Here is a 49,129-nt window from a genome sequence, read left to right as displayed (position 1 = left end):
GAACTTCTACAACACTCGACGTAGGCACTCCACGATCGGAATGCTCAGCCCCCACAATTACGAACAGTCACTGAACGCGCCGATTATGGCCGCGTAGCCACTGTCCACTTTTCGGGGTGAACCTCAACCGTCCTGTGGGCTTCGCTGGCATGGGGCGAAGGCACCCGGGCATTCCGAAACCCCGCACGGGTCCGGTCCTTCCTGTCCAACACCGATCTCAACTCCGCCCTCTTGATCGAGGCAGCGCAGTTGGCGGAGAGGGAACCAGAAGCCGCCTACCGTCTGCTTAACAGGAAGATCAAGAATCTCGGTCCAGCGTTCTTCACCAAGTTCCTGTACTTTTCCGGAGCCGGCAACGCGGCCCATCCGAGTCTCATTTTCGACGCACGGGTGGCAGCAGCGCTCCGGGATCATTGCGGCTGGGACTCACTGCGGGTCGGCGGCGCATGGCCGCCAGACACCTATGGGCGGTACTGCGCCCTGCTCCAGCGTTGGGCAAGAGAGCTGACGGACAGGGGCAACCCGGTTACGGCGGAGCTCCTCGAGTTCCGGTTGTTCTCACGCAGGTAAGGGAACAGCCGGATCGCTATCACTGCTGGTTTGTTGTGTTATCCGTGTGGCCCCTGGGTCATGAGCCAGCCGCGCCCTCGGACTCAAGCTCAGTCACGATTCGCAGCGTCTCCATCGACACTGCCGCGACCTTCTTGATGAGTTCGACGATGTAGGTGGGGTCGTCGTGTTCGTCGCACCAATCGTTGGGGTCGTTGACGATGCCCGACGCCTTGTCTGTCTTGACCTGGTAGCGGTCGATGACCCATCCAAGAGCGGACCGTGACCCGAGCAGATAGTCCTCCGCTTCAGCGGGGATACCTGTGATGGCCACCTTCGGGTTGTAGACGATGGCGGTGTGATCGGTCTTGCTGCGCCACTTCATCTTCTGTACACGCCAGGTCTCACGGTCGGAGACCTCGACGCCGGGCTTAACGTCCACGGTCAGCGGGTAAGGATCGACGGATTCGTAGTCCATGTGTAGGTCCATGAGCTGCTGTCCAGCCTCCACAAGCTTGCTGAACCGCTGGACCGAGTCCGGAGTTGGAATATGGGGCAGCATCTTTTTGAGATCGCCAGCGTAGGTCTCTCTATAACTGGGGACGTGGAGCAGTGCATAGACGGAGTAGAAGATCTGATCTTTGGTGACGGTGTTTCCGAGTCGTGTGCGATAAAGAGCGAGAATGTCGTCGGTGACGTTGTCGACCCGTCGATATCCGTACTCGTCTGCCTCAACAGAGTCGTCGACGCTGGAGGTCAGCTTAAGCTCAGAGTCCTCCGCAGCGGCCTCCACGTAGGTCCAGCGAGAGAAGAACTGGCCGCTACCCGACCCCCAAAAAGACAGGTCGGGGATTGTTTCTGTGGCAAACACGGAGAACGGTTTGTCCGAGCCAGTACCGACTATGTAGAAGCCCATGTTGCTATGGTGCGGTGTCGGAAATATGGATGGCATCTGCGACCGCTCGTGGTTGAGGTAGCGGTCGAAGTAGCACCACTGTGAGTTCATCGGGCGGTAACCACTAACCCGGACACCCTCCGGTTCGAACTCGATCCGTCGCCCCCGTGCAAGGTGCGTCCGGAGGCTGCGCGACCACTTGATGCGCGAACCGTCGGCCGCGGATGGGGTGAGAGCAAGCCAGTCGGTGACTGTGCTCTCGGTCGGGCGCACAATCGAATGTTCCGCGCAGTAGGTCTGGAATGGCGCTAGTTCGTCGTTGTAGTTCGCGACGAGTCGCGTCACGGAGTCGAGCACGGTCTTGCGCGAACTGTTGTAGCCCCAGGCGTCCCGAGCGGTCTCCAAACCACGGGAGAACGCCGTGAAGATCCTTGGCTGGCTGACTTCGCGTTCACGTGAACCGAGAACCGGCCACGCCCCGAACTCTTCGTCTCGCTGACTAGTCCAGTCCCCGTGCTCGTTGGGTGTGATCGTCTGCCACTCGGCGGTGTCGATGCGTTCTGCGTCGATGATGCGGAGTTTTTCGTCGCGGGTGAGGTAATCGCCAATGTTGCGGTAGTGGATCTCGCAGGGGCCGACATGGGTGGGATCTTTGACGCCTACAAGAATCGCCACCGTTGACCGGCTGCCTGCGCCGAAGACCTTGCCGCCTTCCCGCCGCGACAATTCGCCCGAGGTTCGTTGGTTACCTCGGAGGTTGTAGACGTACAGCTTTGCGTATTCGTCGGCGAAGGACAGTCTCACCCCGGATGCGGTGTTGCCGTCGATCCAGCCGCCGTTGGAGACGAATGCAACGATGCCGGTATCGCCGACTCGGTCTGTGGCCCAGCGGAAGGCGCGGTAGTAGGAGTCGTAGAGGCTGTTTTTGTTGGTGCCCTTCGAGCGTGCGACGTAGGTGTTCTCGAGGCGTCCGTCGAGTGTGGGGTACTTGATGTTGGCGTTGAGGTCGTTCGCGCTGGTCTGACCGACTGAGTAGGGCGGGTTGCCGACGATGACGTTGATCGGCATCGCCAGCTGCTTCTCGATGCGTGAGTTGTTCTGCGGGAACATGATGGCGTCCATGGTGTCGCCATCTTCGGTGATCTGGAAGGTGTCGGCCAGGACGATGCCTTCGAAGGGGACGTACTCGCCATCGACGCCATCAGGGGTGGTCAGCGCGTGGAACGTCGACTCGATGTTGACCGCCGCTATGTAGTAGGCGAGAAGCATGATCTCGTTGGCGTGCAGTTCGTCCGAGTATTTTCGGGCCAGGTCGCCGGGCAGGATCAGACCAGATTGCAGTAGCCGGGTGATGAAGGTGCCGGTGCCTGTGAATGGGTCGAGGATGTGGACGCCTTCGTCGGTGAGCCCGCGTCCGAAGCTTTCCCTCGAGACGTGGTCGGCGGCGCGGAGAATGAAGTCGACGATCTCGGTCGGGGTGTAGACGATTCCGAGCGCCTCGGACTGCTTACGGAACGCGATGCGGAAGAAGCGTTCGTAGAGTTCGGCGATTACCTGCTGCTTGCCTTCGGCGGAGTTCACTTCGGAGGCGCGGACTCGAACGGAGGCGTAGAACTTCTCCAGGCTCGACACCTCGGCTTCGAGACCGGAATCGTCGAGGGTGTCGACCATCGACTGCATGACGATGGACACCGGGTTGTGGGCGGCGAAATCGTGGCCGGCGAACAGGGCGTCGAACACCGGTTTGGTGATCAAGTGTTGGCTGAGCATGTTGATGGCGTCATCGCGGGAAATGGAGTCGTTCAAGTTGTCTCGAAGTCCGGTCAGGAACTTCTCGAACTGCACGGTGACATCTTCCGAAGCGCCATCGAGCAAGGCATTGATGCGGGTGATCTGCGTGTTCGCGATCTCAGCGACGTCTCCTGCCCATTGTTCCCAGTAGACGCGGGTGCCGACCTTGTCGACGATCTTGGCGACTATGGCTTCCTGCCACTCGGACAGCGAGAACAGCGCCATCTGCGTGGCCATAGCGCCATCACCTGTCGGTTCACCACCGCCCGGCTTCTCTTTGTCGGTGGAGGTGCCATCGGAGATGGACTCGTCGCTGTCGCTCGTCGGCCCGATGTGCCCACCGAGCAGCCGGTCAGTTCCTTTGCCGGTCTTCTTCGGTGAGTTGGCGTTGAGCGCAATGGAGTTGACCATGGCGTTGAATCGGTCGTCGTGAGCGCGCAGGGCGTTGAGTACCTGCCAGACCACCTTGAAACGCTGATTGTTCGACAGGGCCTCCGATGGGGAGACGCCAGCAGGGACGGCGACGGGCAGGATGATGTATCCGTAGTGCTTGCCTTCGGATTTACGCATCACCCGTCCGACTGACTGCACCACGTCCACGACGGAGTTGCGGGGGTTGAGGAACATCACCGCGTCCAGCGCGGGAACATCGACACCTTCAGAGAGGCACCGGGCGTTGCTGAGGATGCGGCATTCGCCCTCGGGGATCGGTGCTTTGAGCCAGGAGAGTTGTTCGTTGCGTTGCAGTGCGTTGAAGGTGCCGTCGACGTGATGGACCGTGCAGGTCAGGTCTCGGTTAGTGGAATCGATCTGCTCACCGTCGTTCTCGGTGTCGTCGAGCAGTTCGCGGTAGGCATCGACGACGGCAGGGAAGACCTCGGCGATCTGCTTGGATGCCGCGATGTCCTTGGCGAACGCCACGGCGCGCTTCATCGGAAGCTCACCAGGAGTGAATCCGTCGCCGTCAGTGGTGCGCCCGGCGCGTTTGGCGAGCCCGTTCCAGCAGCCGACGATCTTGGAGGCGTCGTCGAGTCGGAGTTCGCTGAAGTTTCCGGCGAGCTGTTTCTGCATCGGTGAGGCGATGAGTTCCTCGTCGACGGTGAGAACGATGACCTTGTAGTCGGTGAGCAGGCCGCGCTCGACGGCATCGCCGAAGGAGAGACGATGAAACTCGGGGCCGTACGTTGCTTCGTCGTCCATCGATGTCAGCTCGGCGGAGTGTTCTTCGGCTTTGTCGCGGACCTTGTCGTCGAAGATGCGGGGTGTTGCGGTCATGTAGAGCCGTCGGTCGGCTTTGAGGAACTCGGCGTCGTGCACTTTGACGAAGTTCGAGTCGTCGTCGCCGAACAGGGTGACTCCGGTGGTGCGGTGCGCTTCGTCGCAGATCACGAGATCGAAGGGGTCCACACCCTGACCCTGTGCTGCTGCGACCGCAGGCAGGGACTGGTAGGTGGTGAAGACGACCGTCAGACCCTTGGCATGCTTGCGGTGCGCCATTTCCGAAGCAAGTGTGGCTGGATCGGTGGTGACGGGGATGGAGACGTCGTGGACGTTGAAGTCCTCCGCGGAACGGGAGACTTTGGTATCGGAGCATACTGCGAACGCACGCAGGTCGAGCTGTGTCTGGGCAGTCCACTCCCTCAGCGTCTGGGACAACAGCGAGATCGATGGGACAGCGAACAAGATCCGGGCGTTGCCGTTGTTCTCGAAGGCGGTGCGTTCGGCGATCTTCAGAGCCGTGAACGTCTTACCCGTTCCGCAGGCCATGATCAGTTTTCCGCGATCATTGCCGGCGTCGTAGCCGGCGAAGACTGCGTCTATAGCGTCCTGCTGGTGTGGACGAGGTTCGTGGCGTTTGGCCTCGGACAGGTCGATCTGCAGCTCACCTTGGGGCCAAGCGATATCCCAGTCGATGGGGGACTCCGCTATGTCGGCGAGACCAATTCGCTGGACAGGGATCTGCTGGTTCTCCAATGCCGCTTCGGCATTGGTGCCCCACCTGTCAGTGGTGGAGATGATGACGCGGTTGGTGAACGGAGTCTGGCCCGATGCGGTAAAGAACGAGTCGATGTCGCCCTTGGCCAGTGTGGTGGTGGGTTCATAGAACTTGCACTGCACGGCGGTGAGTTCACCGGTGTCGCGGTTCCTCGCGACGAGGTCGATGCCGGTGTCAGGTTTGCCGTCGCGGCCCGGCCAGTCCATCCATTGCCACACCTGGTCGTATTCCTGCACTAGCAAGGGGTCGAGTTGGAAGTAGCGGACCATCAACTGTTCGAACTTCGTCCCACGCTCGGAGTTCGATGGTGCCTGCCGGAACGCCTCGATCACGTCATGCACAGAACCCACGCCGAACCTCAATCCACTCACGCTGATGTGATGTACCCGCCGATCATCTTGCCTTGCTCGTAATCCGCGGTGACCTTCGGCTATTTGGGCAGAACTTCGGCTGTAGGTGCCGGGCCGTTGAGAGCTCACGAGACGACTTGCTCGGCGTTCGTTTGGTGACTGCGAGGCCGTTGATGTCCGGGGGCGCATATCTATAGGGGGAGCAGCGCCGGCGGTCCGCCAGCCCCGTGTTAGCTCCGCCCGATTTGGGGGCTTCGGTGGCTGAAATCCTGACGCAACTCAGGATCTGACCCGCGACACATAAACGACACGTATTGAACGATATGAGGCGGTATCCAAATATGGCGAAACACGTCCACGAAGAATTGTATTCGCCCTTTAACAGCGCTTTCAGGGTCGCTGGGCTGGCTCACTTTGCTTCGGACCTGTAACAAGAGGTTAGGGGTTCGAATCCCTTCGGGCGCACAGGAGAAGAAGCCCCGAACTGCAGCGATGCGGGACGGGGCTTCTTCGTTGCGTAGGGATGTTCGGCTGATCCCGAAGACGGTGGACAATGAAACAAACCAGGCATAAGGTTTGGCGACATCGTCGGAGGGGTCACGTGAGCGATCGGCCGGGCAGAATCTCGAACGAACGCGCTCGGCCGAACGGGGTCGGTGCCGATTCTCGACTGCACGACGTCACCGCGCGGTTGTCCGTCCCGCTGTTGCTCATCGCGGTGACGTTCATCGGCGCGTTGCCGTTCTACGTTCGGCAGCCGTTCGGTTCCGGGGAGTCGGTATCGAGTCCGATGTGGTTCGGCGGATCTGTCTACCTCGCATCACCGGGAGCGGGTCTGTATTGGCTGATTGCATTGCCGGTGTGCATCGGGGCAGTCGCTTTCTACTGCACGTGGAGTGAACGTAGATCAGGCACCGGCCTGCACGTTCGGCTGTGGCTCGTGGCCAGTGTCGGACTGTGTGCGGCGATAGTCGTGCTGATGCGCAGCGGCTTGTTGTTCTTCGCGGGCAACCTGACGATCCGCGGACTTCTTCCGCTGTTGACGATGTCGGCAGCCGTGTTGATCTGGGGCGTTGCTCTGCATTCGCGCGTAGTGGTCGGGGTGGGAGTCGTTGCCGTCGCTGCGAGTCTGGTGTCCAACCTCTACAACGTAGAAAACCTTGTGCCACAACAGTTCGCATTCGACGCCCGGTACGGTCTCTGGCTGAACATCCTGCTGACATCGCTCGTCTTCGTATGCGGGGCAGCGCTGTCCGCGCTGGTCGAACGATCGAGGAACTGACGTTTCGCCTGTTGATCGCTACGTGTGCGTGGGTGCCGCGTGCGTCCACCTGCAACCGCGTTCGACCTATTGGAACTAGAGTTCCCGTATGTGAATGCGAAGCAGGCAATCCGACCGGCAGTTCCGGCCGACGTGGACCGCGCTGCCGAGTCTCTCGGCCGCGCCTTCTCGGACTATCCGTTCACTCGGCACACCGTCGCTGCCGGTGATCACCAGCAGCGGGTGGCATCACTGCAGCGCATCTATCTCGATTCGATCGGCTTGCAATGCGGTCGAGTATGGGTCTCCGATGACGTTGCGGCCGTTGCGGTGTGGCTCACCCCGTCCTCGGTTGGCGTAGGCGAAGCATTCGAGTCCGTCGCCGAACACATCGAGCAACTGCACGGTGACCGCATCGATATCGCGCGAAGAGCAGACGAAGCTACCGAATCGTTGAAGCCGTCGGAGCCGGTGTGGCTGTTGGCGACGGTAGGCGTCGATCCATCCGTGCAAGGGCAGGGCTTGGGGCGCGCCGTCCTCGAACCCGGCCTCCTGCAGGCCCAGGAGCAAGGCTGTCCGGCTTATTTGGAAACGTCCTCGACAGCGAATCTCGACTTCTATGCAGGGTTGGGATTCCGGGTGACCGGGTCGGTGCAACTCCCCGATGATGGCCCAATAGTGTGGGCGATGCTGCGCGCATAGCGGTCGCCACGTGCGAGGTGTCAGTTCTTCGCCTTCAACTCATTGGTGATGCGGTGGTAGATCCCGCCGGAGGTCAGGCCACCGTCGACGACGATTTCTGTGCCCGTGATGTACCGCGATGAATCCGACAGCAGGAACGCGACCGATTCCGCGATTTCTTCGGCGTCGGCGACGCGCCCTGCGGGTACCGATTGCAGGCTTGTCTCCACGAAAGCCGTTGAGCCGGAATGCAGTAACGGTGTGTCGACCAGGCCGGGATGGATCGAATTGACTCGAACTCCGTACTCGGCGAATTCGAGTGCTCCTACCTTCGACAGGCCACGCACTCCCCATTTGCTGGCGCCGTATCCTGCCGCGAAGTAGCCGAGCATTCCAGCGATGGACGACACGTTGACGACCGAACCACCACCACCCCGTTTGAGAAGTGGCGCACAAGCTTTCATTCCATAGAACACCGAGCTCAGATTGATGTTCATGACGCGGTGCCAGTCGTCGACGGTCGTGTCCTCGATGCCCGCTCGGTGACTGACACCGGCGTTGTTCACCAGTCCGTCGAGGTCACCATCCGATGATTCGATGGTTTTCGCCAGTGCCGTCCACGAGTCCGGTGCGGTGACATCGAGCTGGTAGAACTCTGCCCGACCGCCGGAATCGAGAATGCTCTTCACCACTGCTTCGCCTGTGGCCCCAGAGATATCGGTGACCCACACCTTGGCTCCCCGGGCCGCCAGCATTTCCGATTCGACTCGGCCCATGCCGCTGCCTGCGCCGGTCACCACGATCGTCTTGTTCTCGAAGTTCATGCGAGGGCCTCTCACTCTGTTTTCAGTTCGGTCCCCTTCGTCTCGGTCACGAAGAAGACCGTGGCGAAGGTGATGACGGCGCAGAAGACGAAGTAGCCAGCGGGTGCGAGCGGATTTCCGGTGAGTGAGATCAAGTACGTGGCGATGAAAGGTGCTGTGCCACCCAGCAACATGTTGGTGGTGTTGTTGCCCAGGGCCAGGCCTGTGTACCGCACCGAGGTCTTGAGCATTTCCACGTAGGTGACGTACGAGGCACCGTTGACGACGGACACCGCGATGAACAACACCGACTGCCCGACGACGGCCTGCCACAGCGTGCCGCCGGCCATCATCATGAACATCGGGACACCGAGAACGATGGCCGCGAAGCTGCCCGCGAAAAGTACGGGCTTGCGCCCGAATCTGTCGGCCATGTAGCCCGAAATGGGCAGGGTGATCACTCCGAGAACCAACGCGAGCGAGGTCGACAGAAATGCTGCTTGCGAGGTCTGGCCACCCTCGGTCCTGAGGTACGTGGCGGCGTAGACCGAAGCGATGTAGTAGCCACCGGTGATGAGCGCGCCGAGCAGAATGATCTTCACGACACTGCCGCCGGAGGTGCTCAGCAGCTCCGAGATGGGGAGCTTCTTGGTCTCTCCCTTGTTCTCGAGCTCCTTGAACTCCGGGGTGTCGTCGAGACGGTTCCTGATCCAGATGCCGACGCCGCCGATCACGAGGCTGAGCAGGAACGGGATTCGCCATGCCCAGGAAAGGATCTGTTCATCGGTGAACACGGAGTTCAGTGCTAGTGCGCACAACGAGGCGAGCAACGATCCGATGTACGTTCCGGTGTTGACCATCGACGTCTGAGTCGCACGCCACCGCGTCGGCGCAGACTCGGAGACGAACGCGTTCGCCCCTCCGAGCTCACCACCCGCAGCGAATCCCTGTAGGCACCTGCACAGGACGAGAACCGAGGTGGCCCACACTCCCAGAGTGACGTATGTCGGGAGCAATCCGATTCCGGCGGTGGCGACCACCATCAGCAGAATGGTCCAGGACAGTGCGTTCTTGCGGCCGTACTTGTCGCCTATGTGTCCGAAGAAGATTCCGCCCGGAACCCGAAGGAAGAAGGCAACGGCGAACGCCGCGAACGTGCCGAGAAGGGCGGCCGTCGGATCGTCGGACACGAAGAACAGCGCAGCGATGGTGGTGGCCATGTAGCCGTAGATGCCGAAGTCGTAGTACTCGACGACGGTTCCGACGACAGCGGCCCGGATCACTGTCAGGGGAGATTGTTTCGGGTTGGTGCTGGGGGCTCGTGCGTCCGACTCGGGCTGCACGGCGCGATCGTTCGTAGTCATCGGTGTCCTCGAATTCAGGGATGGTCAGGCCGTCAGTGGCTGTGTATCGACGGTGTGAAGGGCGGCGTTTCGACCGGCAATCCGGCCCATGGTGAGTGCATTGGCGACAGCGTTACCGCCACCGACGTACCGCTGTCCGAGAACTCCCGCTCCTGCCTCGCCTGCAGCGAACAGGCCGGGTACGCGGGTGCCGCGAGTTGTCAGCACGGCGGAATCGGAATCGATCTCCAAACCTGCATGTGTGCACACCAATTCGGCGGGGAGGATTCGTGCGGCATAGAAGGGGGCGGTCTCGATGGGTTCGGGATTCGACGTACTGGCCTTGTTGGCGAGTGTCCGATGGCGCAGATAGTCGGGGTCCTCGCCGTGGGGCAGATGCGCGTTCCATCGCTCGACCGTGGAATCGAGGGCCGCGGCGGGCACCGCCATGAGTTCGGCAAGCTCAACGAGGGTGGATGCGCGAAGCGTCCGGCCGGCGTCTGCCTCGTCCTCGATACGGTCGGGTGCCCAATCGGCATATCCTGCAGGCAGATTCTGTCGAGCGTTGTCGTCGAAGATCATCCAGGCGGAGCCACCCTGACCGTCGATGATTCCGGTCGAGACCGCGTACGAGGAGTCCTCGTCCATGAATCGACGTCCCGCGGCGTTCACGTGAATACGTGATTTCGGGGGAAATCCCGACTGCCAGTGGTGGTAGCGCTGAAAGTAGACGGTGGGCAGCATGAGTCCCCACCCGTGACCTGCTATGGACGCGTCCACCGACGGCGCGTAGCGAAGGTGGTCACCGCGGCTGCCCTCGGCAGCAACGACGAAGAGATCGGAGCCGGCCCGGTTGGCAGCTGGAAAATGAATATCGACCAGCTCGGGGTCCCGAGCGAAACCACCCGAGGCCACTATGACTGCCGCAGAACGGAGTTCGACATCATCGGCGACGACTCCCGCGACCCGGTCGTTCTCGGTGAGTAGCGCCTGCACGCGGGTGTCGAGAACGACCTCGATTCCGTGCCTGCGGCGTGCAGCGTCCAAAACCTGGACGAGGCCGTACCCCTGGTCCTTCGGAACGTGCCCCCTCCAGACGTCTTCGACGCCAGCCTGGCTCAGGCCTGGTTGGTGTGCATTGCCGGAAGTCTTTGCGGGGATGTCCAATCCGAGTTCGATCAGCCACTCCAGTGTAGGTCCTGCCTGCTCGCAGAAGGTTCTGATCAGGCCGGGTTTGAGCATCCACTGATTGAGATCCATGTAGTGCTGGAAGTACTTCTCTGCGCTGTCGTCGATTCCGAGGGCGCGTTGCACGCTTGTTGCTGCAGCAGTGAACAATCCTGCTGACAGCGCCGTCGATCCACCCAGTTCCTTGCGCGCCTCGAAAAGAATGACGGACGCACCGTTCTCCGCTGCAGTGACTGCCGCGGCAAGCCCCGCGCCGCCGCCGCCGATGACGATGACGTCGTAGTCGGTGTCAGACATGTCGCGACCCACCGTCCACTGCGATACTGTGCCCGGTCACGTAGCGAGCACTGTCCGACAGGAGGAACAGGAGCGGTCCGAAGACTTCTTCCGGCGCGCCGAGCCGATGCAGGGGAACGGAATCGAGTGCCTTGGCCAGCGCTTCGGGATCTTCCTGCACCCACCGAGTCATCTCGGTGTCGATGTAGCCAGGTGCAATGGAGTTGACGCGAATGCCCACATCTCCGAACTCGACGGCAAGAGATTCCGTCAGGTGGGCAACGGCCGCTTTGGACGTGCAGTAGGCACCGCGACCCTTACGGACGCGAAGCGCGGATACCGAGGACATATTGACGATCGCGCCACCGTCGCGCATATGGCGCGCTGCCGCTTGCGAACCGAACAGAACGCCTTCGACGTTCACGCTGAGCGTGGCACCTATCTGCTCGGGGGTGATGTCCGCGGCGTACGCGAACGGGAAGATCCCCGCGTTGTTGATCCAGAAGTCGATCCGCCCGAATTCGGCCAGCGCAGTTCGGGCGAGAGCCTCGTGATCATCGGCGACGGTGACGTCGGCTCGCGCACCGATGATCGTTCCGGGTTGCTCGACCAGCGAGTCGGTGATCAGCTCCGTGTTGAGTTGCTCCGCTGTTTCCTTCATTCGAGCGTCGTTGATGTCGGCCCCGACGACATGTACGCCGCGCGCCGCAAGTCCCTTGGCGAACACCGCTCCCATTCCCTGAGCGGCCCCGGTGACAACAGCAACCTTGCCCGGAAGTTCGGGGTAGACCGCAATCATCGTGCGATCGACGACGCGTCCTGGATTGGGGTTGTTCATGGCGTTCTCCTCGTGCGAAAGATCGTGATCGGGCCTGCGAAGCGGTCCGAAGGGACAGCTTGCGGCAATCCAGCTTCTGTGCGATAATCGCACGCGGTGTGCGATTCACGTCGAACAGTAGGTGGTCCACTTCACACTCGTCAATAGGGGGCGCTTCATGACCGACACCGATCCACGCCGCACGGACGGCAGTCACTCCGTGGCCATCGATTCTGGGATGTCCAAAACGCTGCACCACGGCCTTGCCGTGCTCGAGTTACTGGCCGAACATCCGAACGGCTTGTCGATCACCGAGATCGCCGACGGAATCGGGGTGCACCGCACCGTCGCGCACCGGCTGGTTCGCACGCTCGAGGCTCATCATCTGTGCCGGCGAGACGACTTCAAGCGCATTTCGCTCGGGGCCGGGCTGGTGGCACTCGCCGAACCCGTCGAGCAAGATCTGCGAACCGTGGCGCGCCCCGTTCTCGAAGAACTGGCGGATCAGCTGGGAGCGACCGTCCATCTTGTCGTTCGCGAAAATTCAACGGAGGTCCGGGCTTTGATGGTTGTCGAGCCACGAGGCGCGAAGGTGCACGTGGCATTTCGTGGGGGGCAGGTCGATCCGATCGATCGAGGATCTGCCGGCCTGGCGATGCTCGCATCCTTGCCCCCGGCGGATGGGGAGCGTGCTGAAGTGGCGAGGGCGCGACGCATCGGATATGCGGTCACCCATGGCGAAGTGATTCCATCGGTCGGCGGAGTGTCCGCCGTGGTGCCGGGTCGCCGCGGAGACGCCATGGCGAGTGTGGGTGCGTCGGTGTTCGAGATCGACGACGAAGAGGAACTCGGTGCGGCCGTCGTCGCAGCGGCGGCACGGTTGGGGCGTTTGCTTCGTTAGCCGGTGGTTGGGGGTCGTGTCATGCGTCGTCGCGAGACACGGTCCTGTGTTGGATACGCCACCGATCATCCACTCGCACAACATGATCCCGGACCGATGTGAATCGGACGAGCCGGGTCTCGCCGCCGCGTGGTGTTGCCGTGATCTGGAGGTAGCAGTCGACTGTCAGTTCGTCGACGCTCACGAGATCGACGGCAATGTTCGTGATGACGTGCCGACGCCTCTCGTTCGCGTCGGCCGCGCTGTCGAAGAAGCGTTGGGCAAAGGCGGTCAGCTGGTCGCTACCGACCTCGGGTTCGGGGTAACTGGGCGAATCGAAGACGCCGTCTGGGGTGAATGTCTCTGCCCACTCCGTCGCGCGTCCGGAATCGATTGCGTGGCTTTGCCTGCCGTACAGGAGTTGAACCTCGGCAACGGTTGTCGAGTCCGGTTCGGGCATAAGCGTCTCCTTCGGTGCGCTATTCGCACGGATGGTGCGGATCGATGCGACGTTACGTTTCGATCCGTTCGGCAGTCGAGTCAGGGTATGTCCGCGGTTCTCGCATTCCCAGTTCGCCGTGAGATCACATGGACGATGCCGCGAATGTCAGAAACACGATGAACAATCCGACACCACCGAGTGCCGCACCGATCACCGCCTCCCGGCCGTTGGATGCGTCGCCTTCCACCGCGCGGCCGAGACCGATCCAGCCACTGACCACCGCGACGATTCCGGTCGGGATGGTCACGAGATCGCCGATGAACGGTACGAACGCGCAGATGACCGCCATGATGCCCGCCACCAACGCCAGGTTTCCGGCACCGTCGCGGAACATCGACCGAGAAGGGGACTTTCGCATCACCGGAACTCCTTCTCGCGCACATCGCGGCAGCACCGTTCCGACCTGCTTTTCTGCAGGTATCCGGCAACGACGCCTCCATAGTAGAGACCCATTGCCCTGCCCCGGGTCGATCCGGGATCGGGCTCGTTGGAGCAACCGGGGGCAACGGGAGCGATTACGTCGAACTTCGCACCTGACCGGGCCGTCAGAGGTTGGGCGTGCTCCTCCGGACCTGGTAGTTGTGCCATACCTGTGCCGCCAAGGGCACCGCGATGAAGGCGAAGCCGATGATCGGCAGCGATATCGGCCACGGAATCGACAGGTTGTTCGCCGCCAACAGTGCACCGGCCAACGCCATCGACGCGCCGACGCTTTCCAGCAGGTCGATCTTGCGGGGCCGGACCGGCGGGAGTCCGATCCACGGGATACGTCGTCCCGCGTTCTCTCGTGAAACCCGCCGCGCCGCAGCGATGGAGAGCGCGGTTCCGATCGCGAGCATGCAGACCCCGGCGACGACGGCCCACTCGTGACCTCCGTCGATCCACATCGAAGCCAGGTACAGCGCCGGGCCGCCGGCATAGGCGCAAAACACCTTCCAGGGAGGTGCGGACTCTCGCTCGTCGTGCTGCACGTCGACCGGCCGCATCGGCTGCAGGGGCTCCATGGCTCGACCCTCCCACATCAGTGCTCTTGACCGGCCGCTTCCACGCGCCGTACCCTGACCGACAGTTGATATACCAGAAGGCACGACATCGAAGACCCGAGGAACCACAGTATGACCACAGCGCTCAAGATCGACGGGACGGCGGTCAGCACGGTCGTCAAGGACGATCTGCGCCACCGCGTCGAACTGCTGGCGCAGCACGGAATTCGGCCCGGTCTGGGCACGATTCTGGTAGGCGACGATCCGGGTAGTCGTTCCTACGTCGCGGCCAAGCATCGCGACTGCGCCGAGGTGGGACTGCATTCGATTCAGGTCCGGTTGCCCGCGACCGCGAGCCAGCACGAGATCGAAGACGCCGTGCACGCCCTCAACGACGATCCCGAGTGCACCGGTTTCATCGTCCAGCTGCCGCTTCCCCCACACATAGACACCCATCGGGTGATCGAGCTGATCGATCCACGCAAGGACGCCGACGGACTGCATCCGACCAATCTGGGTCGGCTCGTGCTCGGCATGGACGGACCGCTGCCCTGCACGCCGCGCGGGATAGTGGAACTGCTTCGCCACCATGATGTTCCGATCACCGGCGCACGCTTCTGCATCATCGGGTGCGGTATCACCGTCGGGCGACCGCTCGGGTTGATGCTCACGCGTCGAAGCGAACACGCGACGGTGACGATGTGCCACGAAGCAACCGTGGACACCGCCGCGCACACGCGCGCCGCCGACGTCGTCATCGCCGCGGCGGGTGTTGCGCATCTGGTGCAACCGGATTGGATCAGTGCCGGGGCAACGGTGCTGTCGGTGGGAATCACCCGCACCGTCGAGGGCATTCTCGGTGACGTGCACCCCGGCGTCGAGCAGATCGCGGGGCGGCTCAGTGGAGCGACCGGCGGCGTCGGTCCGATGACGCGGGCCATGCTGCTGACGAACGTGGTGGAATGTGCGGAAGCGGCTCAGGCAGAGGGAATGAAGGACTCGCGGTAGCCCATCTTCTCGCTGATCTCCGCCGTGGCGGCCAGTACGTCGGGGACGATGGCCCGCATTCTGGTTTCGTCGAAGCGATACACCGGACCGGAGACGCTCAGCGCCGCGGTCGTCTTTCCGGTGTAGTCCAGGATCGGGGCAGCGATGGCATTGAGTCCGGTCTCGAACTCCTCGACCACCACGGCATAACCGAGCGAATCGGCAGCGTCGAGTTCGGCGACGAGGCCGGCCGTGGTGGTGAGCGTGTGTTCGGTGTACCGATGGAGGTCGAGAGAGTCGACCACCGTCTGCCGGGTATCGGCATCCAGAGAGGCAAGTAGCACCTTGCCGCTCGCGGTGGCGTGCAGGGGAGTTTGCTCCCCGATCCAGTTGTGGGTTCCTACCGAGCTGGGTCCACGTGCTTGATCGAGGTGCACCGCCGTATTCGCCCGCAGCACAGCGATATTCACGGTTTCGCCGAGCTTTCCGGCGAGACGTTCGCAGACGGCGTGGCCGTATTCGGTGATCTCCAGGCGCTCGGGTACGGCGGCAGCGAGCCGAAGAACCCCGAGGCTCAGCCGATACTTGCCGCGGTTGTGTGTCTGCATCACCATGTCGTGTTCTTCGAGTGACGCGAGCAGCCGCGACACCGTCGACTTGTGCACGCCGATCTCGGCGGCGATGGCGCTCACGCCTGCCTCCCCGAGCCGTGCCACGACCTCGAGCACTCGAAATGCGCGGTCGACGGATTGGACGCCGCCCTCCGGGGCACGTGTCGAATCGTCGGTTGCCACCTTCGCGACTATACGTAACCGGACATTCACCGGGTGGGACGCCCCCTGGGGCGGTGAGGTCTAGATGACGGCCCGAACGGCGTCGTCGAACTCGGTCACGTGTGCTCGGGCGATGGTCGCGGCATTCTCCGAGTCCCCGGCCGCAATGGCCCGCAACAGCTCGGCGTGAGTACCCACATGGTCGGCCAGTGGGGGCAGCCGATCCATGAACAGCCAGAAGATTCGCGTCGCCAAGTTGTTGTAGCGGATCAGCGCATCTTCGAGAACCGGATTCGCTGCCAGCCGGTAGACGGTGCGATGCACCTCCGCATCCCACGTGATCAGATCGTGCTGGCTGGGTGCCGCAACCTCGAACTCCTCGGTGCGGTCGGCCATGCCCAATAGAACCTGGCGCTGAGTTGCTGTTGCCGCGGTGGCGGCTTTGGCTGCGGCCAGCGGCTCGAGCCGCTGCCGGATCTCGGAGATGTCGCCCAGGTCGGCGACGTCGATCGACGTCGCGAAAGTGCCGCGCCGAGCGTGCGAGATGACGAGTCGTTCGTATTCGAGGCGTTTGAGCGCTTCCCGGACGGGCGTGCGGCCGACGCCCAGCTCGGCGGACAACGCCGACTCGACGACGGCTTCACCCGGCTTGATCACCAGCTTGATCAGCTTGTCGCGAACTGCCGAGTAGGCGACGTCGGCCATGGTCGCCGCCGGTTCGCCCGGCACCCCCGACGGTCCGGGGTTGCTGGACGACGCGACCTCGACACTCATGGTCACCGAGTCTATCGGCACCGAGAATGCGACAGGGGCGATCAGCCCTCGATGCGATTCTTCAACCAGTCGTGGAAGATGCCGATGTGGTGTTCGCTACCCACCAGCACACCGCCGTCACGGTACTTCCGTGAGCTCATGGCGGGCTGGCAGCGTTCGCACGCCTCGAAGTCCTGCAGGTTGACGCGGTGGAACAATTCCACCGAGTGCTGTAAGTCCCGTCCTGATGCGACGACACCGGGCAGATACAGCCAATCGCATTCCACCAGAGTGCGATCGGCGGCAAGCGGATACATCCGATGGATGATGACGTGATCCGGGACGAGGTTGACGAACACTTGCGGTCGGACGGTGATGGCGTAGTAGCGCCGGTCCTGTTCGGGTGCGATCCCGGGGAAGGCGTCGTGCCCCTCGGAGCCGTCGAGCGTGAATCCCCTTACGGATTCTCCGAACTCGGCTCCGTGGCCAACGTAGTACTGGGCGGCGTAGCCGTCGGCGAACTCGGGTAGTACCTCGGTCAGCTCGGGGTGGATGGTGGCGCAGTGGTAGCACTCCATGAAGTTCTCGATGATGAGCTTCCAGTTGGCCTTGACGTCGTAGCTCACCCGCCTGCCGAGGCCGAGATCCTCGATCTTGTAACGGTCGATGGATTCGACGTCGCCGAGTCGATCGCGGATGTCCTGCACCACCGTGGTGTCGAAGGATGCGGGGTTGTCGCTCAGGTTGACCCAGACGTATCCGAGCCATTCCTCGACGGCCACCGGCGACAAACCGTAACGAACCCGGTCGATGTCGGGCATCTTGGTGAGATTCGGTGCGGCGATGAGCTTTCCGTCGAGATCGTAGGTCCAGGCGTGGTACGGGCACTGGAACGATCGCTTGACCTCGCCCTTGTCCTCCATACAGATTCGTGCTCCGCGGTGAGCGCAGACGTTGAGGTAGGCCTTGATGGCACCGGTTCGCGTCCGAGTCACGATCACACTCTCCCGGCCGATCTGTACGGTGCGGAAAGCGCCTGGCTTGTCCAGGTCCGCGGCGCGAACCGCGCAGATCCACAGCTCTTCGAAGATCTTCTCCTGCTCGAGCTCGAAGATGGCCGGGTCGGTGTAGTAGCGACCCGGGAGAGTGGAGATCAAACTTTCGGGCAGGGGGAGAGGCGTTGCGGGGGCAGTGGTGTCGGGAATGGTGGTCAAGGGGTCCTCCGTACGTGGCCGACCTTGTGGTTCGGTGACGAGACGTCAACTGGCATAGGGTGATACGACGGGTGGAGCATCCGGAACGATGGTGGTGTCAGACTGTTCGAGCGGGTGCCGAGAGCTGACGGCGCCAGCGGGTGAACAACCGGACTTGATTGACACCGAGCACGCCGACCGGAAACCCGTCGGATCGGTACACGGCGAGAAAGCTGCCCACCTCGGGCGAGCCCTCCTCGATGGTGCATTCACTGTCCGGGCCTGCGGTGCCGGCGAATTGAATGCGAGAACCGTACTGATCGGACCAGAAGTACGGGGGTTTGACGTGTTGGCCGCCGTAGCTGCCCGCAAGCAGCGTTGCCACCGCGACGGTGGGGCGTTCGGACGCACCGGCCCAATGCTCGACGCGCCGATGGGAACCGGTCGAATCGAGCCACGCGGCGCAATCGCCGACGGCGACCACTCCTGGCACAGCGGTCGCACCGCCGCCGTCGCACAGGATTCCGTTGCCCAGTGCGAGTCCGCTGGTGCCGAGCCACTCGATGTTCGGAATGCCGCCGATGCCGACCACCACGACGTCTGCGTCGAGGAGTCGGCCATCCGCGAGCCGAACGCCGGTCACTCGGTCGGTGCCGGTCAGTCCGTCGACGGCGGTGCCGCAGATCAACGTGGTGCCGTTCTCGTGGTGCAGATTGCCCACCGCGCTACCCAGTCGCGCGCCGAGTGGCCCGGCGAGCGGTGACGGGGCGGCTTCGACGACGGTGACATCGAGGCCCAGTTTCCTTGCGGTGGAGGCCACTTCGGCTCCGATGAAGCCGGCCCCGATGACCACCAGCTTCGCTCCCGGCGCGAGCTCCACCCGCAACCGATCGGCGTCGTCGATCGTGCGCAACACGTGCACGCCTGCGAAGTGCTCGGTACCGGGAAGCGACCGCGCGCGCGAGCCGGTCGCCAGGATGACGCCGTCGGAGGTGAGTTCGGCACCGTCGTCGAGGGTGACGGTTCGACGCGATGGATCGAGTGCCGTGGCTGTACGGCCCAGAATCCAGGTGGCATCGAGGTTTTCGTCCTCCGGCTCGAGTGCGAGAGTGCTCACGTCCACGTCGCCTGCGAGGTATTCCTTCGACAGGGGAGGGCGGTCGTAGGGGCGGTGGCTCTCGGCGCCGACGATGGTGACCGCGCCGTCGAACCCAGCGGCCCGCAGTGCCCGGGCAGAGCACAGACCGGCCAGGGATGCTCCGACGATGGTGACGCTCTTCATGAATGTCCCTCGGCGGCCAGCCGGCTGCGAACGTCGGGCGGAAGATTGGGAGTCGCGGTGCTCAGCTCGATATAGATCACACCGTCGTCGACGACAACGGTGTGAGTGCGCACCGGGAGCTTCGCGGGCGGAGCATCGACTGCTCCTGTACGCAGGTCGAATGTGGACGCATGCAACGGGCATTCGACCGCGCATCCCTCCAGCCAGCCGTCGGCGAGCGACGCGTCCTGATGCGTACAGGTGTCGTCGATCGCGAACAGCTCACCGTCCTCGGTGTGGAACACCGCCACTGGTGGGGTGGTGTCGACGCGTAGAGCTTCGCCGCCGGGGAGGTCGGCCAAAGGGCACACCTTGAGCATCCAGATCCTTCCTGTATCGCTATGCGGAACACGTCTTACTGGACGCAACAATAGTGTGAACATTCACACAGGGGCGTGTCAATAGGTGACAGCACTTTTCACTCCTGCGAAACATGACGTAACCGGAAGCGGACAAACTACGCGTTGTACCAGCTGAGCACGTGTTTAGCATGTGCAATGACGTGCTCGTTCGATGCGAGGTGACCCCGGCTCGGCGGTGCGCACGGGGGTCCACGGGCCTGTGCGCAGCGCCGACTCTCCGCTACCACCGAGTAGTTACTGACATCGTTGATATATCAGGCCACCAGCTGCCGCGGGCGATCCATACTTCGAGGTGTGGTGCTTCGTCGCCGATGCGGGTTCCGTTGCCGTGTCCGGTGTTGACGCGGAGTGCCCGCTCACAGGATCACCACCGAACGCAGGACGGTGCCCTGATGCATCTTCTCGAACGCAGCTTCGACGTCGTCGAGGGTGATGCGTTCGGTGACGAACTTCTCGAGCGGCAACCGGCCCTGCTGATATAGATCGACCAACTGTGGGAAGTCGCGTTCGGGCAGGCAGTCGCCGTACCAGGACGATTTCAGCGAGCCACCGCGGGAGAAGAAGTCGATCAGCGGCATCTCGAGGGTCATCTCCGGGGTCGGCACCCCGACCAGGACAACCGTCCCGGCCAGGTCGCGGGCGTAGAAGGCCTGTGTCCAGGTTTCCGGGCGACCGACGGCGTCGATGACGACATCGGCACCGAACCCGCCGGTGAGTTCCTGCACCGCCTCGACGGCGTCGACGAGCGAGGAGTCGACGGTGTGGGTGGCTCCGAGTTCGAGGGCCCAGTCGAGTTTTCCTTTGTCGCGGTCGACGGCGATGATCGTCGACGCCCCCGCCAGGCGGGCTCCGGCGATCGCGGCATCCCCGACACCACCGCACCCGATCACCGCGACGGAATCTCCGCGGGAGACGTTGCCGGTGTTCATCGCGGCCCCGAGCCCGGCCATGACCCCGCAGCCGAGCAGTCCGACGACGGCAGGATCGGCGTCGGGGTCGACCTTGGTGCACTGGCCTTCGTGGACGAGGGTCTTCTCCGCGAACGCGCCGATACCCAAGGCCGGGGTCAGTGCGGTGCCGTCGTCGAGGGTCATCTTCTGGGCGGCGTTGTGGGTGTCGAAGCAGTACCACGGGGTGCCGCGTTTGCAGGCCCGGCATTCCCCGCACACCGCCCGCCAGTTCAACACCACGAAGTCGCCGACCTCGACGTGCTCGACGCGATCACCGACCGTCTCGACGATGCCGGCGGCTTCGTGTCCGAGCAGGAACGGGAACTCGTCGTTGATGCCACCCTCGCGGTAATGCAGATCGGTATGACACACCCCGCACGCCTGAATCTTCACCACGACCTCGTTCGGGCCGGGATCGGGAATGGTGATCGTCTCGATCGAGACGGGCTCGCCCTTGCTCTTGGCGACGACGGCGCGGACCTGCTGCGGCATGGTTTGGTACTCCTGAGGTAGAGGAAGGAACGGTATCGACGCCATTGACGGCATTGGGATTGCTTTAATATATCAGTTACCAGGCAGTGCGAAATGTTAAATACGAGTATCGAATTCGGACATCTTTCGGAAAGCCTGCCCGTGTAACTGCAGTTCACAGCGTTTTTCGGTTTCCGTAAGCCGTGCTGATGAGCCTGTAATGGGTGGCCATCTCTTGACATCGCCCCTGGGTCGGCTCAGTCTTGTTCGGGTTCCAGCAAATTCAAGTTGCGCAGAGAGCAACGAGTCGCGCATCTATCCGACCACCCACGCTGCGTGCACGGGCGACACACCTATTCGGCGAGAGCCGGAGGGAGAACGATGTGACAACGAACAGCAAACCCCGGGTCGACAAACCTCGGGTCGCGTCATCCGAGAAACATGCGCCCCACCATTACGGCCCACTCGAGGTCTATCACCACGGAGACGGGGGAAATCCGCGTACCGACAAGGTGGTCTTCGGTGTCACTGCCGCCATCGTGATCGCCATTCTGGCGTGGGGCATCCTCGGCACCGAGAACATGAAGTCCGTCAACGCGTCCGTACTCGATTGGGTGGTGACGAACGTCGGCTGGCTGTTCATCTTCTCGGCCACCGGGTTCGTGATCTTCGCGATCTGGCTCGCGCTCAGTCGGTACGGAAAGATTCCGCTCGGCAAGGACGGCGAGAAGCCCGAATTCAACACCGTCAGCTGGATCGCGATGATGTTCAGCGCCGGCATGGGAATCGGCTTGATCTTCTGGGGAGTGGCCGAGCCGCTCACCCACTTCGTCACCCCGCCGCCCGGAATCACCGATTCGACTGTGGGAACGGCGCTTTCGACGGCCATCTTCCACTGGGGATTGCACCCGTGGTCGATGTACGCGGTGGTCGGATTGTCGATCGCCTACGGCACCTACCGGATGGGCCGCAAGCAGCTCATCAGCTCCTCGTTCATCCCGCTGATCGGCCGTCACGCCGAAGGCCCCATCGGCAAGGTCATCGACATTCTGGCGATCTTCGCCACGATGTTCGGCACCGCGGCATCCCTCGGCCTCGGCGCACTCCAGATCGGTTCGGGTATCGAGGTTCTCGGCTGGGTCGACCAAGCGGGGACGCTTCTGCTCGTGGCTGTCGTCGCGATCCTGACGCTCGCGTTCGTCGCCTCGGCAGTATCGGGAATCTCCAAGGGAATTCAGTGGCTGTCCAACATCAACATGGTGCTGGCCCTGCTGCTCGCGGTGTTCGTGTTCGTCCTGGGACCGACGGTGTTGATCCTGAACCTGCTGCCCACCACCCTCGGTGACTACGCCGCGCACATCGCCGGAATGTCGGCGCGGTCGGCGGCATCCGGTGGTCCCGAGACCGAGTCCTGGCTCTCGTCCTGGACGATCTTCTACTGGGCCTGGTGGATTTCGTGGACCCCCTTCGTCGGTATGTTCCTCGCTCGCATCAGTCGTGGCCGCACCATTCGCCAGTTCGTCATCGGCGTCATTCTCATCCCGACGTCGGTGAGCTTGGTCTGGTTCTCGATCTTCGGTGGAGCCGCAATCGGCCAGCAGCAGAAGGGGACCGAAGACCTGGTGGCCCTCGGTAAGCCGGAATCGCAGCTGTTCGCGGTACTCGGTCAATTCCCGTTGGCCGGCATCTCGTCGGTGCTGGTGATGGTGTTGGTCGGCATCTTCTTCGTCAGTGGAGCCGACGCCGCCTCGATCGTGATGGGCACCCTGTCGCAACGAGGCACCCTGGATCCGTCCCGTGGAGTCGTCGCCTTTTGGGGCGTGATCACCGGCGGCATCGCAATCCTGATGCTGTGGACGGGAGGATCGGACGCCCTCAACGGGTTGCAGACGATGACCATCATCGTGGCGGCACCGTTCGTGCTGGTGATGATCGGTACCTGTGTCTCGCTGTACAAGGACGTCACGAGCGACCCGTTCATCGTCAAGAATCCCAAGGCTCCGCCGAAAGTGAAGTCCGACAAGTGAAGTGAGCCGGTGGTGCGGGGCGCGTACACGCGCGTCCCGCACCTTCGGTATTTCGGGGGTTGACCTCGGTCACCCCTGCCCATACTCTTGATATATCAATCTCTGGTTAGTTGTCGTGCAGGCTGCGGATCGTCTCGGCCGAGCTCCATCTCTCCACCCCGATACGGAAGGACCACCATGGGTTCACCGAGAGTTGTCATCATCGGCGCCGGCATCGTCGGTACCAACGTGGCCGACGAGCTCACCGCACGCGGTTGGGATCGCATCACCGTGCTCGATCAGGGGCCGCTCCCTCTCACGGGTGGATCCACCTCGCACGCACCGGGTCTGGTTTTCCAGACCAATGCTTCCAAGACGATGACCGAACTCGCTCGGTACACCGTCGAGAAATTCATGGGCCTCGAGGTGGACGGGCAGTGGTGCTTCAACCAGCTCGGCGGTCTCGAAGTGGCAACCACCGAGGAGCGACTGGCCGACCTGCATCGCAAGCAGGGGTGGGCCACGTCCTGGGGCATCGAAGGATCGGTCATCGACCCGTCCGAATGCGCCAAACTGCATCCGCTGCTGGACCGTTCGCGTGTTCTCGGCGGTCTGTACGTCGAGACCGACGGACTCGCCAAGGCGTCGCGCGCTGTGGTGGCACTGACCCGTCGCGCAGAATCGCGCGGCGCAGTCTTCCGCGGTTCCACCAAGGTCATCGGCATCGAACAGACGGGGGGCCGAGTCACCGGTGTGGCAACCGACCACGGCGTCATCGAGGCCGACATCGTGGTGTCGTGCGCCGGCTTCTGGGGACCCGATGTGGGCGAACTGGTCGGCATGAAGGTGCCGCTGCTGCCGCTGGCGCACCAGTACGCCAAGACCGATCAGATCCCGGAGCTGGTGGGACGCAACACCGAAGCGGCCGAGGCCGGCATGCCCATTCTTCGTCACCAGGATCAGGACCTGTACTTCCGCGAGCACGTCGACCGTCTCGGCATCGGCAGCTACGCGCACCGACCGATGCCCGTCGACACCGGGACCCTGCCCGGCGGAGACAGTGTGTCCGACGACGTCATGCCGTCCATGCTGGACTTCACGCAGGAGGATTTCGCCCCGTCGTGGGAGCAGTCCAAGCTGCTGTTGCCGTGCCTCGAGACCGCCAAGATCGACCACGGCTTCAACGGAGTCTTCTCGTTCACGCCGGACGGCGGACCGCTGCTCGGTGAGTCCCCGGACGTCAAGGGCTTCTGGATCGCCGAGGCCGTGTGGGTCACGCACTCGGCCGGAGTCGGCAGGGCCATCGCGCAGTTGCTGGTCGACGGACGCTCCGAGGTGGAACTGCACGGATGCGACGTCAACCGCTTCGAGGACTTCCAGCTCGATCCCGCGTACGTCAGCGAAACCTCGCAGCAGAACTTCGTCGAGATCTACGACGTCCTGCATCCCTCGCAGCCGCGGCTGTCCCCGCGTGACGTTCGGGTCAGCCCCTTCAATGCGCGGCAGCATCAACTCGGTGCCGTGTTTCTCGAAGGCGGCGGGTGGGAGCGCCCGCACTGGTACGAGGCCAATGCCGATCTGGTGCAGCAGCTTCCGGCCGAGTGGCAGCCGCCGAAGCGTGACGAGTGGGCGTCGATGTTCCATTCGCCCATCGCCGCGGCCGAGGCCTGGAAGACCCGTACCTCCGTCGCCATGTACGACATGACCCCGCTCAAGCGGCTGCGCGTGCGCGGCCCCGGTGCGCTGGCCCTGCTCGAAGGATTGACGTCCGGCAAGATGGACAAGACCGTCGGGGCCGTCACGTACACGCTGGCCCTCGACGAGAAGGGCGGCGTCCGCAGCGATCTCACCGTCGCTCGGTTGTCGGCCGACGAATTCCAGGTCGGAGCCAACGGCAATCTCGACTTCGACTACCTGCGCCGCGAAGCGCCGAGTGACGGCAGCGTCACCGTCGACGACATCACCGGATCCACGTGCTGCATCGGTCTGTGGGGTCCCCACGCCCGCGACGTCGTCGAGAAGCTGACCCAGGACGACTTCTCCAACGAGAACTTCAAGTACTTCCGCTGCAAGCAGGTTCGGATCGGGGGAGTGCCCGTCACTGCGATGCGGCTGTCGTACGTGGGCGAGCTGGGTTGGGAGCTGTACACCACTGCCGATTACGGTCAGCGACTGTGGGACATGTTGTGGCAGGCCGGTTCCGAGTTCGGCATCATCGCAGGCGGGCGCGCTGCGTTCAACAGCCTGCGTATGGAGAAGGGCTACCGGTCGTGGGGGTCGGACATGACCACCGAACACAACCCCTACGAGGCAGGTCTCGGCTTCGCGGTGCGCCCGCAAAAGGGTGAATTCCGCGGCCGCGACGCCGTGCTCGAGATGTCCGACGACACCGTCTCGAAGAAGTTGGTCTGCCTGAAGATCGACGACGGCACGTCGGTGGTACTCGGCCACGAGCCCGTCCTGGTGGACGGCGAACCCGCCGGTTACGTCACCAGTGCCTCGTTCGGGCATACCGTCGGTGCGCCGATCGCCTACGCCTGGGTTCCGGCCGGTAGCGCTGAACCCGGTGCAGCAGTACAGATTCGATACTTCGACCGGCTCGTGTCCGCCACCGTCGTGGCCGAGCCCCTCGTCGACCCCGAGATGGCCAAGATTCGCAGCTGACGACCCACCAGTACCAGGAGATTCGATGACCGAGAACTTCACCCTCACGCTCAGCTGCGGACAGCGGCCGGGCATCGTCCGGGCCGTCAGTGCATTCCTCTTCGACAACGACTGCGACATCGCCGAACACCAACAATTCGACGACTCGACGGACGGGTCGTTCTTCCTGCGCACGTCGTTCGTGGCCGGCGGCACCACCGACATCGAGAAGCTGACCGAGAGCTTCCGCGAAGTGGCCGATCGATTCGCGATGATGTACACGTTCAACGGCTGCAGTCAGCCGCGCGTACTCGTCATGGTCTCCAAGATGGGGCACTGCCTCAACGACCTCATCTTCCGGTGGCGTTCCCAGAATCTCGGTGGGGAACTGGTGGCCGTGGTGAGCAACCACGAGGTGCTGCGGCCGATGGCGGAGGCTGCCGGGCTGCCGTTCGTCCACGTCCCCGTCACCCCGGGTACCAAAGCCGAGGCCGAGCAGCGCCTGCTGGACCTCGTCGCCGAGTACGAGGTGGACCTGGTGGTGCTCGCACGCTACATGCAGGTGCTCTCTGACGAGACGTGTCGAGCGTTGCACGGCAAGGCAATCAACATCCACCACTCCTTCCTGCCCGGCTTCAAGGGTGCGAAGCCGTACCACCAGGCCTTCGACCGGGGCGTCAAGCAGGTCGGAGCGACGGCGCACTACGTCACCCCCGATCTCGACGAGGGCCCGATCATCGAGCAACAGGTCATTCGTATCGACCACACCCATGACCCGTCTCGTCTGGCCACCGTCGGACAGGACGCCGAGGCGCTCGCACTGTCGCGGGCGGTGCGCTGGCACTGCGAGAATCGCGTTCTGCTGCACGGACACCGAACGGTCATCTTCAGCTGAGCCGACTCACACGAGGGGCCCGTACCGATTCGGTACGGGCCCCTGTTGTGTGAAGAGGGAGAACCTCACACCCTTTTTGCCGAGTGCGCGCCGGTTCCCTCTACAGAGAATCGGCGCGCACCCTCGAAAAGGGGTGTGAGGTCCCCAGGGTCTAGCACTCCACGAAGTTCACCGGCACGTTGATCGCGAGTCCGCCGCTCGAGGTTTCCTTGTACTTCGAGTGCATGTCGGCACCGGTGGAGCGCATCGTCTCGATCACCTGGTCCAAGCTGACGCGGTGAGTACCGTTACCGCGCAACGCCATCCGTGCCGCATTGATTGCCTTGCCGGCCGAGATGGCGTTGCGTTCGATGCAGGGAATCTGTACCAGCCCGCCGATAGGGTCGCACGTGAGACCGAGGCTGTGCTCCATCGCGATCTCCGCCGCGTTCTCCACCTGCTCCGGTGTGCCGCCCAGTACCTCGGCCAGACCGGCGGCGGCCATCGAGGCAGCCGAACCCACCTCGCCCTGGCAGCCCACTTCGGCTCCCGAGATCGAGGCCATCTCCTTGTAGAGCGATCCGATGGCCCCGGCGGTGAGCAAAAACCGCACCGTGCTGCCGTCGGGATCGGCGACCCCGTTGGCGGTGTAGCGAGTGGCGTAGTGCAGCACGGCCGGGATGATGCCCGCCGCGCCGTTGGTGGGTGCTGTCACGATTCGCCCGCCCGACGCGTTCTCCTCGTTGACCGCGAGCGCGACGAGATTGATCCAGTCCTCGGCGAATTCGCTCGAGCGGTGCGGATCCTCGGCGGCGAGCCGCAGAAACCAGTCGCGTGCTCGACGCCGCACTCCGAGCGCGCCAGGGAGGTAGCCGTCGCGGGAGATGCCGCGAACCTCGCACTCGACCATGACGTCACGGATGTGCAGCAGCCCGTCCCGGATCTCGTCGTGCGTCCGGCGTTCGAGTTCGACCTCGGTCATGACGTCACTGATGCTGCAGCGTCGCCGCTCGCAGAGCTGGAGCAGTTCCTTGGCCGACCCGAATCCGTTCGCCGAGGCGAGGGGCGCGACGGCCTCCATGCTTTCGCCCTCGGTGACCACGAAGCCCCCACCGATCGAGAAGTAGATCTCGGTGTGCAGTTCGGTCGAGTCCGCCGCGCGGGCAGTCAGCTTCATTCCGTTGGGGTGGAACGGCAAGACCGTCAGCGGGCGCAGCACGATGTCGTCTACAGCGAGGCCGATCTCGCGGTGACCACCGAAAACTATGCGACCGGTGGCCGCCATCGATGCCTGACGCTCTTCCATGATCTGGGTCGAAATACTCTCGGGTGCAAAGCCTTCCAGCCCGAGCAGTACGGCGGTCATGGTGCCGTGTCCTGCTCCGGTCGCGGCCAGCGAGCCGTACAGGTCCACCGCCACCTCTCGAACGTCCTCGAAGGCAGACATGGTGCGCAGATCGTCGACGAATCGAGCGGCCGCGCGCATCGGGCCGACGGTATGCGAACTCGAGGGGCCGACTCCGACGGAGAAGAGGTCGAACACACTGATGGTCATGAGTCCACCCGAACTGCGTCGGTGGGCTCGCGCGTGGTGAGGGCCTCGAACGACGCGGCGGCGGGAGTCAGGACGGCGAACAGCCAACCGGTACCGAGCGGGTCCACGGCAACGATCAACGGGTCGTCGCGCACAACGGAATTGACGATCGTGACCATGCCGCTCGCCGGGGCGTACACCGTGACGGATCCGGCGGAGGTGTGGATGGTGCCGCACGCCTCACCTGCGGTGAGCACGGCACGTACTGCCGGGAGGTCGACGCTCAGAACGTCGGCCGCGCCGTCGAACGCCGCAGGTGTCACTCCCACTCGGCTCGGGGTCTGGGCGGGTGATCCGAACGGGTCGACGGCCATCCAGCCGTGCTCGGCGCTGAAGAGCCGGCGGGCGGAATAGAGGGATGCGGTCATGGGGTGGCCTCGGCATTCGTCATGGGGTGACTTGGATGTGAGTGCACTACGTCGAGCGAACGCACTGCTCGGAGCACGGCCAGTGCGTCGATGGTGGCGGCGACGTCGTGAACCCGGAGGAGTGACGCCCCGTTCTGAGCCGCGATGATGGCGGCGGTGAGTGATCCGGCGAGTCGGCCGTCGACATCTCGGCCGGTGATGGCACCGATCATCCCCTTGCGTGACACACCGGCCATGATCGGTCTGCCGCCCGCGGTGAGCGTTCGAAGGCCCTGAAGCAGTTGTAGATTGTGTTCGAGGGTCTTTCCGAATCCGAAGCCAGGGTCGACCAGGATGCGGTAGGCCGGGATCCCGGCCCGGATGCATTCAGCGGCCCGGTCTTCGAGAAACTCGCACACTTCTGCGGTGACGTCGCCGTAGCGAGGGGAGTGCTGCATCGTCGACGGTTCCCCCTGCATATGCGTCAGGCATACGGCGGCGCCCAGCTCGGCTGCGGCGGCCAGTGCACCGGGAAGGCGAAGGGCACGAACGTCGTTGATGACGCTCGCCCCGGCGCGCACCGCTTCCCGCATCACCTCGGGGCGTGAGGTATCGACCGACAGCGGTGTCGACGTCCGCCTGGACAGTGCGTCGATCACCGGGACGACTCGGGCGATCTCCTCGTCGACGGTGGGTGGGATTGCCCCGGGACGGGTCGACTCACCGCCGATGTCGAGCAAGTCCGCTCCCTCGTCGACCATCGACAGTGCATGCGCCACAGCACGATCCGAGTCCAGGAACATCCCACCGTCGGAGAACGAATCCGGGGTCACGTTGACGATTCCGCAGACCACGGGATGTGGGGTCGTCAGCCGGGCCAGCAGTCGATCGCGGGCATCGGCTGCCCGTGTAGCTGTGGAGACGGTCGTGAGCACTGCGATCACCTCTTCTCTCGCGCGAGTCCGGCGGGACGATCAGACGTCGGTGTATTCCTCGGCCGCGTCGGTCAACCAGGCTGCGAGATACCGAGCGAACGACGAGCGCACGAGGATGCGATAGTCCGTTCCCGTGTCGTCACAGGCGATGAGGATCATGCCTGCCATCGCGAGCATCGTCTGTACCGTCGACCCTGCCGGAAAGACGCGGGGGTGCAGATCGATCGAGCATCCCTTCGCCAACACCTCGCGGGCTCGGGAACCGTTCAGCCGCAGACTGGTTCGCTGAGCGGACACGTCCGTTGCTGCACCTCGGTGTTCGCGTACGGCCGATCCGAGACGGTGTTCGAGTTCGACCGGATCGATGCCGGCTCCGATCACCAACCACTCCTCGGGGCCGAGCCAGATGACCGTGGTGTTCGTGCCCTCGGCGACGCGGCCTGGGCCGGGGAGCTCGGTGCCGAGCTCGGCCGAGGCGGCGGCGCCGCCCGGTCCGTTCGGGTCGACCCACAGGTCGATCCCGGCCATGAACGGCTCTTCCACAATGCGGACAGCAGGCGAGTCCGGCAGGACTGTTTCTGCGAGTGGGCTTCTGGTGGCGAGACGGTCAGCCATCACGGCGGTTTCCTTCCGGGTCGACGAGTACGGAGCCGGTGACTTCCACGGCGATCAGGGTGTCGCCCACCGGGACGTGCAGGATGTCGCCGAGGCGGTCACGTCCGGCCTCGAGCAGAGCCAGCCCGAACGGCCGACCCAATTCAGCGCTGGCGTAACTCGACGTGACGTGGCCGAGCATCGGTACCGGAAGTTCGGGCAGGACGCCGCTCTCGGAGTGCTCGATGATCTGCGATCCCTCCGGAAGGACGGTTTCCCGGTCGACCGGAAGAAGGCCGACGAACTGCTTGCGCAATGGGTTTCGGTTCTCGGCTCGGTCGAACGAGCGCTTGCCGATGAAGTCGAGCTTCTTCTTCGATACCGCCCAGCTCATGCCGAGATCCTGCGGGGTGACGGTACCGTCGGTGTCCTGGCCGACGATCGGGTAGCCCTTCTCGGCCCGCAGCACGTGCATGGTCTCGGTGCCATACGGGGTGATGCCGAACTTCTCGCCCGCATCGATCAGCCGCGACCACAGTGCGTAGGCGTGCCAGGAATCGATGTTCACCTCGAAGGCCAGTTCACCGGAGAAGCTGATGCGCGCCACGCGCACATGTACATCGTCGATCGAGGCGTCCCGCCAGGCCATGAACGGGAACGCCTCGTTGGAGACGTCGAGTTCGGGAAAGATCTCGCCGACGAGGTCGCGGGAGCGCGGTCCGACGACGGGGAACGTGGCCCACTGCTCGGTCACCGATGTCAGCCGAACCGCGAGGTGCGGCCACTCGGTCTGCAGCCATTCCTCCATCCAGTCGAGCATTCCTGCTGCGCCGCCGGTGGTGGTGAACACCTGGAACCGGTCGTCGGCCAGACGCATCACGGTGCCGTCGTCGATCACCATGCCGTCGGTACCGCACATCACGCCGTACCGAACCATGCCGACCTTCAGGTTGCTCATCATGTTCGTGTAGAACATGTCCAGCACCACACCGGCGTCGGGGCCCTGCACGTCGATCTTGCCGAGGGTCGAACCGTCGAGCATGCCGACGCCCGAACGCACGGCCGCGCACTCGCGGAGGACGGCGTCGTGCATCTCCTCGCCGGGCAGTGGGTAGTAGCGGGGCCGCTTCCACTGCCCGACATCCTCGAAGACCGCGCCGCGCTCGACGTGCCAATCGTGAACTGCAGTAACGCGTTCCGGGTCGAACGCCATGCCGCGATTGCGTCCGGCCAACGCCGCGAACGCCACCGGTGTGTACGGCGGTCGGAACGTGGTGGTGCCCAGGTTCTCCACGGGCTTGTCGAGCAGTTCCGCCACGATGCCCGAGGACACCACACCGGAGGTCTTGCCCTGATCGTGCGCTGTGCCGATCGTGGTGTAGCGCTTGATGTGTTCCATCGAAGACATGCCCGCGCCGACGGCGCGGATCAGATCGGCCACCGTCGCGTCACGCTGCACGTCGACGAACTGGCTGTCGGCTCCGAAGTCGTCACGCACCCGCCACAGCACCAGCGACTCGCTGCTGGGTACGGAATCGATTACAGGAAGCGAGGTTTCGGGAGCATCGAAGCCGAGTCGGGTCATCGCACCCGCCGCGGCCGCGCTTCCGTCATGGAGGCATCCGGCCAGATCGAACACGCCCGAGGCCGATCCCGCGACACTGATGCCCTCGACGTCGTCCGCTGGCACGAATGCGCCGAGTTCGCCGTCGTAACGCAGTTTTCCGCGGGCTTGGCTGAACAGGTGCACCGCCGGGTTCCAACCACCGCTGACGAGCAGTACGTCGCACGCCACGGTGTCGGTGGCACCGTCCGCACCGGTGACCAGTGCATGAGTGACGCGGGTGTCACCGTGGGTGCCGGACACGACACTCCCGGTGCGTACCTCGATACCGCGTTCGCGGCACAGGTCGAGCCAGTATTCGGGTGCCGCGGCGCGGGCATCGACGATGCGCGCGATGCGGACCCCTGCGTCGTGCAGATCGACGGCTGCCTCGTACGCGCTGTCGTTGGTGGTGAAGACCACTGCCTCGGTGCCCACCGTGACGCCGTAGCGATGCAGGAACGTACGTGCGCTGTGCGCCAACATGATTCCGGGGCGGTCGTTGTCGGTGAAGACGACCGGACGTTCGTGGGCACCGGTGGCCACCAGGATGTGACGCGATCGAATGCGCCAGACGCGCTGACGGCTCAGAGCTGCAGGAGCTTCCAATCCCAGGTGATCGGTGCGCCGCTCGAGGGCGAGCACGAAGCCGTCGTCGTAGGAACCGAACGCGGTGGTGCGGCGCAGCAGGGTCACGTCGGGGAAGGTCGACAACTCGGTCACCGCGTCGGAAACCCAGTCCAGGGCCGGCCGGCCCTCGATGACGTCGTCGGAGCCGAGCAGGGAGCCGCCGAATTCGCTCTGATCGTCGACGACGACCACCCGAGCGCCGCTGCGGGCAGCGATCAGAGCGGCCGTCAGACCGGCCGGGCCTGCACCGACGACCAACAGGTCGGCGTGGGCGTGCATGGCGTCGTACTTGGCGGAGTCGGAGATCTCGGCGAGCCGCCCCTGTCCCGGGATTCCGCGGGCGACCAGGCCGTCGTACAGCTCGATCGTCGTGGCGAGCAGCATCGGCTCGGGGAACGGCTCCTCGATCTGTACGAGTCCGCCGGTGTCCTCGGCCCATGCAGCGGTGAATCCACGAGGCCTACCGAGCTTGATGCTGGTGGTCACCTGATGAATGCCGTTGGCGAGCAACGCAGATGCCAGCGTGTCGCCGGGATATCCCTGCAGAGCAGAACCGCCGAATGTGAAGTCGACGGTGCTCGTGCGGTCGATGCGGCCGCCGGATGCGGTGCGGAATGCGGTCATGGGTTCACCGGCTTCGGGTCGTCGAGGCGATAGACACTGTGGATTCGGTAGGTGGCGGTGTCTCGTACGGCGTTGAACCAACGCCGACAGCCCGCGCTGTGACTCCACCGTTCTGCGAAGAGCCCCTTGGGGTTGTCGCGGAAGAACACGAAGTGCGCCCACTGTTCGTCGGTGAGTGCCGATGGCTCCTCGGGGTAGGCGATGTGCGCCTGGCCGCCGTAGTGGAACTCGGTCTCTTCTCGACTCCCGCACCACGGGCATTCGATCAATTGCATTGCCACTCCAAGATTTCTCGTTCGGGTGCTGCGTGTGTCGGGGCGGAGAGGCTAGTGAGCCACGCCTGCGGCACCGTGCTCGTCCACCAGCGCGCCGGTGACGAATCGGTCCAGACTGAACGGTGCGATGTACTCGTGTACCTCGTCGTTGGCAATGGTGTCGGCCAGGCACCACCCGGCACCGGGGGTCGCCTTGAATCCGCCTGTACCCCAACCACAATTGAGGAACACGTTGTCGAACGGCGTGCGTCCGACGATGGGGGAGGCGTCGGGACACACGTCCACGATGCCGGCCCAGGTGCGCAGCAGATGCGCACGAGCGAAAACGGGGAACAACTCGACGGCAGCCGCCATCTGTCGTTCGATGATGTGGAACGCCCCGCGCTGGCCGTAACCGTTGTAGGAGTCGACGCCCGCACCCATCACCAGTTCACCCTTGTGCGCCTGAGAAACGTACACGTGCACGGCATTCGACATGACCACCGTGGGATGCACCGGCTCGAGCAGCTCCGAGACCAGGGCCTGCAGCGGATGGCTCTGCAGCGGAGTCTTGATGCCGAGCATGTCCGTCAACGTCGACGTGTGCCCGGCCGCGCACAACGCAACCTGGCCGGTGGCGATGTCGCCCCGCGTGGTCTTGACCCCGGTGACGCGATTGCCGTCGGTGGTGAAGCCGGTGACCTCACAGTTCTGGATGATGTCGATACCGGCCGCGTCGGCGCGTCGGGCAAATCCCCAGGCGACGTAGTCGTGCTTGGCGATGCCGGCGCGTGGCTGGTACGTCGCACCGAGTACCGGGTAGCGAATGTCGCTGGAGATGTTGACGATCGGGCACAGCTTCTTGACCTCGTCGGGGTCGACCCACTGAGCGTCGATGCCGTTGAGTCGGTTGGCCTCGACGCGTCGCACGCTGTCGCGCACGTCCTGCAGGCTGTGCGCGAGGTTGAGGACGCCGCGCTGGCTGAACAGGATGGGGTAGTCGAGGTCGTCGGCGAGCCCTTCCCACAGCTTCAGGGAGTGCTCGTAGATGCGGGCACTCTCGTCCCACAGGTAGTTCGACCGGATGAGGGTGGTGTTGCGCGCCATGTTCCCACCGGCGAGCCATCCCTTCTCCAGCACAGCCACATTGGTGATGCCGTGGTTCTTGGCGAGGTAGTGCGCGGTGGCCAGGCCGTGTCCGCCGCCGCCGATGATCACGACGTCGTAGGACTTCTTCGGCTCGGGGTTGCGCCACAGGAAGTCCGGGTGGTCGGGCAGATGTGCGCCCGGTGGGGTTGCGGGGGCGGTCATCGGTAGCCTTCCGTCAGGTCGGAGTAGAGGGGGAACTGCGCGGCAACGGATTCGACCCGGATTCGCAGTGCATCGAGGCCGCGGTCGTCGGTGTCGGGACGCAACGCGTGAGCGATGACGTCGGAGACCTCGGCGAACGCCGTGGCGTCCAGGCCGCGGGTCGCGAGGGCCGGGGTGCCGATGCGGACTCCTGAACTCACCATGGGCGGCCGTGGATCGAACGGAACTGCGTTGCGGTTCACGGTGATTCCCACGTGATGCAGTCTGTCCTCGGACTGCTTGCCGTCCAGTTCGGACTTGCGCAGGTCCACGAGCACGAGATGGACGTCGGTGCCGCCCGAGACCACGTCGATGCCTGCGGCTGCTGCGTCCTCGGTCAGCAGTCGGTCGGCCAGGATCTTCGCGCCTTCGAGGGTGCGCGCCTGCCGTTCCCGAAAGTCCTCTTCGGCAGCAAGTTTGAAGGACACTGCCTTGGCTGCGATGACATGCTCCAACGGTCCACCCTGCTGGCCCGGGAAGACCGAGGAATTGAACCTCTTGGCCAGAGCGGCATCGTTGGTGATGATCACGCCGCCGCGTGGGCCGCCGAGTGTCTTGTGCGTCGTCGAAGTGACCACGTGTGCGTGCGGTACCGGTGACGGGTGCAGTCCGGCGGCGACGAGTCCCGCGAAGTGCGCCATGTCCACCATCAGGTAGGCCCCGACGTCGTCTGCGATACGACGGAATTCGGCGAAGTCGAGGTGACGGGGGTAGGCGGACCACCCGGCCATGATCAGCTTCGGACGGTGCTCGTGCGCGAGGCGCTCCACCTCTGCCATATCGACGAGATGGTCGTGCTCGCGGACATGGTAGGCCGAGACGTCGTAGAGCTTGCCCGAAAAGTTCAGCTTCATGCCGTGCGTCAGGTGTCCTCCATGGGCAAGTGCGAGACCGAGAATCGAATCGCCCGGCTGCAGCAGTGCCGCCATGGCAGCGGCATTGGCCTGGGCGCCGGAGTGCGGCTGCACGTTGGCGAACGACGATCCGAACAGGGCATTGAGCCGGTCGATCGCGAGTTGCTCTATGACGTCGACGTTTTCGCATCCGCCGTAGTAGCGACGGCCGGGGTAGCCCTCGGCGTACTTGTTCGTCAGTACCGAACCTTGCGCCTGCATGACGGCCAGCGGAGCGAAGTTCTCGCTCGCGATCATTTCCAGGGTGTTCTGCTGGCGGCCGAGCTCGGCACTGATCGCGCGGTGCACCTCGGGATCGAGATCGGCCAGCACGCGGTTCGTCACGCCTCTGGGGTGCGGTGCCGTCGCCGTCGGTGCGAAGTCCTGCGTCAAGATGGCCGCCCTTCTGGAAGATCAATGATCTGGAACTGATATATCAAGATGCCAATAGAGTAAGATCACAACGCAGAGCCGTCAAGGGCGGGGCGTCGACCGGGAGTGAGCACAGAAGATGACAATCGGGATTCCACCGGTGATCGATGCAGCGCAGTCAGTCGGAACCAACGCCGATCGGGCGTACGAAATAATGCGTGAGCAGCTGATCATGCTGGAAATTCGGCCCGGCGAGCCCATCAACGACGATCGCCTGGCCGAGCAATTGGGACTGGGACGAACCCCGATTCGTGAGGGTCTCAAGCGACTGGAACGCGAGCGACTCGTCGTCGCCTATCCCCGGCGCGGAACGTTCGCGACCGCTGTCGACATGACCGACCTGGCCAACATCTCCGAAATTCGCAAGCAGCTCGAGCCCGCGGCCTCGGCGCGCGCGGCGCGCACGGCCACGCGCGCAGCGCGAGACCGCTTGGCGGAGATGTCTGCCTCCATCGCGAGTATCGACGACACCGACGATTCACGTGAGGTGCTGCGCAAAGATGTTGCAGTGCATCGGGAAATCTATCGGGCGTCGGGAAATCCCCACCTCGAAGACATCCTGGTCAGCCTCGACGCCCATGCCACCCGCATCTGGTGCCTGTTCCTCGACCGACTGCCGAACGTCGCCGGCCATGTTCGTGAACACGTCGTGCTGCTGCAGGCCATCATCGACGGCGATGCCGACACCGCAGCGGAACTGACCCTCGAACACGTCACCGGGTTCGAGAACGCCATCAGGGAATTGTTGTAACAGCAGCCGAAATGCGCCGGGGTGTACTGACGCCGAGCTGGTGACGTGAGTCGGTAGGCAGGAGAGGCAGGGGACACCGTGGCCGGCGAATGTCTCTGCACGGAGATGGTATTCGGTGGTGCGGGTACAGGGTGCGCCGATACGCTCGCGCGGTGAAGGTGATAACGATCAACGCCTGGGGCGGTGCCCGGCACGACGAGCTGATTCCGTGGATCGGCGAAGTGGATGCAGACATCGTCTGTGTTCAGGAGGTGACGCGTACTCCGCGTGGGTCGGGTTGGGCCACCTTTTCGGACGGCGAGCGCACGTTGCCGCAGCGGTTGAATCTGTTCGACGACATCTCATCGGTGCTGGTGGGATACAGATCGCACTTTGTCGCCCACGACGCCGGGCCGGTCATCGATCGTGAGGGAACGCGATGGCGTCAGGATTTCGGCATCGCGACGTGGGTACGCGACAACTTCCCGATTGTTGGTCTCGACGCCCGTTTTGTGCACTCCGAGTTCGTGAACCACGACGATTGGACTGTCGAGGACCGTCCTCGTGCGGCCCTCACCGTTACCGTGCGAGACCCGTCCAGCAATCGAATCGTATCGGTAGTCCAGCTTCACGGGCTCCGGGATCCGGCGGGCAAGCACGACACTCCCGCTCGTGCGGATCAAGCTCGTCGACTGTCGGTCATCGTCGAGCAGATGCACTCGACAAGCGACGTCGTGGCGCTGTGCGGCGATCTGAACCTGCTGCCGACCAGTGACACCTTCCAGGTGTTGGTCCGGCTGGGCATGGTCGACCTGGTCGGCGAAGCCGATACCCGAACGTCGCTCTACCGCAAGCCAATCCGCAGTGCCAGCTACTTTCTGGTCTCTCGGGTGGACGCTGTGCAGCACTTCGAGGTCGTACAGCAACCGGAAGTATCCGATCACCGGGCTCTGTTGCTCGAGCTGTGAACCCCTTGCGGCAGATGTTCGCGCCGTGAAGTCTTCCCGGATGCTGACAGCGCGAGACGGCGTCAGCCCGTCCCGATACCACCGAGGACCGCCTCGACCAGATTCTCGGCGTAGACGCGGTCGGTCTTGGCTCGATCGGCGTCGGTACGATGCGAGAAGATGACGTGGCTGAGTACCGCCCCGGTCACCAGTTCGAGAATTCTCGTCGTATCGGCCGACTCGGGCAGCTCGCCCCGACTCTGGGCTCGGTGCACGATGAGGCGCGCCGCGACCAACCGACTCTTGTTGAGCGTCTCCATCATTCGGCCCAGCAGGTCGGGGTGCACCCGCGCATCGAGGGCGACCCTCAGGCTGACCAAACCGGCGGTTCCTCCGTAGCCCTGCAGAAGCTGCACCGCGAGTTCGGTGAGGTCCGCCCGTAGCGTGCCGAGGTCGATCGGCGTCGCGAGTGGACTTCGGGCCTCCAGTGCATCGACCACCAAGGCCCCCTTGGATTCCCAGCGTCGGTAGAGCGCGGCCCTCCCGACCGACGCGCGGCGGGCAACGGCGTCGAGTGTGAAGCCGGACCACCCCTTTTCCCAGTACACCTCGAGCGCTGCGTCGTAGACGCGGTCTTCCAGATGCGGATCGCGCGGACGTCCCCGTCTGCTCCTGGCTTCGTCGGTCACCTTCGGATTGTCGCACCTGGCGACATTGCAGACAATCTCTGTCTGTAATAGGTTTCCGTTCATGAGTTCTCCACGCCACGAGGCGTCGACTGTGGATCCGACACGTGTTCCGGTGATCGTGGCTATCGGTGAAACGAGCGGCCGCGGCGAACCCGTGGGCGTCGAACCCATGGAACTGATCACGCTGGCTGCCACTGCGGCTCTTCGGGACTCGCAGTCGTCGGAGCCGTGGATTCGACGCGCGGACAGCATCGCGTTCTGCCACATCGCCAGCTGGGCCTACGCCAGTCCCGCCGCTGCGCTGGCACGTGGATTCGGTGCCACACCCGCAGATCTGTTCGACGCTCCGATCGGCGGGCAATGGCCTGCGCGGCTTCTCGATCGCGCGGCCGCGCGCATTGCCTCCGGAGAGTCGACGGTGGCGGTGATCGCGGGCGGTGAAGCCCAGGCCTCGATGAGCGCGCTGGTCAAGGCCGGTCGAGACCCTGTCGAAGACGGAGGGTGGAGCACCGATCCGGGCGGTCCGCCCACCTTCGATCTGGACCAACTGGGCAGCGCCGCAATGCAGGACGCCGGTCTGATCTCGCCGGTTCGGATCTATCCGTTGTTCGAGAGCCGCTTCAGATTCGAGTCCGGATTGGACCCGGAAGCACGGCAGGCCGAGTGCAGCGAGCTGTATGCCGCCTTCTCCCTTGTTTCCGAGAAGAATCCGTACTCGTGGAACGGCCGTGCGCGGAGGGCTGCAGACATCGGCACGCCGTCGGCGAAGAATCGCATCGTGTGCGAGCCGTATCCGCTGTCGATGAACGCCATGCCGTTCGTCGACCAGGCCGCATGCATCGTGGTGACGAGCTTGGCCGAAGCCCGTGAACGCGGTGTGCCGGAGCGCGACATCGTGTACGTCTGGGGCGGTGCGGGTGCCGAGGACTCGGTGGACATTCTGGACCGCACTGGTTTCGGTCGATCCGAAGCGATGGACAACGCGCTGGACCGAGCGTTGCAGGCCGCGGAGATCGGAGTCCAGCAACTCGACGTGCTGGATGTCTACAGCTGCTTCCCGATCGTGCCGACGCTCGCCACCCGCCACCTGAAAACTCCGACGTCGTTGATTCCCTCTGTGACCGGGGGACATTCGTCGTTCGGCGGGCCGCTGAGCAGTCATTCGTTGCATTCGATCACTGCCTCTGTCCGTGAGATTCGCGCGGGGAAGACCTGTGCACTGGTGCACGCGAACGGTGGCTACCTGACGTATCACCACTCCGTGCTGCTCAGTGGCGACCAGCATCCACTCGGCTATGTCGGAAGTCCCGAACCCGTTGTGCTGGCATCGGACCCGCCGCCTCGAGCGCCTATCGAGGACGGCGATCTCACGGTGGAAACTGTCTCCGTCGAGCATTCTCGTCAGCAGGAGCCGAATCAGGCGTTCGTCGTCGGCCGGGACATCCGTGGCCGACGCGTCGCCGCACAGACGGCACCCGGTGACACGGCCAGCGCCCATGCGCTGTCGTTGTATCGGAACAGTCCTGCATGCGAAATCATCGGGACCACAATCACTGTCGAGATCAGCGAAGGGAACATTCGTGTCCGAAGCCGGTAGCACCGAACCTGTCGTCCTGACGAGGCGGGAAGGCCATGTACTCGTCGTCACGATCAATCGGCCGAGTGCGGCCAACAGCATCGACGCCCGCGTGCACACGTTGCTCGGGGAGGCGTGGGAGTCGGCCGAGGAGGATCGCGACATCAGGGCCATCGTCCTGACCGGTGCGGGTTCGGCGACCTTCTGTGGTGGTGCCGATCTGAAAGCACTCGGAACCGGAGGGCCTGCCGCGGTCACCCCACTCGACACCGAGCACTGGGGGTTCGCCGGAATCGTTCGGCACCCGATATCGGTGCCCGTCATCGCGGCCGTGAACGGATCGGCGATGGGAGGAGGAACCGAGATCGCCCTGGTCTCGGATATGGTCGTCGCCTCGGACACGGCCGTGTTCGGCCTGCCCGAGATTCGCCGCGGACTCATCGCCGGTGCAGGTGGTGCTTTCAGGCTGATGTCGGCCGTCCCGGAACACATCGCGCTGGAGATGATCTTGACGGGGCAGCCGATTTCCGCGCAGGATGCGGCGCGGTGGGGGTTGGTCAACAGGGTGGTCGCGCCGAACGACGTTCTCGACACGGCACTCGGTCTCGCACGCCTCTGCGCGGAGGGTGCGCCGCTCGCAGTGCGCGCCTCCAAACGGCTGGCCCGACGCATCACTGATGGAACAATCGCGCACGAAGAAGACTCCTGGTTGCAGAACCGTCAGGAACTGGACCGACTCACCACCACGAAGGACGTCATCGAAGGAATCACCGCATTCCTGCAGAAACGCGATCCGAACTGGACCGCGCAGTGAGCTCTCGGCACCGAGGGGCACCACCAGGAATGGGTGCGTTCACAATTCGAGCAGGTAACGAATCGGCAGCAACGGTGGACAGGGCCGCTCTGGTAAACAAGGGTTAAAGGTCGGCGACGGCACACCCCAACGACCGAGCAGGATCCGAATCCGACGAACCGTGCCGTCGAGGATGGTGACGGCAACCGTGGACACACTTGCTCGCAAACTGGGCCTCAGAACCGACAATCACATCTTCTTCGTTTCGGCCGGGCTGACGATCACGCTGCTGATCCTGTTCCTCGTCTTCCAGGACTGGGTGGGGAACGCGTTCGGGGTCGGGAGGGAGTGGATCGTCACGAACCTCGGGTGGTTCTTCATCATCGGCGTCACGGTGTGGTTGGTGTTTCTGATCTGGGTCGCCGTCAGCAGGTACGGTCATCTGCGGCTCGGGGAAGACGACGACAGACCTCAGTACTCGAACCTGTCGTGGTTCGCCATGCTGTTCGCGGGTGGAATCGGCACCGTACTGATGTTCTGGGGTGTGGCAGAACCGATTTCGCACTTCTCCGCCCCACCCTTCGACGGCGTGGAGCCGTACAGCGTCGAAGCGTCCCAGGACGCGATGAGCATTTCCCTCTATCACCTCAGCCTGCATACCTGGGCGATCTTCACCTTGCCGGGGTTGGCGTTCGGTTTCTTCATCTACCGGTACAAGTTGCCGATGCGCGTGTCGTCGGTGTTCTATCCGATTTTGAAGGAACGCATTTCGGGTCCGATCGGTAAGACCATCGATGTGTTCGCAGTATTGGGTACGATCTTCGGACTGGCAGTGTCGCTGGGGCTCGGCACCTCTCAGATCAATGCCGGCTTGAGTGAGCTCGTCGGACTTCCCGATGCCGTGTGGTCGAAGGTGCTGATCATCGGCCTGCTCACTCTGGTTGCGACGGTCTCGATTGCCGTCGGGTTGGACAAGGGTGTGCGTCGGCTGTCCAACCTGAACATTCTCGTCGCGGTCGGTTTGATGATCTTCGTGCTGATCGCGTCGGATACCGTCTTTCTGCTGCGCCAGGTGTTCGAGAGCTTCGGCAACTACGCACAGGACATCGTTCCGTTGTCCTTCTGGAACGACGCCATGGCCGAGTTCACCTCCGATGGCGGGTGGGGATGGCAGGGCGGTTGGACCGTCTTCTACTGGGCGTGGACCGTCACCTGGGCCCCGTTCATGGGCGTTTTCCTCGCACGCATTTCGCGTGGCCGCACGATCCGTCAATTCGTCGTCGGTGTGCTGGTGGCTCCCTCGCTGTTCACGCTGGTGTGGTTCGTCGTATTCGGTTGGTCGGCAATGAGAATCGACGGAATCGGGGGTAGCGGCGGTCCGATCTCGGAAGCAGTGTCCGAGAGCGTGCCGTTGGCGATGTTCACATTCTTCGAGAACTTCCCTGCCGCGACCCTGGTTCAAGGGATCGCAGTGGTCGTCGTGGCACTGTTCTTCGCGACCTCCTCGGACTCGGCATCGCTGGTGATCGACATGCTGTGTTCCGGTGACGGTGAAGCAGGCCCCGTGCGGCAACGAGTGTTCTGGGGCGTCACCGAGGGCGCGGTGGCCGCAACGTTGATCGTGCTCGGCGGTGAGGCGGGGCTGCAAGCCCTGCAGCAGGTCATCACCGTGATCGGACTACCGATCTTCATTCTGGTGTCCCTGATGATCATTGCGTTGGTGATGGGTCTGCGAGCCGAAAAGGTGAAGGTGCAGCCGCTCACCCGAGCGCAATTCCGTGAACACAACGGCCAATCGACCGTCACCGAGTCCGAGAAAGTGCGGTCGTCTCCCCTGGCCAGAGACTCCGGCGACGACTGATGTCGACCTCGCCGGAGTGGAGTGCAGTGCGAGGCCGTTCGGGATGAAGCGGGTGATTCGCGGGGCTCTGGCCGTTGCTCTGGTCGCGCCGCTCAGCGTGGCATTGACGTTCGCTCGGCCGGGCGTCGCTCATGCCTGCTCGTGTGCCTACAACACAGACGGAACGCAAGCCGAACAGCAACTGGAGGACTTCTCCTCGGGGGACAACGCTGTATTCACCGGAACGGCGGTCGCCGAGCGGCGAGAAGGTTTCACCGTCTACTACGACTTCGATGTCCGCGAGATATTCCGTGGCGACGTCGGCGCGAAGACGACGTTGTCCACCGCACGTGACAGCGCAGCGTGTGGAACCGGCTTCGACCTGAAAGAGGAGTACCTCGTCTTCGCCGGCACCTACGACACACAGGACGCACCGTGGTCGGTGACAATGTGCTCGGCAACAACGCTCTCCACCAACGAACTCACCCGGGCTGCGACGCTGAAGCAGTTCGGAGAACCCCGCGCCGTGACAGCAGACGAGCGTGCCGCCGCGGACTACCCGCACGGCCTATCGATCGTCCAGTGGATGGGTATCGGTGTCGCTGCCGGCCTGTTCGCCGCCGGAACGACGTGGATACTCCGAAGAGCACGGCACTGATCGGCGCGGCCCGTATCGTTCGCCTGCGCGGCAGGGAGTCGAACGTGGTCGAACGTGCATCTATTGGGCCGTCACCTGCTGGTGCTCGTCGATAGTGGGATCTTCGGTCCAGGGATTGGATTCCCACGCGAAATTCAGTCCGAAGACCACGCCTGCGCCGACGAGCACCATCAATGCAGCTCGCCAGAGCGGGATGTCTCCGCCGATGCCCCAGATAATCGCCAGTGCGACGATAGCTCCGACGACCGGGCTCAATAGCGCACGTTTGGTGAAGTTCATCCAGTGCCTCCTGATTGTTGTCGTCTGGTCAGCAGTTCTTGATACCGCCGACGATTGCGTTTGGATTAGTGCCTGTCGCAACCGCTTCGATCGTGGCGACACCCCTGGTCCTCACTACGAGACCGATCGAGACCTCCGATACGTAGCAGAAGTAACGATAGCTGAAGAAGTGACACCGTAGCTATCGGTGTCTGTGACTCGAATCAGGCCCGAGAGTCCCCGTAGGCAGATCTCCCGGCGCAACACTGTCGCTTCGGTGTACATCCAACAGTCCATTGCGAGTGGAGATGTGCCCTGTGAGTTCAGTCTTGGGCCGGCTCGCCGATGCCGGCGACGAGGGGCTGTCGTTTGGGAAGGGACCAGACAATCCTGAGCCGTTCAGCCGTGACTCGCACGCGCTGGCCCGGTAGCTGCCTATCGAAGGTTCTGTGGTCGGCTGACCCCATGCGAATTTCGACATCCACCCGACTGATCACCCTGATCGCGATGGCGACTCTGACCGCTGGCGTTGCCTGTTCCTCGACGACCGTCACCGAACCACCACGACCCGACACGAGCACGTCCCAGTCCGGCACCGAGCAAGCTTCGGCCGACCAGAACTATCTCGAACTCGAGGCAAGACAGACCGCCCGTCTCGGCGTCAGTGCCATCGATCTCGTCTCCGGTGCGACCGAAACGTATCGCGGCGACGAACGGTTCGCGTTCTGCTCTACGTTCAAGGTGCATGCCGTCGGCGCAGTTCTAGCAGCTGTGGATGCCGGAGACCTGCAGTTGACCGACACCAGAACGATCACCGCAGAAGACAAGGTGCCCGAGTCCGCAGTCGATTGGGAACCAGGCTCCGTGGTCACGATCGCAGATCTGGCGGCGGCCGCATTGACCGAGAGCGACAACACCTCCGGCAATCTTCTGATCCGCGAGGCCGGCGGAACAGCGGCTCTCACCGAGTTCGCGAGGTCGCTGGGCGACACCGAATTCCGGCTCGATCGCGTCGAGCCGGAACTCAACACCGCCATTCCGGGCGACCCACGGGACACCACGACACCGAACTCGATGGCCGCCGGCTACCGAACTCTGCTCGACGGCGACGTACTGACGCCGGCCTCGCGCGATCAGTTGCTGGCGTGGATGGCCGACACCCGGACTTCCGAGGCCCGGTTCCGCGCCGGAATCCCCGAACAGTGGACCTCGGCAGACAAGACCGGCACCGGTAGCTATGGCGTCTCCAACGATGCCGGACTGCTACTCGGACCGGACGGGCAGAAGATCCTGCTGGTCGTTCTCAGCGCGACGACCTCTGGCGTCGAGGATTCACCCGCTATGAATTCCCTCGTTGCCGACGCGACCCGGACGGTCGTCGACGAAGTGCAGTGATTCGCGCCGGTCTACGACGGCCATCTTGCGATGATGCGTCGAGCATGCGCGAGAACGGGAGCGTCGACCATCTGACCGCGGAAGGTGAAGACCCCGCGGTTGCGTGCAACAGCGTCGAGCACTGCGGTGGCCCACTCGATCGCCTCGGGGGTCGGCGCGTAGGCCTCGCGAATGACGGGGATGTGGCTCGGGTGAATGGCCACCTTGCCGTCGAAGCCGACGGCTACCGCGTCCTCGGCTTCGACGCGGACACCGTCGAGATCGGGGATGTCGAGGAACACCGAGTCCAATGCGAACAGCCCCCTGGCCTTGGCTGCGAGCAGCGTCTGCGACCGAACATGTTGTGCCACATCGCGGTACTGGCCGCCCGAGTACCTGCTCGAATTGCCACCCATGGCTGCGACCAGATCCTCTGCACCCCACATGGCACCGATGGCGTTGTCGGCGGCGAGGGCGTCGAACACCGTCATCGCACCGAGCGGGGACTCGATCAGCGCGACGACATTGAGTGGAGCCAGAGCCGCGATCTGTTCGGCCGATTCACATTTGGGCAGCATCACGGTTGTGTACTCGGTCTGCTGCAATGCCGCGAGGTCCGCAGCCTGATCTTCGGTGCCGTGCGCGTTGACTCGAACGATGGTGCGCGACGGGTCCAGCGGTGTCGACACGACGGACTCGCGGGCGTCGGCTTTGTCTTCGGCACCGACGGCATCCTCGAGATCGAGAATGACCACATCGGCTCGGGCTACTGCCTTCTCGTATCGCTCGGGCCGGTCCGCCGGGCAGAACAGCCATGCCGGACCAGGGGGCAGCCAACTCATGCAGAACCCTCCGGGCGCATCCGAACGAGCGTCTTGCGAACCGCGATCGCGACGACGTCTCCGTGTTGGTTTCGGCCGGTATGGGTGAATGTCACGATCCCCTCGCCGGGTCGAGACTTCGATTCGCGCTTGTCCGAGATCACGGTTTCGGCGTACAGGGTGTCGCCGTGGAACAGCGGCTTGGGAAACGAGACCTCGGAGAAGCCGAGGTTCGCGACGATGGTGCCCTGGGTCAACTGCGTCACCGACAGTCCGACGAGGGTCGAGACGGTGAACATCGAGTTCACCAGTCGCTGGCCGAACGCTGTCGTCTCACTGTAGGCCGCGTCGAGGTGCAGGGCCTGGGTGTTCATCGTCTGTGTGGTGAACAACGTGTTGTCGGCCTCGGTGATGGTGCGGCCGGGTCGGTGCTCGTAGACGGTGCCGAGTTCCATCTCCTCGAACCACAGGCCGCGCTGGCGAATGCGCTTGTCGCTCACAGTCCCAGGCTCCGGGCGATGAGCATCAGCTGCACCTCGGTTGTGCCCTCACCGATTTCGAGGATCTTGCTGTCGCGGTAGTGGCGAGCGACCACGTACTCGTTCATGAAGCCGTAGCCGCCGTGGATCTGCGTGGCGTCGCGCGCGTTGTCCATGGCCGCCTCGGAGGCGACGAGCTTGGCGATGGACGCGGCCTTCTTGAACGGCTTGCCCGCCAACATCAATGCCGCTGCGTCGTAGTACGCGGTTCGCGCGGTGTGGGCGCGGGCCTCCATGCGAGCGATCTTGAACGAGATCGCTTGGTTGCGCGCGATCGGGGCACCGAAGGCCTCACGCTCCTTGGCGTACTTCACGCTCTCGTCCACGCAACCCTGCGCGGCACCGACCGACACCGCGGCGATGGCGATCCGTCCCTCGTCGAGGATGTGCAGGAAGTTCGCGTATCCACGGCCTTCCTGCCCGAGCAGATTCTCCTGTGGCACGCGTACATCGGTGAAGCTGAGCGGGTGCGTGTCCGACGCGTTCCAGCCGACCTTGTTGTAGGCCGCTTCGGCGACGAAGCCGGGAGTGTCGGTGGGGACGAGGATCGAGGAGATCTGCTTGCGTCCGGTCGCCTCGTCGACCCCGGTCACCGCGGTGACGGTGACCAGCTCGGTGATGTCGGTGCCGGAGTTGGTGATGAACTGCTTGCTGCCGTTGATGATCCAGTCACCACCGTCGCGCTTGGCGGTGGTCTTGGTACCGCCGGCGTCGCTGCCGGCGCCGGGCTCGGTCAGACCGAACGCGGCCAGGGCCTTGCCTGCGGTGAGCTTGGGCAGCCACTGCTGCTTCTGTGCGTCGTTGCCGAAGCGGTACACCGGCATGGCACCGAGCGAGACGCCGGCTTCGAGCGTCATGGCGACGCTCTGATCGACCTTGCCGAGCTCCTCGAGTGCCAGGCACAGGGCGAAGTAGTCGCCGCCCATACCGCCGCACTCCTCGGGGAACGGCAGACCGAACAGGCCCATCTCGGCCATCCCGGCGACGACCTCGTACGGAAACGAGTGCTCGGCATCGTGTTTCGCCGAGACCGGTGCCACGACCGTGCGAGTGAAGTCGGCAACGGATTTGACCAGTTGTTGGTACTCGTCGGGCAGATTCGACGACGACAGGTGATCGGTCATGGCTGGTCCTCTTCGGTGTGGGTGGGAACGATTCGGGCGAGGATCTGGTCGACGCGGACCTGATCCCCCACTGCGACAGTGAGTTCGACCGTGCCGTCGATCGGGGTGGTCAGGGTGTGTTCCATCTTCATCGCCTCGACGACGACGATGGCCGTGCCTGCGGTGACGGCGCTACCGGAGTCGGTTCCGATCGCGATGATCGAACCCGGCATCGGCGAGAGGATCTCGGCGTCACCGGAGTGGGCATCGTCTGCGCGGACGCTCGCCTCGGCAATCCGATCGATTCGCCAGGTGCCGCGGGAGCTGGAAATCCAGGTAGCCGAGCCGATTCGGGCGAAGGTCATCGATTCGCGTAGGCCGTCGACGACGATATTCACGGAATCTTCGGTGCCCGTTGCGCGGAGGGTGCGCGGCGATCCGTCGTCGACGACGACTGTCGCCGCACCGAGGGGTCCCGTGATGGACACGTGCGCCGTCCGGCCTCCCGACGCGAGTCGACGGTGGAACGGAGCATGCGTTCCGACTCGCCACCCCGATGGAGTTGCCCAGATGTCCTGGCCCGCCGACTGCCACGTGTCGAGCCACTCCACCGCGGTGGCGGCGATCAATGCTTCGTCGGTCGCCTCGGCGGCTGCGAAATGCTCGACGCGACGGTCGAGCAGGCCGGTGTCGAGATTGCCGTCGCGAACGTCGTTATCGGCGAGCAGGAACCGTGCGAACTCGATGTTGGTGACGACTCCGAGTACCGCGGTGTCGGCCAACGCCCGATCGAGGCTGCGCAGTGCGGTCGCGCGATCGGGTCCGTGCGCGATGACCTTCGAGAGCATGGGATCGTAGTTGCTGCCCACCTCGGTTCCCACGGCAAGTCCGGAGTCGACGCGGATCCCCGAGCCGGTGGGTTCACGCAATCCGACGACGGTGCCGCCGGTGGGGAGGAATCCGCGGCCGGGATCCTCGGCGTAGACGCGCGCTTCGATCGCATGCCCGGTGAGCGTGATGTCGTCCTGCTCGAGAGTCAGAGGCTCGCCCGATGCCACCCGAACCTGCCACTCGACGAGGTCGAGGCCGGTGACCATCTCGGTGACCGGATGCTCGACCTGCAGCCGGGTGTTCATCTCCATGAAGAAGAACTCGTCCGGGTTGTCGGCCGAGACGATGAATTCGACTGTGCCGGCACCGGAGTAGTCCACGCTGCGGGCGGTGTTGCAGGCGGCCTCGCCGATGCGCGCCCGGGTCTGTTCGTCGAGCAGCGGTGACGGTGCTTCTTCGATGACCTTCTGATGGCGTCGCTGCAGGCTGCATTCGCGTTCGCCGAGATGGATGACGTTGCCGTGGCCGTCGGCGAGGATCTGTACTTCGATGTGCCGGGGCCGCAACACGAATCGCTCCAGGAAGAGGGTGTCGTCGCCGAACGACGAGGCGGCCTCGCGTCGTGCGCTGGTCAACGCGGCGGGGAGATCCTCGGCGCGCTCGATGAGCCGCATACCTTTTCCGCCGCCACCGGCGGAGGGCTTGACGAGCACCGGGAAACCGACGTCCGGCGCGCCGGCGATGAGATCGGCGTCGGTGAGGCCCGGGCGAGAGATTCCCGGGACTACGGGCACACCGAATGCGCTGACTGCGGCCTTCGCCGTGATCTTGTCGCCCATCACTTCGATCGCTTTCGCGGGAGGCCCCAGAAAGGCGATTCCGGCTTCGGCGCAGGCGGAGGCGAACTCGGAGTTCTCGGAAAGAAATCCGTAGCCGGGGTGAATGCCCTGTGCTCCTGTGGCTTTCGCCGCCGCGATCACCTTGCCGATGTCGAGATAGCTCTCGCGAGCGCTGGCCGGTCCGAGCCGCACGGCCGTGTCGGCCTCACGGACGTGGCGGGCATCGG

Annotated in this window: 43 protein-coding genes (1 of these 43 only partly in view); 15 read left to right on the top strand and 28 right to left on the bottom strand. The window is 63.8% G+C overall.

The genetic code is table 11. The annotated features are described in order from the left end of the window. Window positions 1–132 precede the first annotated feature (132 nt). Window positions 133–570: a hypothetical protein gene (locus tag MTX35_RS26255; RefSeq protein WP_374230256.1), complete on the top strand. Its 438-nt coding sequence runs from the start codon at window positions 133–135 to the stop codon at window positions 568–570. Window positions 571–628: 58 nt separating this feature from the next. Here the strand turns inward: MTX35_RS26255 and MTX35_RS07905 are convergent, their stop codons facing one another. Continuing rightward, window positions 629–5,581 carry a DEAD/DEAH box helicase gene (locus tag MTX35_RS07905; RefSeq protein WP_243594433.1) on the bottom strand — a complete coding sequence of 1,651 codons (4,953 nt, stop codon included), beginning with the start codon at window positions 5,579–5,581 and terminating at the stop codon, window positions 629–631. A gap of 601 nt (window positions 5,582–6,182) precedes the next feature. Here MTX35_RS07905 and MTX35_RS07900 point away from each other — a divergent pair. Both MTX35_RS07900 and MTX35_RS07895 read left to right on the top strand, forming a co-directional pair. After that, entirely contained in the window at window positions 6,183–6,863 is a 681-nt protein-coding gene (locus MTX35_RS07900; protein WP_243594432.1) for a hypothetical protein, read from the top strand. A 90-nt stretch (window positions 6,864–6,953) separates the two neighbouring features. Next, window positions 6,954–7,544: a GNAT family N-acetyltransferase gene (locus tag MTX35_RS07895; RefSeq protein ID WP_243594431.1), complete on the top strand. Its 591-nt coding sequence runs from the start codon at window positions 6,954–6,956 to the stop codon at window positions 7,542–7,544. A 20-nt stretch (window positions 7,545–7,564) separates the two neighbouring features. On the opposite strand, the gene MTX35_RS07890 is transcribed toward MTX35_RS07895, so the two are convergent. Genes MTX35_RS07890 through MTX35_RS07875 form a run of 4 tightly spaced genes read right to left on the bottom strand, consistent with a single transcriptional unit; the run spans window position 7,565 to window position 11,971 of the window. Beyond that, window positions 7,565–8,347 (bottom strand): SDR family NAD(P)-dependent oxidoreductase, encoded by a 783-nt coding sequence (locus MTX35_RS07890; RefSeq protein WP_243594430.1) that lies wholly within the window; start codon window positions 8,345–8,347, stop codon window positions 7,565–7,567. An 11-nt stretch (window positions 8,348–8,358) separates the two neighbouring features. Then, window positions 8,359–9,690, bottom strand: coding sequence for an MFS transporter (locus MTX35_RS07885; protein WP_243594429.1), 1,332 nt, complete (start codon window positions 9,688–9,690; stop codon window positions 8,359–8,361). A 24-nt stretch (window positions 9,691–9,714) separates the two neighbouring features. Further along, window positions 9,715–11,154 (bottom strand): FAD-dependent oxidoreductase, encoded by a 1,440-nt coding sequence (locus MTX35_RS07880; RefSeq protein WP_243594428.1) that lies wholly within the window; start codon window positions 11,152–11,154, stop codon window positions 9,715–9,717. Further along, entirely contained in the window at window positions 11,147–11,971 is an 825-nt protein-coding gene (locus MTX35_RS07875; RefSeq protein WP_243594427.1) for an SDR family NAD(P)-dependent oxidoreductase, read from the bottom strand. Before MTX35_RS07875 ends, MTX35_RS07880 begins: the two co-directional genes overlap by 8 nt. A gap of 217 nt (window positions 11,972–12,188) precedes the next feature. On the opposite strand from MTX35_RS07875, the gene MTX35_RS07870 reads away from it, so the two are divergent. After that, window positions 12,189–12,851 (top strand): IclR family transcriptional regulator, encoded by a 663-nt coding sequence (locus tag MTX35_RS07870; RefSeq protein ID WP_243594453.1) that lies wholly within the window; start codon window positions 12,189–12,191, stop codon window positions 12,849–12,851. A gap of 19 nt (window positions 12,852–12,870) precedes the next feature. Here MTX35_RS07870 and MTX35_RS07865 read toward each other — a convergent pair whose 3' ends face one another. The 3 genes from MTX35_RS07865 to MTX35_RS07855 form a co-directional block, all read right to left on the bottom strand. Beyond that, window positions 12,871–13,290 (bottom strand): nuclear transport factor 2 family protein, encoded by a 420-nt coding sequence (locus MTX35_RS07865; RefSeq protein WP_243594426.1) that lies wholly within the window; start codon window positions 13,288–13,290, stop codon window positions 12,871–12,873. 124 nt (window positions 13,291–13,414) lie between these two features. Next, window positions 13,415–13,690, bottom strand: a complete 276-nt coding sequence (locus MTX35_RS07860) for a hypothetical protein (RefSeq protein ID WP_243594425.1) — start codon at window positions 13,688–13,690, stop codon at window positions 13,415–13,417. A 187-nt stretch (window positions 13,691–13,877) separates the two neighbouring features. Further along, a complete protein-coding gene (locus tag MTX35_RS07855; protein ID WP_243594424.1) occupies window positions 13,878–14,336 on the bottom strand; it encodes a hypothetical protein in 459 nt (152 codons plus the stop codon). A 111-nt stretch (window positions 14,337–14,447) separates the two neighbouring features. On the opposite strand from MTX35_RS07855, the gene MTX35_RS07850 reads away from it, so the two are divergent. Beyond that, complete coding sequence (locus MTX35_RS07850) at window positions 14,448–15,323, top strand: bifunctional methylenetetrahydrofolate dehydrogenase/methenyltetrahydrofolate cyclohydrolase (protein ID WP_243594423.1); 876 nt, start codon at window positions 14,448–14,450, stop codon at window positions 15,321–15,323. Here the strand turns inward: MTX35_RS07850 and MTX35_RS07845 are convergent. The 6 genes from MTX35_RS07845 to MTX35_RS07820 form a co-directional block, all read right to left on the bottom strand. Further along, a complete protein-coding gene (locus MTX35_RS07845; protein WP_243594422.1) occupies window positions 15,293–16,096 on the bottom strand; it encodes an IclR family transcriptional regulator in 804 nt (267 codons plus the stop codon). The genes MTX35_RS07850 and MTX35_RS07845 overlap by 31 nt on opposite strands. A gap of 60 nt (window positions 16,097–16,156) precedes the next feature. Continuing rightward, window positions 16,157–16,849, bottom strand: a complete 693-nt coding sequence (locus MTX35_RS07840; RefSeq protein WP_243594421.1) for a GntR family transcriptional regulator — start codon at window positions 16,847–16,849, stop codon at window positions 16,157–16,159. A 41-nt stretch (window positions 16,850–16,890) separates the two neighbouring features. After that, window positions 16,891–18,042: an aromatic ring-hydroxylating dioxygenase subunit alpha gene (locus tag MTX35_RS07835; RefSeq protein WP_243594420.1), complete on the bottom strand. Its 1,152-nt coding sequence runs from the start codon at window positions 18,040–18,042 to the stop codon at window positions 16,891–16,893. Between the two features lie 97 nt (window positions 18,043–18,139). Next, window positions 18,140–19,303: an NAD(P)/FAD-dependent oxidoreductase gene (locus MTX35_RS07830; protein WP_243594419.1), complete on the bottom strand. Its 1,164-nt coding sequence runs from the start codon at window positions 19,301–19,303 to the stop codon at window positions 18,140–18,142. Continuing rightward, the gene (locus MTX35_RS07825) at window positions 19,300–19,662 is read right to left on the bottom strand and encodes a bifunctional 3-phenylpropionate/cinnamic acid dioxygenase ferredoxin subunit (protein WP_032405160.1); all 363 of its coding nucleotides are present in this window, start codon (window positions 19,660–19,662) and stop codon (window positions 19,300–19,302) included. The genes MTX35_RS07830 and MTX35_RS07825 overlap by 4 nt, the downstream gene beginning before the upstream one ends. Before the next feature lie 398 nt (window positions 19,663–20,060). Further along, complete coding sequence (locus tag MTX35_RS07820) at window positions 20,061–21,146, bottom strand: S-(hydroxymethyl)mycothiol dehydrogenase (protein ID WP_243594418.1); 1,086 nt, start codon at window positions 21,144–21,146, stop codon at window positions 20,061–20,063. 362 nt (window positions 21,147–21,508) lie between these two features. On the opposite strand from MTX35_RS07820, the gene MTX35_RS07815 reads away from it, so the two are divergent. From MTX35_RS07815 to purU, 3 genes are all read left to right on the top strand, one after another. Beyond that, entirely contained in the window at window positions 21,509–23,152 is a 1,644-nt protein-coding gene (locus MTX35_RS07815) for a BCCT family transporter (protein WP_374230253.1), read from the top strand. A 177-nt stretch (window positions 23,153–23,329) separates the two neighbouring features. Beyond that, window positions 23,330–25,795: an FAD-dependent oxidoreductase gene (locus MTX35_RS07810; RefSeq protein ID WP_243594417.1), complete on the top strand. Its 2,466-nt coding sequence runs from the start codon at window positions 23,330–23,332 to the stop codon at window positions 25,793–25,795. 25 nt (window positions 25,796–25,820) lie between these two features. Next, complete coding sequence (gene purU / locus MTX35_RS07805) at window positions 25,821–26,669, top strand: formyltetrahydrofolate deformylase (protein ID WP_243594416.1); 849 nt, start codon at window positions 25,821–25,823, stop codon at window positions 26,667–26,669. 151 nt (window positions 26,670–26,820) lie between these two features. Here purU and MTX35_RS07800 read toward each other — a convergent pair whose 3' ends face one another. The 8 genes from MTX35_RS07800 to glyA are packed head-to-tail and all read right to left on the bottom strand — an operon-like array spanning window position 26,821 to window position 35,817. Beyond that, window positions 26,821–28,203, bottom strand: a complete 1,383-nt coding sequence (locus MTX35_RS07800; protein ID WP_243594415.1) for an L-serine ammonia-lyase — start codon at window positions 28,201–28,203, stop codon at window positions 26,821–26,823. Next, window positions 28,200–28,610: a glycine cleavage system protein H gene (locus MTX35_RS07795; protein WP_243594414.1), complete on the bottom strand. Its 411-nt coding sequence runs from the start codon at window positions 28,608–28,610 to the stop codon at window positions 28,200–28,202. The genes MTX35_RS07800 and MTX35_RS07795 overlap by 4 nt, the downstream gene beginning before the upstream one ends. After that, the gene (gene folP / locus MTX35_RS07790; RefSeq protein WP_243594413.1) at window positions 28,607–29,524 is read right to left on the bottom strand and encodes a dihydropteroate synthase; all 918 of its coding nucleotides are present in this window, start codon (window positions 29,522–29,524) and stop codon (window positions 28,607–28,609) included. The genes MTX35_RS07795 and folP overlap by 4 nt, the downstream gene beginning before the upstream one ends. A gap of 39 nt (window positions 29,525–29,563) precedes the next feature. Beyond that, entirely contained in the window at window positions 29,564–30,139 is a 576-nt protein-coding gene (locus MTX35_RS07785; RefSeq protein ID WP_243594412.1) for a sarcosine oxidase subunit gamma, read from the bottom strand. Then, window positions 30,132–32,975, bottom strand: a complete 2,844-nt coding sequence (locus MTX35_RS07780; protein ID WP_243594411.1) for an FAD-dependent oxidoreductase — start codon at window positions 32,973–32,975, stop codon at window positions 30,132–30,134. Before MTX35_RS07780 ends, MTX35_RS07785 begins: the two co-directional genes overlap by 8 nt. Continuing rightward, window positions 32,972–33,250, bottom strand: a complete 279-nt coding sequence (locus tag MTX35_RS07775; RefSeq protein WP_032377699.1) for a sarcosine oxidase subunit delta — start codon at window positions 33,248–33,250, stop codon at window positions 32,972–32,974. The genes MTX35_RS07780 and MTX35_RS07775 overlap by 4 nt, the downstream gene beginning before the upstream one ends. 51 nt (window positions 33,251–33,301) lie before the next feature. After that, window positions 33,302–34,540 carry a sarcosine oxidase subunit beta family protein gene (locus MTX35_RS07770; RefSeq protein ID WP_032367894.1) on the bottom strand — a complete coding sequence of 413 codons (1,239 nt, stop codon included), beginning with the start codon at window positions 34,538–34,540 and terminating at the stop codon, window positions 33,302–33,304. Continuing rightward, a complete protein-coding gene (gene glyA, locus MTX35_RS07765) occupies window positions 34,537–35,817 on the bottom strand; it encodes a serine hydroxymethyltransferase (RefSeq protein ID WP_308198112.1) in 1,281 nt (426 codons plus the stop codon). The genes MTX35_RS07770 and glyA overlap by 4 nt, the downstream gene beginning before the upstream one ends. Window positions 35,818–35,983: 166 nt before the next feature. Between glyA and MTX35_RS07760 the strand changes: the two genes are divergently transcribed. Next, window positions 35,984–36,655, top strand: coding sequence for a GntR family transcriptional regulator (locus tag MTX35_RS07760; RefSeq protein WP_243594410.1), 672 nt, complete (start codon window positions 35,984–35,986; stop codon window positions 36,653–36,655). A gap of 152 nt (window positions 36,656–36,807) precedes the next feature. Continuing rightward, on the top strand, window positions 36,808–37,602 hold the full coding sequence (locus tag MTX35_RS07755) for an endonuclease/exonuclease/phosphatase family protein (protein WP_243594409.1): 795 nt from the start codon (window positions 36,808–36,810) through the stop codon (window positions 37,600–37,602). 62 nt (window positions 37,603–37,664) lie between these two features. On the opposite strand, the gene MTX35_RS07750 is transcribed toward MTX35_RS07755, so the two are convergent. Then, a complete protein-coding gene (locus MTX35_RS07750; protein WP_243594408.1) occupies window positions 37,665–38,270 on the bottom strand; it encodes a TetR/AcrR family transcriptional regulator in 606 nt (201 codons plus the stop codon). A gap of 61 nt (window positions 38,271–38,331) precedes the next feature. Between MTX35_RS07750 and MTX35_RS07745 the strand changes: the two genes are divergently transcribed. From MTX35_RS07745 to MTX35_RS07730, 4 genes are all read left to right on the top strand, one after another. After that, entirely contained in the window at window positions 38,332–39,867 is a 1,536-nt protein-coding gene (locus MTX35_RS07745) for an acetyl-CoA acetyltransferase (protein ID WP_243594407.1), read from the top strand. Next, window positions 39,851–40,660, top strand: a complete 810-nt coding sequence (locus MTX35_RS07740) for an enoyl-CoA hydratase/isomerase family protein (RefSeq protein ID WP_243594406.1) — start codon at window positions 39,851–39,853, stop codon at window positions 40,658–40,660. The genes MTX35_RS07745 and MTX35_RS07740 overlap by 17 nt, the downstream gene beginning before the upstream one ends. 187 nt (window positions 40,661–40,847) lie before the next feature. Then, window positions 40,848–42,500, top strand: coding sequence for a BCCT family transporter (locus MTX35_RS07735; RefSeq protein WP_243594405.1), 1,653 nt, complete (start codon window positions 40,848–40,850; stop codon window positions 42,498–42,500). Between the two features lie 43 nt (window positions 42,501–42,543). After that, window positions 42,544–43,137 carry a hypothetical protein gene (locus MTX35_RS07730; RefSeq protein WP_243594404.1) on the top strand — a complete coding sequence of 198 codons (594 nt, stop codon included), beginning with the start codon at window positions 42,544–42,546 and terminating at the stop codon, window positions 43,135–43,137. 60 nt (window positions 43,138–43,197) lie between these two features. Here MTX35_RS07730 and MTX35_RS07725 read toward each other — a convergent pair whose 3' ends face one another. Continuing rightward, the gene (locus tag MTX35_RS07725; RefSeq protein ID WP_243594403.1) at window positions 43,198–43,416 is read right to left on the bottom strand and encodes a hypothetical protein; all 219 of its coding nucleotides are present in this window, start codon (window positions 43,414–43,416) and stop codon (window positions 43,198–43,200) included. A gap of 444 nt (window positions 43,417–43,860) precedes the next feature. Here MTX35_RS07725 and bla point away from each other — a divergent pair, with 444 nt between their 5' ends. Beyond that, a complete protein-coding gene (gene bla, locus MTX35_RS07720) occupies window positions 43,861–44,790 on the top strand; it encodes a class A beta-lactamase (protein ID WP_243594402.1) in 930 nt (309 codons plus the stop codon). Between the two features lie 11 nt (window positions 44,791–44,801). On the opposite strand, the gene MTX35_RS07715 is transcribed toward bla, so the two are convergent. The 4 genes in view from MTX35_RS07715 to MTX35_RS07700 are tightly spaced (each overlapping or abutting the next) and all read right to left on the bottom strand, a layout consistent with a single transcriptional unit that may run on beyond the window. Continuing rightward, window positions 44,802–45,611: a CoA ester lyase gene (locus MTX35_RS07715; protein WP_243594401.1), complete on the bottom strand. Its 810-nt coding sequence runs from the start codon at window positions 45,609–45,611 to the stop codon at window positions 44,802–44,804. After that, entirely contained in the window at window positions 45,608–46,090 is a 483-nt protein-coding gene (locus MTX35_RS07710; protein WP_374230252.1) for a MaoC family dehydratase, read from the bottom strand. The genes MTX35_RS07715 and MTX35_RS07710 overlap by 4 nt, the downstream gene beginning before the upstream one ends. Continuing rightward, complete coding sequence (locus MTX35_RS07705; protein ID WP_243594400.1) at window positions 46,087–47,253, bottom strand: acyl-CoA dehydrogenase family protein; 1,167 nt, start codon at window positions 47,251–47,253, stop codon at window positions 46,087–46,089. The genes MTX35_RS07710 and MTX35_RS07705 overlap by 4 nt, the downstream gene beginning before the upstream one ends. Continuing rightward, window positions 47,250–49,129 carry the 3' portion of an acetyl/propionyl/methylcrotonyl-CoA carboxylase subunit alpha gene (locus MTX35_RS07700; protein ID WP_243594399.1) on the bottom strand. It continues 115 nt past the right edge of the window, so only the last 1,880 of its 1,995 coding nucleotides appear in the window; its start codon lies beyond the right edge, outside the window — the gene reads right to left on this strand; its stop codon occupies window positions 47,250–47,252. The genes MTX35_RS07705 and MTX35_RS07700 overlap by 4 nt, the downstream gene beginning before the upstream one ends.

Origin of the sequence: Rhodococcus sp. ARC_M12 (genome assembly GCF_022810385.1) — a bacterium.
Taxonomy (GTDB): Bacteria; Actinomycetota; Actinomycetes; order Mycobacteriales; family Mycobacteriaceae; genus Rhodococcoides; species Rhodococcoides navarretei.
The sequence above is the reverse complement of the archived record's forward strand: the minus strand, read 5'-3'. Positions and strand labels throughout refer to the sequence as shown.

Bases quoted from the DNA above. Each gene is read 5' to 3' on its own strand.
- MTX35_RS07715 (WP_243594401.1), bottom strand. From the start codon at position 45,611: ATGAGTTGGCTGCCCCCTGGTCCGGCATGGCTGTTCTGCCCGGCGGAC.
- MTX35_RS07745 (WP_243594407.1), top strand. From the start codon at position 38,332: ATGAGTTCTCCACGCCACGAGGCGTCGACTGTGGATCCGACACGTGTT.
- MTX35_RS07850 (WP_243594423.1), top strand. From the start codon at position 14,448: ATGACCACAGCGCTCAAGATCGACGGGACGGCGGTCAGCACGGTCGTC.
- MTX35_RS07830 (WP_243594419.1), bottom strand. From the start codon at position 19,303: ATGAAGAGCGTCACCATCGTCGGAGCATCCCTGGCCGGTCTGTGCTCT.
- MTX35_RS07770 (WP_032367894.1), bottom strand. From the start codon at position 34,540: ATGACCGCCCCCGCAACCCCACCGGGCGCACATCTGCCCGACCACCCG.
- MTX35_RS07730 (WP_243594404.1), top strand. From the start codon at position 42,544: ATGAAGCGGGTGATTCGCGGGGCTCTGGCCGTTGCTCTGGTCGCGCCG.
- bla (WP_243594402.1), top strand. From the start codon at position 43,861: ATGCGAATTTCGACATCCACCCGACTGATCACCCTGATCGCGATGGCG.
- MTX35_RS07875 (WP_243594427.1), bottom strand. From the start codon at position 11,971: ATGAACAACCCCAATCCAGGACGCGTCGTCGATCGCACGATGATTGCG.
- MTX35_RS07870 (WP_243594453.1), top strand. From the start codon at position 12,189: ATGTCCAAAACGCTGCACCACGGCCTTGCCGTGCTCGAGTTACTGGCC.
- MTX35_RS07885 (WP_243594429.1), bottom strand. From the start codon at position 9,690: ATGACTACGAACGATCGCGCCGTGCAGCCCGAGTCGGACGCACGAGCC.
- MTX35_RS07840 (WP_243594421.1), bottom strand. From the start codon at position 16,849: ATGAGTGTCGAGGTCGCGTCGTCCAGCAACCCCGGACCGTCGGGGGTG.
- MTX35_RS07795 (WP_243594414.1), bottom strand. From the start codon at position 28,610: ATGACCGCATCCCTCTATTCCGCCCGCCGGCTCTTCAGCGCCGAGCAC.
- MTX35_RS07865 (WP_243594426.1), bottom strand. From the start codon at position 13,290: ATGCCCGAACCGGACTCGACAACCGTTGCCGAGGTTCAACTCCTGTAC.
- MTX35_RS07800 (WP_243594415.1), bottom strand. From the start codon at position 28,203: ATGACCATCAGTGTGTTCGACCTCTTCTCCGTCGGAGTCGGCCCCTCG.
- MTX35_RS07855 (WP_243594424.1), bottom strand. From the start codon at position 14,336: ATGGAGCCCCTGCAGCCGATGCGGCCGGTCGACGTGCAGCACGACGAG.
- purU (WP_243594416.1), top strand. From the start codon at position 25,821: ATGACCGAGAACTTCACCCTCACGCTCAGCTGCGGACAGCGGCCGGGC.
- MTX35_RS07810 (WP_243594417.1), top strand. From the start codon at position 23,330: ATGGGTTCACCGAGAGTTGTCATCATCGGCGCCGGCATCGTCGGTACC.
- MTX35_RS07825 (WP_032405160.1), bottom strand. From the start codon at position 19,662: ATGCTCAAGGTGTGCCCTTTGGCCGACCTCCCCGGCGGCGAAGCTCTA.
- MTX35_RS07890 (WP_243594430.1), bottom strand. From the start codon at position 8,347: ATGAACTTCGAGAACAAGACGATCGTGGTGACCGGCGCAGGCAGCGGC.
- MTX35_RS07880 (WP_243594428.1), bottom strand. From the start codon at position 11,154: ATGTCTGACACCGACTACGACGTCATCGTCATCGGCGGCGGCGGCGCG.
- MTX35_RS07775 (WP_032377699.1), bottom strand. From the start codon at position 33,250: ATGCAATTGATCGAATGCCCGTGGTGCGGGAGTCGAGAAGAGACCGAG.
- MTX35_RS07760 (WP_243594410.1), top strand. From the start codon at position 35,984: ATGACAATCGGGATTCCACCGGTGATCGATGCAGCGCAGTCAGTCGGA.
- MTX35_RS07785 (WP_243594412.1), bottom strand. From the start codon at position 30,139: ATGGCTGACCGTCTCGCCACCAGAAGCCCACTCGCAGAAACAGTCCTG.
- MTX35_RS07705 (WP_243594400.1), bottom strand. From the start codon at position 47,253: ATGACCGATCACCTGTCGTCGTCGAATCTGCCCGACGAGTACCAACAA.
- MTX35_RS07860 (WP_243594425.1), bottom strand. From the start codon at position 13,690: ATGCGAAAGTCCCCTTCTCGGTCGATGTTCCGCGACGGTGCCGGAAAC.
- MTX35_RS07725 (WP_243594403.1), bottom strand. From the start codon at position 43,416: ATGAACTTCACCAAACGTGCGCTATTGAGCCCGGTCGTCGGAGCTATC.
- MTX35_RS07820 (WP_243594418.1), bottom strand. From the start codon at position 21,146: ATGCCGCAGCAGGTCCGCGCCGTCGTCGCCAAGAGCAAGGGCGAGCCC.
- MTX35_RS07780 (WP_243594411.1), bottom strand. From the start codon at position 32,975: ATGACCGCATTCCGCACCGCATCCGGCGGCCGCATCGACCGCACGAGC.